We start from the raw sequence: 57,671 nt of genomic DNA, 5'->3' as shown, positions 1-57,671 counted from the left end.
AACTTATGTTTAATGCTTAATATTTCGCGTGTGTGAATCTCGATGTCAGAAGCCTGACCTTGGTAACCACCCAGCGGCTGATGAATCATCACTCGAGAATTAGGCAAGCAGTAACGCTTCCCTTCCGCCCCAGCTGTTAGCAACAAAGCTCCCATGCTCGCCGCTTGACCGATACACATAGTGCTAACATCTGGCTTAATAAACTGCATGGTATCGTAAATAGACATACCAGCGGTGACAGAGCCACCTGGCGAATTAATATAAAGATGGATGTCTTTATCTGGATTTTCAGACTCTAAAAACAATAACTGAGCGACAACCAAGTTGGCCATGTGATCTTCAACTTGACCAACTAAAAATATCACTCGCTCCTTAAGTAAGCGCGAGTAAATATCAAATGACCTTTCTCCACGAGCAGTCTGTTCAATAACCATTGGAACAAGGCCATTACTTGTAATAGCAACAGGACCGGTAGTTGGGTTCATCAAATTCATATCGCATTCCTTAAAACAAAAAAGTCGACATAACAAATGCTATGTCGACCTTATTAAAAAAGATAAGACTCGTCTTATGCTTCTTCCCCAGCCTCTTCAGCTCGGGCATTTGGCTTGATAGCGTCTTCGTATCCCAATGTTACTTCAGTAACTTGAGCAGATTCCAACAGTTTATCAACAACTTGCTCCTCAAGTACAGCAGATTGCACTTGCGCTAATTGTTCTTTGTTCTTTAGGTAAAAATCAATAACTTGTTGTGGCTCTTGGTAAGCCTGAGCCATGTCTTCTAAGAAAGAACGAACGCGATCGTTATCCACTTTCAATTCGTCTTTCTTGATCACTTCAGAAATCAAAAGACCAAGTTTAGCGCGTTTTTTCGCTTCTTCTTGGAACAACTCAGCTGGCAACTGAGAAGCATCAAAACCTTGACCGCCAAACTGCTGAGCAGCTTGCTTACGAAGTGCGTCCACTTCTTGATCAATAAGAGCAGAAGGTACTTCCACTTCATTGATTGAAGAAAGACCTTCAAACAAGGCATTTTTTAGCTTAGCTTTGATCGCTTGATTAAGCTCACGCTCCATATTTTTACGCACTTCAGCGCGCAAAGCCGCTACGGTTGCTTCTTCTAGACCAAATTTTTCTACAAAAGCATCGTTTAGCTCTGGAAGAATTTGTTCAGCAACAGCAGAAACGGTAATTTTGAAAGTCGCTTCTTTGCCTTTCAAGTTTTCTGCTTGGTAATCTTCTGGGAAAGTGACTGCGATAGTACGTTCTTCGCCAGCTTTAGCACCTAGAATACCGGATTCAAAACCAGGAATCATAGTATTAGAGCCTAATACTAATTTGTGACCTTGAGCAGCACCGCCTTCAAACGCTTCGTCACCCAAGTAGCCAACAAAATCGATTGTTACTTGATCGCCATCAGCAGATTCACGCTCAACGGCAGACCACTCAGCATTTTGCTTGCGCAATGTTTCTAGCATCACATCTACGTCAGCTTCAGTCACTTCAGAAATTACGCGCTCTACTTTAATTGCAGAGTTATCCGCCAATGTTACTTCTGGGTAAACTTCTACTTTAACAACGAACTCAAGATCAGCGCCTTCAGCAAAGTTCTTAGGTTCAATTGAAGGCATGCCTGCTGGTTGAATGGATTCTTTTTGAATCGCTTCAACATAAGCATCACGCATAATTTGTTCTACTGCGTCTAGACGAATGCCTTGACCGTAACGTTTCTTAACAACGCTAACAGGCACTTTGCCTTTACGAAAACCGTCAATGCGAATTGTTTTCGCTGTTTTAGCCACTTCAGAATTTACTTTTTCGTCCACACGAGCAGCGGGAACACTGATTGTCAGAACGCGCTCAATTGGAGACGTTGTCTCTACAGAAACTTGCATAAAACTTCCTCTCGGGAACTTGCTTTAATTTGTTGGCAATCTCGTCATTGACAAGACATACATTCAATTACCAGCCAACAAAACCTAAATAAAATTAATTAAAGTAATGGACTGAAATGGTGCTCCGTACTGGATTCGAACCAGTGACCTACCGCTTAGAAGGCGGTTGCTCTATCCAACTGAGCTAACGGAACGATGCTCATTACATTTCATGTGGTGGGCTATTATAGGGATGGAATAGCAATCGTCAACCAATAGACATAAAAAAGCCCAGTAAACTGGGCTAAAAATGACTATTTGTAACCAAGGAACCGAGAATAGTTAAAATTCACTACTCCGCAGCACAAATATCACAAAAGGAACGAGGTAAATATTACAAGCAGACCCGGTAAAAAACAAGCCGAACGCGCCAAAAGGAGTCACCTTGCACCGTGTTTGTGCAATGTGCATCGAAAGCACGAGATTAGGTAGATTAAAAGACCCCACTCCCTTCGCTCAATAAACAAATTCCCCATCAAAAACCCAACACACCAAGGCAAACCAACCAAAAGTCACCCATACCACGATAAATTTTTTTATCCGCCTGCATTCAATTACTCAGGAATCGTGAAAAATTCTCTGGCTATGATATCGTAATAGCTCAATCAACAGAGTCCGATAAACATGCCTGAACGTCTTATGTATTTTTTTCTTGTCTTCAAACGTTATGGATATTTGACCATCACTAGATTCAAAAACAGCAACCTTTCACAAAAAGCCGCGCAACTCACCCTATCTAGTTTGCTGGCCGCCGTACCTATCATCACCATCATTGTGGGCATACTCAGCTTCACACCCGCTCTCGAGTCGATGCAAACTCAATTGTTTAGATTGATAGAACAACATTTAGCACCAGGCTCCAGCGACATCATGATGCCTTACCTTATTAAATTTTCAGCACAAACTAAAAACCTTCCCATCGCAGGACTCATTGCCCTCTTTGTCACGGCACTATTGCTGCTCAATAGCTTTGAAAGCAGCGTTCAGTCGATCTGGGAAATTAAAAAGGCTCGAAAAATCAGAGAAAGATTACTGACCTACTGGGCGATCCTCACTCTAGGACCCATTATCTTTGCTTCCTCCTTGAGCTTGTATGGCACTCTCATATCCATGCAAATATACGGCATAGAAACCAATAGCTGGCTTGATAATTTATTAGAACTTGGCAGTATAGCTCTGTATTTTTTAATGCTATTTACACTAAATTTTCTGACCCCAAACGCGGAAGTATCCATAAAATGGGCCGCGATATCGGCACTTGCAGGCAGTATTGGCTTGTACATACTCAATACGACATTCAGCTCATTTGCGCAGTTTTTTGCAGGCTACCAAGTCGTTTATGGCGCGTTTGCTGCCATACCTATCTTTCTGGTGTGGTTACAAAGTTCATGGCTCATTGTGCTTGCCTCAATCTGCCTATGCGCCACATTGCATAATGTAAAAAGCACTTCTCAACAGAAAAACTTAGCATCTGGTCAGGATTAATGTAGAATCCCGCAAATTTTTCACAATAGGGCTTACCATGACGAATACAATCAACGACCTAAACAAAATTTTAGATGAAGCGGATTGCTTAGTCGACGAAGTAAAACTCAATGAAGCCCTTGATAAAATGGCATCTCAAATTTCCGCAGATTTGGCCGATAAAATGCCACTTGTGTTGTGTGTGATGAATGGTGGATTAATACCAACGGCGGCACTTATTGAACGCCTAAATTTCCCATTAGAATTGGACTACATCCATGCGACACGTTACGGAATGGAAACGGAAGGCGCTTCACTAAATTGGCTAAGCTACCCACAAACCAGCCTAAAAAACAGACACATATTGGTGATTGACGATATTTTCGACCAAGGGCATACACTTCAGGCTATTGTTAGTTGGCTAGAACAGCAAGAGACCAATAGCGTGTACACGGCCACTGTCATCAATAAACTCCACGACCGCAAAACAGATATGACACCCGATTATATTGGAACGGACGTAGCCGATCGATTTTTATTCGGCTATGGAATGGACTACAAAGGCTTTTTCAGGAATCTGAAAGGCATCTACGCCATCAAAGGCAGCTAACTTGAGCTAGATACAAAAAATTAATAGAGCAATAATTAGCCAAAAAAATGCCCACGTCAAAGTGGGCATTTTTATTTCTCTATTCTATGTGACTAGAAAACGCGGTTAAAACCATTTAACGCAGCAACCCGATAGGCCTCAGCCATGGTTGGGTAGTTAAATGTCGTATTCAAGAAATACTTCAATGTGTTCTGTTTACCCGGCTGCTTCATAATGGCCTGTCCGATATGAACAATCTCTGAGGCTTGGTCACCAAAACAATGAATCCCCAACAATTCCAGCGATTCACGGTGGAACAATATTTTTAGCATGCCCACCGCTTCTCCGGTGATTTGCGCACGAGCCGTATTTTTAAAGAAGGCTCGACCCACTTCGTAAGGCACTTTTTCAGCAGTTAACTCTGCTTCCGTTTTACCTACCGAACTGATCTCAGGAATGGTATAAATGCCAGTAGGCACTTCACTGATGAATTCACCACCCGCAAGACCAAACATGTTAGCCGCTGCAGCACGCCCTTGATCATAAGCCGCACTAGCCAAACTCGGCCAGCCAATGACATCGCCGGCAGCGTATACGCTTTCTACCTGAGTTTGATACGTATCATTTACCGCCAACTGACCACGCGCATTGGCTTCTAAACCAATCGCCTCCAATCCCAAGTTATCCGTATTACCAGAACGACCATTGCAGAATAACAACGCATCAGCGCGTATTTTTTTACCGGAGGCCATGTGCATCACAACCCCGCGCTCCGTTGTCTCAACAGAATCGTAAGTCTCATTATGACGAATGAGCACTCCACCATCGCGCAGATGGTAACTCAATGCATCCGTAATCTCATCGTCCAAAAAGCTCAATAACTTTTTCGCTGGATTGATCAGCTCAACACGAACACCCAAACCACAAAAAATGGAAGCATACTCACAACCGATAACCCCAGCACCATAAATAATAAGAGAACGGGGTGTATGACTTAAACTCAAAATGGTATCGGAACAATAAATACGAGGATGAGAAAAGTCGATATTAGCGGGACGATAAGGACGAGAGCCAGTCGCAATCACAACTTTCTTCGCCACTAACAGCTCAGGTCCTTTCTCATAGGTATTCACTTCGATAGTGTTCACATCTTTGAATTTGCCACGACCAAAATAAATATCAATTCGGTTACGCGCATAGTATTCAGTACGACCCATAACCTGCTTATCAATCACTCGATTAGCGCGGTCCAATACTTTCGGGAATGAGAACCAACGAGGTTCACCAATGTCACGAAACATAGGGTTGGTGTTAAAAGCAATAATTTCCTTAACAGCATGACGTAATGCTTTTGATGGAATCGTCCCTAAATGCGTACAACTTCCGCCGACTTGTGAACTGGCTTCTATAACCGCCACTTTTTTGCCTGCTTTTGCGGCACTCATCGCCGCGCCTTCTCCCGCAGGGCCCGTACCCAAAACCACAACATCATAATGTCTTGTTGTCATAACACCCTCTTCACTGTTCAGTTATTTCGTTGCGTCATAAAATGTGTCATCAGAGACTTTTTCGGCGACATTCTTTTTTGTCTCTTTCTCACACTTGCCTTTATCGCCACCACAAATATCACAAGCCACTTCCATTCCCAACGCACTCATACCACCGCATGAGCCAGAGATGGGCTTTCTTCCCATTAATACGCCAACAGACATGGCTGTCACCAACAAAAGCATAAGGACAAATGCCAAAACGATCGTCAACATTACCTTTCTCCTATAAACAAAAATACAAAGAATTACGCTCTTACTTTAAGTAAGACTTGAAGGCGTCGGATGGACGCTCTTCAAAACCAAAATCCGTTTTTACTAACAAATAAGCGGCAATACCATTTTCTTGAGCAAACTCATAACCCTTTTCTGGGCCAAGCACGGTAATTGCCGTTGCCAGTCCATCGGCCATCGTTGTGGTTTTATCTACCACAGTAACAGATACCAAACGATGTGTAATTGGTCTTCCAGTAACTGGACTTATGGTATGGGAATAACGCACACCATTTTCTTCAAAATAATTTCGGTAATCACCCGATGTCGCCAACGCAATATTGGTTACATCTATAATTCTCTCAGCGATATTATGACCACCAGCAGGACTTTCAATAGCAATCCGCCAAGGCGAACCATCTGGCTTCACACCTTTTGATGCAATCTCACCGCCGACTTCAACTAGGTAACTTTCGATTCCTTTGTCTTGCAAAACTTTGGCCACCGCATCTACACCGTAGCCTTTTGCAATCGAGGATAAATCCACATAAATGTCTTTTTCTTTGCTTAAACGCAGACCATCAAGCGTTAAATACCGATAACCTACTCTCGACTTAGCCTCTTCAATCTCGGCTTGAGTTGGCACCTTGTCTTCTCGCTTCCCAGGACCAAAGCCCCAGAGATTCACCAGAGGACCAATCGTTACATCATATTCACCAGCAGACATATTGCTAATTAGCAAAGCCTTATCAATCACGTAAGCCATCTCTTCGCTTACCGTAACAGTTTGTCCTGCGGGTAATTTGTTAAATTCAGACAACTCGGAGTTTGGATCATAGGTCGACATAAGCTTGTTGACTCTTACCAAGACAGCGTCAACATCGTCTTTCAAATCCCAAGGTTTTTGAACATCTTCAGTAGTATAGAATTTTACGGTGTATGTCGTTCCCATTGTAGGGCCAGAGAAACCTACCAGCTCAGGCGTAAACACGGAAAGTCTATAAAAAACGGCAACAATAATAAGCAGGAAAGCAGAGAACAGTATTTTTTTGCGCATAAAAAGTCTTTTTAATTGCCAATAAAACAAAGACCCACCGTGTGGTGGGTCTTTATTAGGTGCTAGCCACCGAAATCATCAAGCAAAATGTTTTCTTTTTCGACACCTAGATCTTCTAACATCTTGATTACAGACGCGTTCATCATTGGAGGTCCACACATGTAGAACTCACAATCTTCCGGCGCCGGATGATCTTTTAGATAACTTTCATAAAGAACATTATGGATAAATCCAGTTTTGCCTTTCCAGTTATCTTCAGGCTGAGGATCAGAAAGCGCCAAATGCCATTCAAAGTTTTCATTTTCTTCCTGAAGCTTGTCATACTCTTCTACATAGAAAGCTTCACGTACGCTGCGAGCACCGTACCAGAACGAAATCTTACGTTTAGAATTCAAACGCTTAAGCTGATCAAAGATATGAGAACGCATTGGCGCCATACCAGCACCACCACCTACAAACACCATTTCTGCGTCTGTATCTTTGGCGAAGAATTCACCAAAAGGACCATATACTTTAATCTTATCACCCGGTTTAAGACTAAAAACGTAAGATGACATTTGACCTGGAGGCAAGTCATCTTTACCCGGAGGCGGAGAAGCAATACGAATATTAAACTTAACAATGCCTCTTTCTTCAGGGTAGTTTGCCATCGAATACGCACGAATGACGGTTTCATCCACCTTAGAAACGAATTTCCAAAGGTTAAACTTATCCCAATCACCACGATACTCTTCTTCGATATCAAAATCTTTGTAGTGCACCGTGTGAGCAGGCGCTTCTAACTGAACATAACCACCAGCACGGAAGTTAACGTTTTCACCTTCAGGCAGCTTCAACGTCAATTCTTTAATGAAGGTAGCAACGTTAGGGTTAGATTCAACCGTACATTCCCACGCTTTAACACCAAACACTTCTTCAGGCACTTCTACATCCATGTCTTGTTTCACAGAAACCTGACAGGACAAACGGTAGCCATCTTTTTCATCTCGACGAGTAAAGTGAGATTGCTCTGTGGAAAGCATAGAACCACCACCACTCATCACCTTACACTTACATTGAGCACAAGTACCACCACCGCCGCATGCGGACGATAGAAAGATACCACTGTTAGCTAATGTTTGAAGCAACTTGCCACCAGCAGGCGCAGTCACTTCTTTTTCACCATTGATGCGGATTGTAACGTCACCAGTACTTACCAAGCGTGCACGAGCAGCAAGGATAATTGCCACTAACGCAAGCACGATAGCCGTGAACATCACCACACCTAGAATAATTTCTAAGTTGACCATGTTAGTTAAACCTTATTCTTGGTTGTCTAAATGTGCGGCCGATTAAAGCTGCACACCCGAAAATGACATAAAACCTAAACTCATCAGACCAACAGTGATAAAAGTGATACCAAGACCACGTAACCCTGCAGGAACATCTGAATATTTAAGTTTCTCCCGAATACCAGCTAGCGCAGCAATCGCAAGCGCCCAACCAACACCAGCACCTACGCCGTATACAAGACTCTCACTGAAGTTATAGTCTCGCTCCACCATGAACAAAGAGGCACCCATGATGGCACAGTTTACTGTAATCAACGGTAAGAATACGCCCAGTGCGTTGTACAAAGCAGGCATATATTTGTCTAGTGTCATTTCTAGTATCTGAACCACAGCAGCAATAACACCGATGTAACTCAACAGACCTAGAAAGCTTAAATCAACACCACCCAAGCCGGCCCATTCTAGAGCACCATCCGCCAAAAGGTTTTGATACAACAAGTTGTTCAAGGGCACAGTAATCGCCAAAACAACCACGACGGCAATACCTAATCCTATCGCTGTCTCTACTTTCTTAGACAAGGCTAGGAAAGTACACATACCAAGGAAGAATGCCAAAGCCATGTTTTCAACAAAAACGGCTTTAATAAACAGACTAATTAAATGTTCCATTTATAGTGCCTCCTGAGAACGAGAATTTGCTGCAATTTTAAACTCTGGCGCTTCAACTTGCTCTTTCTTGTAAGCACGCAAAGCCCAAATAACCAAGCCAATTACGAAGAAAGCACTTGGTGGAAGCAACATCAAACCGTTAGGCTGATACCAACCGCCGTTTTGCACCGTCGCAAAGATCTCAACGCCAAACAGCTTGCCCGCACCAAAAAGTTCACGGAAAAAAGCCACGACGATCAACATCGCACTGTAACCTAAACCGTTACCAATACCATCAACAAAACTCATTACAGGGCCATTTTTCATGGCAAATGCTTCCGCACGTCCCATAACAATACAGTTCGTAATGATAAGACCAACAAACACAGATAATTGCTTACTGATTTCAAAAGCAAACGCCTTCAAAATCTGATCCACCACAATTACCAATGACGCAATGATGATCATCTGTACGATAATACGAATGCTGTTTGGTATGTGGTTACGGATAATCGCAATAAAGAAGCTGGAGAAAGCCGTTACCAAGGTCAAGGCAATCGCCATAACCAAACTAACACTCAAACTGCTCGTCACAGCCAATGCGGAACAAATACCCAATATTTGTAGTGCTATTGGGTTATTTGCAAGAATCGGCCCAAAGAGGACTTTTTTCACATCAGACATTATTGAACTCCTTCAGTACGCAGCTGTGACAAGAATGGTCCAAAACCTTCTTCACCCAACCAGTATTGAACAAGATGAGTTACCCCACGGCTTGTCAATGTTGCGCCAGATAGACCATCTACTTTATACATTGCTTTAGGATCAGAACTGTCTACACCAGCTTTGGCAAGCGCAATAACAGCCTCGCCTTGCTCGTCGTAAACTTTTTTATCCTTCCACAAAGCCTTCCAGTTAGGATTATCTACTTCACCACCCAATCCAGGTGTTTCACCTTGGTCATAAAAACCAAAGCCAAGCACTGTATTAAAGTCGCTTTGCAAAGCCATAAAGCCGTACATGGTTGACCATAAGCCATAACCATGGACTGGAAGAATAATACGTTCAATCGCATCACCCGACTTTACTAAGTATACCGCCGAGAAATTTGAACGACGTTTAATACCAGCCGGATCTTCTTCAGCTTTGAGAGCAATAGACAAGTTAGGATCTTTAGCGGCAGCCTGTTGATTAAAGGTTGCTACGTTGATGCCTGCAGCGTCCATTTCTTCTTGCGTTGCGAAAGAACCTGTTTGCAGGTTAACAATACGCGTTTCAACCGTCTCAAAAATCTCATCTACAGACTTACCAGGCTCAAGCATGCCAGCTGCAGAAAGAATATTACGTTTACGGTCTAAATCTTTATTGGTGTTCTGTATAGGCTTAAGACCTACCGCTGCCGCTGCAACAAAAATAGAACAAACCAAACACAAAGATAAAGCAACTATAATGGTCTTTTGAATACTATCGTTACTGCTAGCCATTGCGTGCAATCCTCCGTTTAATGTTCGCCTGAACAACAAAGTGGTCAATAAATGGCGCAAACAAATTCGCAAACAAAATTGCCAACATCATACCCTCAGGGTAGGCAGGGTTAACAACACGAATCAGCACAACCATCAAACCGATCAATGCTCCATAGAACCATTTACCACGGTTCGTCATGGAAGCTGACACAGGGTCCGTTGCCATATACATCATACCAAAGGCAAAACCACCCAAAACAAGGTGCCAGTACCAAGGCGTTGCAAACATTGGATTAGTATCTGAACCAATAAGATTTAACAATCCAGAGGTTAACACCATACCCAACATAACACCGGCCACAATGCGCCACGCAGCAATTCGCATGATCAGCAACGCGCCGCCACCAATTAAGATAGCCAATGTTGAAGTCTCACCCATTGAGCCTTGGATGAATCCAAAGAAGGCATCTGACCAAGCAACGGTTAAACCAGGAACACCATCCGCAGCCAATTGGCTTAGCGCTGTTGCACCTGAAAAACCATCAACCGCTGTCCAAACTGCATCACCTGACATGGAAGCTGGGTACGCAAAGAACAAAAACGCACGGCCCGCCAAAGCAGGGTTAAGGAAGTTCTTGCCCGTTCCACCAAACACTTCTTTTGCCAAGACAACACCAAAGGTGATACCCAAGGCGACTTGCCAAAGTGGAATAGTAGCTGGCAGTGACAGCGAGAACAGAATAGACGTAACGAAAAAGCCCTCGTTCACTTCGTGCTTACGCACAGAGGCAAACAACACTTCCCAGAAACCACCCACAACGAAAGTCACAAGATATACTGGCAAAAAGTACATTGCGCCATAAATCATGTTGTCCCATATGCTGGAAGCGTCATAGTTGGTTAGACCACCAATGATGCCGTGGCGCCATGAATCTGCTGCCGTAACTCCCATAGCGTCCATGGCAGTATTGGCTTGAAAGCCAATGTTGTACATACCAAAAAACATCGCTGGGAAGGTACACATCCACACCAAGATCATAATACGTTTCATATCGACCGCATCACGAACATGGGAACCATTTTTGGTCACCGAACTTGGACGATAAAAAATGGTGTCTACCGCTTCAAAAAGTGCATACCACTTTTCGTATTTTCCACCTGAATGAAATTCAGGTTCGATTTTATCAAGTACTTTTCTAAGCCCCATGAATCAACCCTCTTTCTCTATTAGAGTTAGGCAATCCCGAAGGATCGGGCCATATTCGAACTTACCTGAGCAACTGTAAGTACACAAAGCCAAATCTTCTTCGTCCAATTCAAGCGCACCAAGCTTCTGAGCCTGCTCTGTATCATTCACAACCAAAGAACGTAGCAATTGTGTTGGAAGAATATCTAGCGGCATTACTCGCTCAAAGTTACCCAGTGGCAACATGGTACGATCACTACCGTTTGTGGTGGTGGTCATATCAAAAGATTTTTTACCGGTAAGCTTAGACAAGAACACATTCATAATAGAATGTTTTTCTACGCCAGCACGAAGGTAGTGCATCATTTGACGCTCACGACCTTCCAGTAAAACCGACACTTGATTGTGATAACGCCCTAAAAAGGCATAAGGCCCTTTGGCCGCACGACCGGATAACACGGAGCCAGAAACGACTCGGTTATCACCGTCAGCCAATTCGCCTGACAATAAATTATCAAGACTTGCGCCAACTTGTGTGCGAATCAAACGCGGCTTTTTGACTTGTGGGCCAGCTAAAGAGATAACTCGCTCAACACTTAACTCACCCGTAACAAACAATTTGCCTACAGCAACCACATCTTGGTAGTTGATAGACCAAACCGTTTTCTTATCGTTAACTGGGTCAAGGAAATGGATATGAGTACCAGCCAAACCAGCAGGATGCACACCAGCAAACTCTTCGACGGTCACATCAGACGTCGTAGGAATTTTCGCACCAGACGCTTTACACAAGAAAACCTTACCTTCTGTTAAACGTGTTAACACAGTAAGACCGTCAGCAAACGCTTCCGCTTGATCAGCAAGCACCACTTCAGGAGAAGCCGCTAATGGATTAGTATCCATCGCCGTAACAAAAATAGAACTCGGAACGGACGCAATCTCAGGTACTTTTGAGAAAGGACGGGTACGGAATGCAGTCCAAAGACCGGATTCAACCAAATTCTCAACCACCTTACTGCGCTCTAAAGACTTCAATTCAGAACCAGAGTAAGACGCGAAGACTTCGGACTCATCACCTTCAACATCAATAACCAGTGACTGAAAGACGCGTCTTTCACCACGATTAATCGCAGCAACGGTTCCAGAAGCAGGTGCGGTGTACTTCACACCTTCTGTCTTCTTATCCGTAAAGATGACTTGACCTTTCTTGACCTTATCCCCTTCCTTGACCAACATGGTGGGTTTCATTCCATGAAAGTCTGGACCAATCACAGCAACTGCTTTAACTGCAGCGGCCGTCTCAATCACTTGATTGGGAGCACCTGAGATCGGTAGATCTAGGCCTTTTGTAATTTTATACATATGTTCTGCCCAACAATAAATTGAACACAAAAAGCGTAATGCGTAATGCTCATCCCCCCCTCCGGGAAAACATGCATGAGCGAACAATCAATCTTAAGATAATTGTAAAACGCAAACTCACTTCACCAAAAAACCGACGTATTATAAAGATCATTCCCCCCATTGACCAGCTCATGAAGCGGACTTTAAGCACCAACTTTTACTTAAAAGCACATCTTGCTCCTTATTGGCTGGTGTGTAGCCATAAAAAAATACTTTTTTTTGTTATTTTATTACATGATTGAAGACAACTTAGCCCCTCTTCATCACTTTCATAAATTAAATCGGAAAAAGACGATCCAAATGTAAAGCTTCGACGTACTTTAGTCGGTTGCCATATCCTATTGAAAACGACACAATATCGCCTAACTCATGAATAGGCTCAAAAACACGGAAGCACATCGATGATCAAACCAGAAGCTCAAATTCATATTAAAAACTTACGCTTAAGAACCTATATTGGATTCAATGAATCAGAAAAACAAAATAAGCAGGACGTGGTAATCAATGCCTGGATACATTACCCAGCCTCCCAAGCCTATGACACAGACAACGTAGAAAATGCCGTCAACTACAGAACTATTTGCAAAGAAATGATCGCACACACTGAAAACAACCGTTTTTTACTGCTTGAAAAATTAACCGCAGACCTACTGGAACTTTGCATGTCTTCCAGTCATGTTACTTTTGCCAAAGTGGAAGTCGCAAAACCGCATGCCTTACGTTTCGCCGACTCTGTTTCATTAACACTGTCCGCCACTAGAGAACAATAAGCCTAACATGTCAGAAACTGTATCAATCACCCTAAAACCCGGCTTCAAAAATGTCATTAGTGGCTTAGATGGTAGTCGTAAAGCCTTGCAGCTACTTGCTATCGCCTCTCAACACAAATTGCCCATTCTTTATATGGTCAACACGGTGGCTGAACTAAATGAGCTTGAAGATGAAATACTGTTTCTGAATCAAAACAAACGTGAAATACTCAGGTTCAGTGATTGGGAAACCTTGCCGTACGATGCCTTCTCCCCTCACCAAGACATCATTTCCCAACGCCTAGAAACGTTGGCAAAACTCACTGAAACAAAACAACCTATCGTATTGACCACGGTGGCGTCCTGTTTAACGCGCTTGTGCCCCAAACAACATTTAGATGCGCAACGCTTTCACTTAAAAGAAGGACAAGAACTCCCACTCGAAGACTTGTCTCGTAAACTCACAAATGCAGGGTATTTAAACGTAGAAAACGTTCATGAACACGGCGAGTATGCTATTCGCGGTGCTCTAATGGATGTATACCCTATGGGGGCTGAAAACCCCATTCGCATTGATTGGTTTGATAACGACATAGACTCTATCCGCTGGTTCGATCCAGAAACGCAACGCAGCATCAATAAGGTATCAGAAATAAAAATGCTGCCAGCGAAGGAGTTTCCAACCACACCTCAAGGCATTCAGCAATTTCGCCAAGCTTTTCGAGAACGTTTTGACACAAACCCACTTTCAAGCCCGATTTACCAAGACATTTCCAGCGGCATTATTCCCGCTGGCATAGAGTACTACCTGCCTTTGTTTTTCGAACAAACAGCAAGCGTTTTTGACTACCTTCCTGACAACACCTTGATCATTCGAGCAGATAACTTTCACGAGCAACTTGCCAGTATACAATTGGATTTTCGCAGCCGGCATGAGTCACTCAATTATAATATTGAACGCCCAATATTAAGGCCTGATGAGATCTGCCTAATAGAAGACGAGCTATTTGGGCAACTCAAACAATACACCAACGTTATTTTTTCTGCCGCTGGAGAGCATTCCGCCTACCGCGCGCTTGATGCAGTCAAAATTGACTCTAGAGCAGAGCAACCACTGAGTAAATTGCAAAACTTCCTCACGAAAACAACCGCGAGAGTGCTCATTGTGGCGGAGTCTGCAGGCCGCCGAGAAGCACTGCTCGACTTGCTTAAAAAGTACAACATTAAGCCTAAGCAAGTGGATGGCTGGGAAGCCTTTACCAAATCAACGAAGTCACTCGCCATCACTGAAGGCAGCATTGGTCGCGGTTTCATTATTAATGATGAATTGGCCCTTATTCCAGAAAGCGAAATACTAGGTGAACGCGTTTCTCAACACCGTCGACGCAACAAGCAAAACAATATCAGCGAAGACGCCATCATTAGAAACCTCACTGAGCTGAGATTAAACGCGCCCGTGGTACATATCGACCATGGTGTAGGCCGCTACCTTGGTCTCACCAACCTAGAAATTGATGGACAGGAAACAGAACTACTCACCCTTGGCTATGCCAATGATGCCAAACTCTATGTTCCAGTATCCTCACTGCAGTTAATTTCACGTTACACGGGTGCCGACGAAGACACCGCACCACTGCACAAGCTTGGCACAGACAAATGGAGCGTCGCGAAACAAAAAGCCGCTGAAAAGGCGCGTGATACCGCGGCCGAACTGCTAGAAATATACGCCAAGCGTGAGGCGAAAGTAGGCCATGCCTTTGCCAAGCCCGACGATCAGTACGAGCTATTCTCCGCGGGTTTTCCATTCGAGGAAACCCCCGACCAACAAATGGCCATTGATGCGGTTATGCGTGACATGTCCGCTAAAAAACCGATGGATCGCTTAGTTTGTGGGGATGTGGGATTTGGTAAAACAGAAGTTGCCATGCGCGCGGCCTTTCTTGCGGTGCAAGATGGCAAGCAAGTAGCCGTACTCGTTCCAACCACCCTACTCGCTCAACAGCACTACGAGAATTTTTGTGACCGCTTTGCGGATTGGCCTGTGGAAATCGAGTTGCTATCTCGCTTCCGCTCAGGTAAACAATCCAACACCTCGATTGATCGCTTAGAATCTGGCAAGGCCGATATCGTGGTCGGCACTCATAAGCTCATCCAAAGCGATATTAAATTTGCGAACTTAGGCTTGGTTATTATCGATGAAGAGCATCGTTTTGGGGTCAAGCAAAAAGAACAATTCAAAGCGTTGCGAGCAGAAGTCGACATATTGACACTGACGGCCACACCGATTCCTAGAACATTAAACATGTCGTTATCTGGTATTCGGGATTTATCGATTATCGCCACACCACCCGCCAAGCGGTTGTCCGTTAAAACGTTTGTCAAACAAAAAGAAGAGCATCAGATTAAAGAAGCCATTTTGCGAGAACTGCATCGTGGGGGACAGGTGTATTATCTGCACAATGAAGTCCAAACCATTCAAAAAACGGCAGAAGAATTGGAAGCGTTAATACCAGAAGCTCGCGTGATTGTAGGCCATGGACAGATGCGTGAAAGAGAATTGGAACAAGTCATGTCTGATTTTTACCACAAACGCGCTAACGTGCTCGTTTGTTCAACCATCATAGAAACGGGTATCGACATACCCAACGCAAATACCATTATCATTGAACGTGCGGATAAGTTTGGCCTGGCACAATTGCACCAATTACGTGGACGCGTTGGTCGATCTCATCATCAAGCTTACGCCTACCTACTCACACCACATGACCGCAAGGTGACCAGCGACGCCGAAAAGCGCTTAGAAGCCATCATGCTGGCCGACAAACTCGGTGCTGGCTTCACGCTGGCCACACACGACTTAGAGATCAGGGGGACAGGCGAGCTCTTAGGTGACGGTCAGAGTGGACACATTGAGCATGTTGGGTTTGCGTTGTTTATGGATATGCTAGACAGAGCGGTCAAATCCCTGAAAAATGGCGAGTCGCCTGATATTGACATCACCTCCCCCGCTCAAACCGATGTTAACTTACGGGTACCTGCACTCATACCTGAAGATTATTTAGGTGATGTACATTCCCGCCTTATTCTGTATAAACGCATTGCCAGTGCAAAAGTAAGTGACGAGCTGAAAGATCTACAAGTGGAAATGATAGACCGCTTTGGACTGCTGCCAGATGCGACAAAAAATCTGTTCCGCCAAACAGAGCTGAAACTGAAAGCAGAAAGCCTTGGCATCAATAAGATTGAAGCCAATGCAAAAGAAGGTAAAATCACCTTTAATAGCAAAACGCCTGTGGATCCAATGAAACTCATTAGACTCATTCAGACCAAGCCCGATGTGTATAAACTAGCAGGCTCTGATACCTTGAAGTTTTTAGCACCAATGGGCAGCGCAGAAGAGCGTTTCCAGCAAACAACAATGACCTTGGAATTACTACATTGAAAGCTTTAATTGTGACGTTTATATCTTTGGTATTATTGAATACTGCCCTATATGCAGAAGAGAATGACTTTTCTCCCAATAGTGCCAAGGCCTACGAAGTGTATGTTGTTACTTTTATGTGGCCTGAAGGCCAATCAAGCGAGCAGGTAAGTTATAAAAACATACTGTCTACAGATCGCCTCGTTCGCTTCCCAGCCGCCAATGATGGCGCCGGAAATAGCCGCAGCAATAGCCAAGCATCACCTTTTGGCAATATCGAAAGAAGACTGGGTCGTCAGGTAAAGATTCTTGCCAATCAAAAATGGACACTCCTCTTTAAGCGACCAGGAGACACCATCAATAAAAGTTTTGTCAGTCAGCAAAATGAAAATGGCTATCCAGTTTTGACAGGTAATATCACCATCACACTAGGGCGTTATTTGGAGTCAGACATACGCTACCAGCATTACTTATTTGGTCGCACTCAACAAACAGCTGCAGCTCTTCAGGATAAAAATAGCCCAGCATCGCCAATGCTACCGTCAACGACAGATGCGACAGAATTAACTCCAACGATGGTACTGAAATTACATCAAACCAATAGAACTGCCAGTAAAAAAGTTAACTACTTAGATCATCCAACGATAGGCACATTGCTCTATTTTGAACCGATCGAAGTGGAGCAAGCAATGGCCTTTCAGGCAACCACACCGGAAGCAGAAAGAAGCCTGACTTACAACACGAAGACGCCATAGAGTATAAGTGTCCCCACACTGACCAACCACTAGCACACTTAGTGTCAATAAAAAGGAGCCAAAAGCAGGCTCCTTTTTATTGGCTCAAAAACAGTCTAATAACCGCGTGACTGAGCTAATTTCCCCACCCAAGCAACGGCTTTCTGTTCGATCACTGAAAAGAATGACAAGCCTAAACGCTCTGCCATACCTTTTGGCTGTTTGTATGCTAAACGAACCACTTCTGCTGTCTCATAATGAGAAACCAAATAAGCGTCACTGGTCATTACAACATCGACTAATTTATTGTCCAGAGCTTCCGAACCATACCAAGTTTCCCCTGTGGCAATACTTTCAATATCCAACTGTGGACGCTGTCCAGACACAAAACGTTTAAAAAGGTCATGTGTATCTTCTAAATCTTGCTTAAATTTTTCACGACCTTCATCGGTATTTTCGCCCAACATAGTCAACGTACGCTTGTATCGACCCGCTGTGTGCAACTCTACATCAATAAGGCTTTTGTCCAACAAACGGTGCAGGTTTGGTATTTGCGCGACCACGCCAATAGAGCCCAAAATAGCAAAAGGCGCGGCAATGATTTTATCAGCTACACAAGCCATCATATAACCACCACTGGCAGCGACTTTATCGACGCAAATCGTCAAGGGAATCTTCGCTTCTCGAATACGTTGTAATTGGGATGCTGCTAAACCATAACCGTGCACCACACCACCACCACTTTCTAAACGCACAACCACTTCATCCTGCGGTTTGGCGATGCTTAGAATCGCGGTTATCTCTTCTCGCATTGTTTCTACCGCGGAGGCTTTGATGTCGCCATCAAAATCCAACACATACACTCGCTTCTTGGCCTCTTCTTTGGCATCAGCATCTTTAGGCGCTTTTTTCTGAGCTTTTTTCTCTAGCTTTTCTTTTTTCTTCTTCTCTTTTTCAAGGCTCTTTAACGTTTTTTTATCGATTAGTTGACGGTCCAACTCCGCCTTCATGGCGTCATAAGTTTCGTTTAATTTAGTAATAGATAAGCTGCCTGGCTGTGCTTTACGCTTGCCACTTGCCATCATGGCTAACAAAAAACCAATCACCACAGCAACACTGATGAGTTTCAGTAAAAATCCGGCATAGTCAGTTAAAAATTCCAACATTTGTTTCCTCTAAATAATCATAAGTTCTTGGCATATTGGGGATATTTTTACAAATAACAATCATATTTACTGATATTTCACTATAGATACTGTCAAGCATATGCCTTATTATCTGCACACTTCGATCACTCTTGGATATTTTCTAGTCTAAAACATAAGAAAATTAACAAGATTTTTTTGTTTCACCACGCAAAACAGAAAAATCTTGTTAATTTTTTGCACATTTTCAGTGTTTTCCTAAAAGGAGTAATCAATGAAAGCCTCTCTGTCTCAAGCGCTAGGAAGAAATTTCCTCGGTGCATCGCCACTGTGGTACAAACAAATAATCTTAGCGTTTTTAATCATCAACCCGATCGTCTTAGTGGTGTTGGGGCCCTTTGTTGCAGGTTGGCTACTGATTATTGAATTCATTTTTACTTTGGCCATGGCCCTAAAGTGCTATCCATTGCAACCAGGTGGACTGCTTGCCATTGAAGCCGTCGTTCTTGGGCTAACTTCACCAGAAGGCGTCTACGCTGAAGTGTCCCATAACATTGAAGTGATTTTACTGCTTATGTTTATGGTCGCTGGCATTTACTTTATGAAAGACATGCTGCTGTTTATCTTTAATAAACTTTTGGTGAAAGTAAAATCTAAGATCGTCATATCGTTGATTTTTAGTTTTTCTGCAGCCCTACTGTCTGCTTTCTTAGATGCCTTAACGGTCACAGCGGTTCTAATCAGTGTTGGTGTTGGTTTCTATTCGGTTTATCACAAAGCCGCTTCCGGACAGAGCTCTAATAAGAATCATGACCATGGCACGGACGACTCCATTTTGCCCGTGAATGCCGAAGACCTAAACGAATTTCGTTCTTTTTTACGAGATTTATTAATGCACGGTGCGGTTGGTACCGCTCTTGGTGGCGTCGCCACGTTAGTCGGTGAACCACAAAATTTACTGATTGCGAAAGTGGCTGGTTGGAACTTCGGGGAGTTCTTCCTCAATGTGGCCCCCGTTTCCATGCCAGTTTTGATCTGTGGCCTACTGACGGTCGTCGTATTAGAAAAAACAGCTTGGTTTGACTATGGTGCTCAGCTACCCGATACCGTTCGTGACATTCTTAACAATTTTGAAAAAGAAGAAAGTCAAAAACACACACATAAAATCAAAGCACAACTTATTGTTCAAGGCATCGTTGCTATTATTCTCGTTCTGTCTCTTGCTTTCCATGTTGCAGAAGTAGGACTGGTTGGTTTGATGGTGATCGTCTTACTCACCTCATTTAATGGCATTATTGAAGAACACCGTATTGGTCATGCCTTTGAGGAGTCACTACCTTTTACGGCATTATTAGTGGTATTTTTTACTGTGGTTTCAGTAATACACTCCCAGCATTTATTCCAGCCCGTTATTGACATAGTGCTACAGATGCCTACAGATCGTCAGCCTATCATGCTCTTTATTGCCAATGGCTTATTGTCTGCTATTAGTGATAACGTTTTTGTAGCCACTGTCTATATCAATGAAATCAAAGCCGCACTGGATGCTGGTACCATTACTCGAGAACATTTTGACACCTTAGCAGTCGCCGTCAATACAGGCACAAACTTACCCAGTGTTGCCACGCCAAACGGTCAAGCCGCTTTCTTGTTTCTATTAACTTCTGCGATTGCACCACTATTACGTTTGTCATACGGCAAGATGGTGTGGATGGCTCTTCCCTATACGATAGTATTGAGCATCGTTGGCGGATTATGTGTAGTTTACCTATTGTAATACGCTTTTTGATGAATCAATAAGCCACATAAAATCATACTACCAACAAAAAAGAACCCCCCAATCTGTTGAACCAAAGATTGGGGGTTCTTTTTTTATTAGGTTTGCTGGGCTTTTACATTGATGTTTTTTTCTGTTTGCTAATGTTTAATTCGCCAGAGAGACTGACCCGATTTTTTGTCGATTAAGTCCAAACGCTCTTCATGCGCTTTTAGTTCGCTCTCGCTGGCACGGATAATTTTTAGCGCTGGGCGATTAGCTGAAAAACGACGAATGGCTTCCACGCCACCCTCTTCTTTGCTGTCTGAGTCCGCATGAGTAGCAAGCCCCAAACTGGTCTGCCCCCCCGTCATCAGTAGATACACATCAGCAAGAATTTCCGAGTCTAATAAGGCTCCGTGTAATTCTCGATGGGAGTTATCAATACCATAACGCTTACATAAAATATCGAGGTTATTTTTCTGCCCAGGGTGTTTCTTGCGAGCATACACTAGGCTGTCGAAGACACCACATACCTCTGCTGTTTTTGGATAGCCGCCAATGCGTGCAAACTCGTGGTCCATAAAGCCAATATCGAATGGCGCGTTATGGATAATCAGTTCAGCACCTTTGATAAAATCGAAAAACTCTTGAGCAATCTCATGAAAGCGAGGTTTATCAGCAAGAAATTCATTACTGATCCCGTGAACCCGAAAGGCCTCTTCTTCTACCTCCCTGTCCGGATTGATATAAACATGAAAATGCCGATTGGTTAACTTACGACCAATCATTTCCACACAACCAATTTCGATAATTCGATGCCCTTGTTTTGGGTCGATACCCGTTGTTTCTGTATCCAGCACAACCTGTCTCATGATAGCGCCCTTAATTCCTCAATGCCTTTATTTGCCAATTGATCCGCAATTTCATTACCTTCAATGCCCGCGTGACCTTTCACCCATTTCCATGTCACTTCATGGTACTGGCATTGTTCGTCTAAGGCCTGCCAGAGGTCTTTATTTTTTACAGGCTGTTTAGAGGCCGTCATCCACCCTTTTCGTTTCCAGCCAGCTAGCCATTCGGTGATGCCCTTTTGCACATAGGAAGAGTCCGTATACAAAGTCACCGCACATTTTTCTTTTAATGCTCGTAACCCTTCTATTGCTCCCATGAGCTCCATACGATTATTTGTCGTATCCTGCTCACCACCACATAAACGTTTTTCATGCTCGCCAAAGGTTAGCCAAGCTCCCCAACCACCAATACCAGGATTTCCCTTACAAGCACCGTCTGTGTACATTACAACCTTTTTCACTCTTTCATCTCTTTTACTGTTGGTTTCGTTAAAGGCGGCACTCGGACTCTAGCCCCAGACCAACGAGGTTTTAGTGGAATAAAGCGTTTTACTTGCTTTGTTGCCACCATGACATAAATGCCGCTAAAGGGCAGCTTAAGCGGCTTAAACATGCGATCCACCCAAGCAAAACGCGATCGCCATTTGCCACTTTGTAATGGCGGTTGATAATACACAAAGCGCTTTGTTTCCAAGGTGAGACCCGCTACTTTTAGCCAATCCTCTAATCGCTGATGGGCAATAAAATGACCACACCATGGCGCTTTCACTTTTTTTGAAAACACACGACAAAATCCCCAGACACTCCAAGGGTTAAAGCCAATAATGATTAACTTCCCACTTGGCAATAAGGTTCTTGCTGCTTCTCGCAAATCATCGTGAGGCGTTGCCGAAATATCCAAAGTATGGTGAAAAACATGGACATCTACGCCATCGGCTTCAAAAGGCAACTCACTGGCCCTCGCGACCACCGTATTTGACGGAGCACCAAACTCTAAAGTAGGCGCTATTAAAATACTTTCTCGCAAACGATGGTCCCGCAGAGAAAAATCTTTAAGCGGTGATTGTGTGACGAGATAGTAACCTACCGCTGAATCGAGTTCCGCTGCGACCTCATTGCGCTCTAACTGCAACACGCTCTCGCCTAGGTTCGTTTTGTACCAATTTTGAAAAAATTGTCTTGATTGATCATCCAACATACAATGAATTCTCTTTTTTAAACGGTATGACGCTGTATTTATTTTTATAGACACGCCATATAAACAACCACCGCCTCTATAAAGCAGACAACTTATGACTATTTTTCCGCTTCCCGCTTTTCAGGATAATTATATCTGGATCATCCAAGATAAAGATAGTTCCACCATTTGGGCTGTAGATCCAGGAGATGCCGACGTTGTATTAAACTATTGCCATGAATATAACCAAACCTTAGCAGGCATTTTAATCACCCACCACCACAAAGATCATACTGGGGGCGTCAGTAAACTAAAGCAACACTTTGCGTGTCATGTTTATGGACCAAACCACCTAACGGATCTCGTGACGACTCCTGTATTCAATGGCGATCAAGTATCAGTATTCGACAACGCTTTTCAAGTCATCGCTACCCCTGGACACACGCTAGACCATTTGTGCTACTTTTGTTCGCAAGGTCCTAATGTATTATTTAGCGGAGATACCTTATTTAAAGGTGGCTGTGGTCGAATTATGGAAGGAACACCAAAACAAATGTTGGCCGCAATGACACGCATCATGAGTTTGCCTGACGATACACTCATTTATGGGACGCACGAATATACTTTAGCCAACTATCGTTTCGCCCTTTCTTTAGAGCCCAACAATAAGGCACTTTTACACGCCAATCGTGCCAATCAAGCAAAACGTGCCAATAATCAGCCCACTTTGCCAACAAAATTAAGCCTTGAGAAAAAAACTAACCCCTTTTTACGCACCCACATTAAGGCCTTAAAAAGGAAGGCAGCACAACAACTTAACGAAAATCCAAGCGACAATTCTGTCGTCGCATTCAGCCAAGTTAGACGCGCCAAGGATAGTTTTTGTTGACCTATCGCGATACTCCCTTAAAATGTCCAAACTTTATTCAATTTTGTGACTCACATGATATATAAAATATTCTGGATTTGCCTTGTCAGCCTAACCCTAAGCGCCTGCCAAACCGCCTCAAAAATAGAACAAGATAACGCTTCAAACGACCTCGCAGAGTCCTTAGAAGACAGTGATATTACCGAAGCAGATACTGAGCAATTAGGTTTTATTGACACTGTGCCCCCTGTCGAATCGACGGCTGAGGACAATGAAGACGTCACCGATGAACTCCCTATTGCAGAAGTAAAACCAAGAGATCATGACGATATATGGGACAGAATTCGCGCAGGATACCAGCTTGATCTTGATATAGATCGTCCTCGCTTATCTTCTCAACTGCGCTGGTTTAGCTCTCATCCTTCTTATTTGGACCGAGTATCCAAGCGTGGTGAACGCTATTTATATTACATTGTTGAAGAACTAGAAAAAGCCGGTATCCCGACAGAGATTGCCCTTTTGCCTATTGTAGAAAGTGGTTTTGATCCATTTGGTTACAGTCATGGCCGTGCTTCAGGGCCTTGGCAGTTTATCCCTTCTACCGGTCAGATGTACGGATTGGACCAAACATGGTGGTATGATGGCCGACGTGACATTATCGGCTCAACTCAGGCCGCCATCGCTTACTTAACTCGACTGCATAAGATGTTTGATGGCAACTGGTTACATGCCCTGGCCTCTTATAACTCGGGCGAAGGTACGGTGATGAGAGCCATCAGAAAGAACCAAAAAGCGGGCAAGCCTACTGATTTTTGGTCCTTGGACCTGCCGCGAGAGACGCGAGCTTATGTACCCAAGCTAATAGCACTTGCCAAGATCATTAAAGATCCAGAAAAGTATAATTACTCAACCTATTCCATCCCGAACAAACCTTACTTTGATGTTGTCAATGTCGGTGGTCAGATAGACCTAGCACAAGCGGCCGAAATGGCAAATGTCAGTATTGATGAAGTCTATCTTTTAAACCCTGGTTTCAACCAATGGGCGACCTCTCCAGACGGCCCCCATCGACTGTTAATGCCTATTTCCAAGGCAAAAAGATTCAGAGCAAAGCTGGCAGAAATCCCCAGCAAAGAGCGAGTAACTTGGGTTCGCTATTCAGTAAAAGCAGGTGACAATTTACTCTTAGTGGCAAAACAGCACAATACAACAGTCAACGTCCTGCAAGACGTTAATAAAATGTCTTCCTCTATGATCCGCGTTGGGCAAGAGCTAATGATCCCAGTGGCCGGAAATAACATTGAAAGCTACACGTTAAGTTCTCATCAACGCTTGCTGGCCAAGCAATCCAAAGCACCAAACCGCAATCGAATTAAAATAAACTACACCGTCAGTTCAGGTGATAGCTTATGGTTAATTGCCAATAAATATAAAACGGATACCAAAACACTTGCCCGTTGGAATAACATGGGTCTGGGCGATCCGTTAATGCCAGGAAAGAAGCTCGTCGTTTGGCTAGAGCCTGAAAAAACAGAAACAAACAGCACTCGCAGCGTGATCAAGAAGGTGATTTACACCATAAGATCAGGGGAGTCGTTGGCGGTGGTTGCCAATAAATTTAAGGTATCCATTAATGATATCCGTGAGTGGAATCCGAAAGTCACCAGTAAAAAATACGTTCAACCTGGTGATAAGGTGACGCTACTCGTTAATGTGGTCGGTGGCTAAGCCAAGCCAAGCCATCAAAACAGAAAAATAAAAAGGGCTGATTTAATCAGCCCTTTTTATTTAGAATTTTTACAAAACAGTATTATTCATAACGACATAGGTAAGCGGTCATTTCCGTCACTTTCAATTGAAAGGTTTGGTTTGCCTCAACAATAAAAGTATCGCCTTTCCCAAACGTTTTCCAATCGTCTTGCGCTGGCAATTTTACCGTCAGCGCACCAGAGACAACGGTCATATACTCTCGTTGACTCGTACCAAATTCATAATCACCAATCGCCATCACACCAACAGTTGATGTGCCTTCCGCATTGTCCAATGCAATAGACTTTACTTGATCATTAAAATAGCTATTTACTTTTAACCCAGTGCTCATATACAAGTTCTCATTTCCGTTTTTAAAATATGTTTTTTCTTTCTACATTTCACAATATATCTATGTGTTTTTAGTGCCACCAACCATCTCTTCGATTATCCACTCTTTAAAAGCCGACATAGCAGAGGTAACTGAACGGCGCTTTTCATACACCAAATAAAAAGAACGATTAGTAATCAAATGCTGATTAAATAACACTTTAAGCGTCCCAGCTTCTATTTCTGGCATGATCAATTCGGGATCGGTTAATGAGATACCCAAGCCTTGAGCCGCAGCCCCAGCGGTTAATGAACCACTAGAAAACATCAAGCCACGACGGAATAGTTTTGGGTCAAGATCATGCTGCTGGAGCCAATCATGCCATTCATCTTTTCGTTTCGTGACATGCAAAAGCGGATAAAATCGCATGTCTTCAGGCTTAACAATAGGCTGATCAGGTTTTATCAAGCGAGGATTACAAACCGGGGCCAATCTTGCCGGGCGCAAATAATGCGCCTCTACGTCTTCCCAATCTCCACTACCAAAGTACACAGCCATATCTATGTCATTGGCAGAGAAATCAATCAACCCCGTGGAAGAACTAATTTCTATCTGAATATCAGGATAACGCTCTTGAAAACGCTCCATTCTGGGCATCAGCCAACGAGTCAGAAAAGCAGGGGCAACTGCTAATCGCAACGACCCAGACTTTTGTTTGCTCTTGAGCTCAGAGGTCGCGTTCTCCAACTGCTCAAAAATACTCTTTATTGGTTTTAAATACGACTCACCCGCTTCCGTTAAAATAACCTTACGTTTAGTACGCCGAAACAACTCAAGACCTAGAAAACTTTCCAAGCCTTTGATTTGATGACTAATCGCAGAAGGTGTTACAGACAATTCCTTGGCTGCTTTATTAAAACTGCCATGACGAGCGGCAGATTCAAAACACTTTAATGAATTTAATGGCGGCAAACGATTAATAAGCTCATCTCCAATAGATAAGAAAGGCAAAGAAAGATTTCTACACTTTCTCTAATCAATAGCGTGAAAATGGCTCACCTGTCAATTATTATAGTTCTGCGTTCACAATAATGTTACGCAATACTAATCAGATTACTCATCTTCATCACTGGTCACTTCCGATGTCGCAAAACGCTTAGGCGGTAATTTAAAAGCAGCAAAACCGTCCTGTTGATTATCATGGAAACGAGCTTTACCAGCTGGCTTTTTATTTGTCTTTTTAGGCGCTTTAGTTGGCGTTTTGACATTCCCCTTCTTCGTTTCTTGACGAACAGGTTTAGGTGGAAGTAAGCCCTTAAACGTCGGCTCGAGTCCTTCTATAGACTCGGCTATAAAGGTTTTTTGTAAGAAAGCTTCGATTGCTTTGAAATTCACCCAATCTTTTGGACCAACCAGCGAATAAGCATCGCCTTTAAAACCAGCACGTCCTGTACGCCCCGTTCTATGCACAAACTCTTCCGCTTGCTTTGGCAAATCAAAATTAAACACATGAGACACACTGGCAATATCCAAACCACGAGAAGCGACATCGGTACTGACCAATACATCAAACTGACCTTTGGCAAAACTTTCCATGGTTTTATTACGAGCGCTTTGAGAAAGGTTGCCATTTAAAGCCTGTGTACTTAGTCCCCACCCAGCAATCATTTCAGATAAACGCACGGTATCGCTTTTCGTAGCGGTAAAAATAATCGCTTGTTTAAGCGCTTGGCTCAATAATAAATGCTTTAGAAGCGCTTCTTTATGATCCAAGTGATCACACAACAACACATGCTGAGAAATATCCGTGTGCTCATCAAACCCCTGACCAACAGCAACACGCGAAGGCTCTCTTAATAATTCACCAGCAATGACACTGACTTCGGTATTATCCAGCGTCGCAGAGAAAAACAACGTCTGGCGCTGACGGTGACTGGCGGCCGCGTTAATGGCTCGCATGGCGTCAGCAAAGCCCAAATCCAACATGCGATCCGCTTCATCCAGAATAAGCAATTCAAGTCCTTCTAAAAAAACATGACGCTGCTTTAGGTGATCCACCAAACGACCTGGCGTCGCAACAATAAAATGTGGGTCTTTCTGCAATGACTTATGCTGATCGTTAAAGTTCTCACCACCTTGAATAAGAATAGAGGTAAAGCGACTACCTGCTAACAAGAGTCTTAGCTGACCAAATACTTGCTTGGCTAACTCACGAGTCGGAACCAGAACCACCACGCGAGGATCACGCTTAGATAAGGCTTTTTTCTTATAAACACGATGCAAAGCAGGCAAAAGATAGGCGAGCGTTTTTCCTGAACCTGTTTTTGATGACGCCAATAAGTCTCGCCCAGCCATAGCTTCTGGAATCGCACGAGCTTGAATTTCCGTTGCCTCATCAAACCCTAAATGGCCAATGGACTTTAAAATGCGATTATCAAAACCAAATTCTTCGAATAACAAACAAACACCCCTTTAAAAGTAAAAATATGACGCGATCAAGACGTCGCGTTGAATTCGCGCATTATAACCTAGACCACCCGAAATTCGTTATGTCTCTTGCATTAAAAGATAGCTTTTCCCCGCACTTATTATGCCCATACCGCTTCCCTCTGGCGCTGCAACCTGGGTAAGATACTCAGCAATAGCGTAAAACACATTTCGACCTACCAGTGCCTTCATGCCATAGCGCATGGAAACATAGGGCCGTTCTTCTTCCTTATAGAAATCCATCCACATATCGCAGTCAATCCCAAGCACTAAGACGTCCTCAGTTTGTGTCGTAAATTCTATCGCCCGACCATATTCCGTCTCAACCCATTGCCAACGGTTAATGAAAAAAGGCGCATCTTCCACTTGGATTCGAACTTTTTCAACAGGCGTCACTAAAAAGTGTTCACCGTTTTCAAACCACAGAATGCGGCTAAACATCGTTACCATCGAGGAACGTTTAATCTTACCGCCTTCATGACACCATTCGCCATTCGCTTTAATCACCATATCAATATCACCGCAAAAAGGGGGCGCCCAAGTATGAACGGGCGGCAAACCAGAAGCGGCTGCCTCAGAAAGGCCTTTTAACTCTATATTTGACATCAGTTTTCTCACTTACACTGAAGCTTAGCCTACTCAGTTTCAAATAAGATTAAAGACCTTCACTTCATCAATAATATTATTCAACTTGCAGGCAACGCCTTGAATTCATTTCACTGTTAGAATAGCCCTAACGAACAAACATCACGAGACGCAGAAACACATTATCTGCCTCGTCTATTTAGAGTGTGACATTATGAAATCGGAATTAGCAAGCAAGTTTCAAGACCCGAGTCGAGGCGTTTACTTTATTGGCACTACGCCACCAAAATCCTCTCTAGTAGAGGAGCAACTAGAGCAAGTCAGCCAAAAGCTGCTTGAGCGCCTTGAGAATATCGACGTCGATGGTTTGATCGTTTATGACATTCAAGATGAAACCAGCCGCATTGACAAACCACGCCCTTTTCCTTTTATGGAAACACACGATCCTCGCGCTTGGTCAAAACGCCTTCACCAACAATCAGGTAAACCCGTCATTACCTACAAGTCTGTCTCTTCACGCAGTTCAGAGGAGTTCTCTGGCTGGCTGACAGAAGCATGGGAAGAATACGGCATTCGCGATCTCGTATTGGTGGGCTCACCTTCTTCAACGGGCGATATTAAATTGCCCTTACCACACGCCTACGACACATTAAAAGCATCACCCCACGCGTTTAACTTAGGCGGTGTTACCATCGCAGAGCGACATGCAAAAAAAGGTGATGAACATTTACGTCTATTGAAAAAAACAGCATCTGGATGTGAATTTTTCATTTCGCAGGCTGTTTATAACCATCAAGCCACAGCAGACTTAATAAGCCGCTACGCCAGAACCTGCAAAGAAAAAGGCGAAACACCTAAACGCATCATTTTAACCTTCACCCCATGCGGCAGCGCAAAAACATTGGAATTCATGGAATGGTTAGGCATTTCCGTACCCGATGCCACTAAGCACCGTATTTTGGATGCACAAGCGCCGCTGGAAGAATCCATCAAGATTTGTCGCAATGCTTTAGAGCAAATCATTGAAACGGCACTGCCACTTGGTGTTCCACTCGGCTTGAACATCGAAAGTTTGACCAACCGTAAAGAAGAAATAGACGCTTCAATCAAGCTATATAAGCTGCTTAAAGCAACCTTAGATCTAAAATTGGCTGAACAGTCTCTTACTAGATAATCTTATTAAATAAGCCTATCCAGCACCGCAAGCACACGATCAATGGCAATATGCTGCATGGCTTTAGGGTCATGCACGCGTGTTGACCACGGCAATTCGGAGAGTGGCTTTTGATATTCTTTCGTAGCCAACTCTTCATACACACTCACGACGTTCTCTAAATCTCGATAAGGACCGGTTCGCTGGGGATTAGAATGCGCATACAAACCAAGAACGGGAGTCCCAACCAATGTTGCCATGTGTGCTGGCCCCGTATCAGGGCTAACGACCAATGACGCACCTTTTAATACTGACAGCATCATAGCCAAGGGTGTCTTACCAACCAAATTAATCACTTGATCAGATCGGTTTGCAATAATCGCCTGAGCAAAGATGGCGTCGGCCGAAGAAGGCCCACCTGTCACTACAGGACAAATACCTTTTATCAATAAGCGCTCAATGACCGCTTGATACCCTTCTACCGTCCAGTTTCTCTCCGACTTCGACGCTGAAGGGTTAATCACCACATAACGTTCAGGCAGTTTTAAGTTCGCATCAGGCAAGACCAATTCACATGGCAATACTGGCGACGTCACGCCCAGCACACTTGCAATGGACAAAAAAGAATCTAAAACGTGTTCTCCTTTAGGCTCAGGCGCGTATTCATTAACGAACCAATGCTGTTTCTCACGAGAATGAGAGAGCGCAAAACCAATACGCCTTTTTGCTTTTATTGTACGAGACACTAGACTCGCCCTTAGAGACCACTGCAAATGCAGTAAAACATCAAACGTTTGGTCACGAAATAGCGAGCGCAATGCCAGCAGTCCAGACAAACCACTTTTTTTGTCATAAACCACCACACGCACACCCTCTAACAAACGCACTAAATTGGCCTCCAAAGGCGACGTTACCCAAGTCACCTGTACAGTTGGATTAGACTTTATAATGGCTTGCACCACCGCCATGGCATGACACACATCTCCCAACGCGGATAATCTAACCACGGCCAAATGTTGGACTGGCGTTTCCTGTAATGACTCTTGCTGCATGCGTTCCTCATAGGGCTGCTTAAACGTGGCAAGTATTATAGAATAGTCCCCCTTGAATGTGTCCTAATTTGTAGACGCGATAAAGACCATCCTATGTAAAGCGAGCAAAATGCCAGAAGCCATCAGAATATCGCCCAGTATGACACTCTTAAAAAGTGACCAGACATTGCCATTATCAAGCACTTGGTTTGACCCAAGGTTCTGGCAATCACAACAAGCATTAATCGGTACAGGCAATGGCCGAGGCGCTGTCTGGTTTATTAACAGTCAATTTGGACAGTTTGTCATACGACGTTATCGTCGCGGCGGACTGATCGCAAAATTTAATAAAAGCCATTTTTTCTTTACGGGACAAAAAAACACTCGCCCATGGCTTGAACTGAGCTTATTAGAATATATGTGCTCAATAGGATTACCGGTTCCTCGACCTATCGGTGGCTTATATACCCTCAATAAAGGCTTTTATCGAGGTGAGCTATTAACGCAGACCATCGAAAACGCACAGGATCTTTTTGATATAATCAAAACAGGGAACAGCACCACTGTAAACTGGCAAGAAATAGGGGCCGTCGTGAAACGCTTCCACGACGAAGGCATTTACCACTCTGACTTAAATTGTCACAACATCATGGTCGATCAAAACGGCAAGGTTTGGCTGATTGATTTCGACAAGTGCGAACAAAGAACACACAACACACAATGGAAACAAGCCAATATCGACCGCTTAAAGCGATCGTTGGATAAGGAATCCAATCTCTATACTCAATTCAATGTTTCCGATGCGCAGTGGCGCACCTTTTTGGAAGGCTATCATGGCTAAAAAAATATCAACTCTAGACAAAAGCATTACTCATTACCTTGGCCCAAAACACTGGTTAAGCTGGTTTGCGATGGGAATCGCTTACGCACTGAGTTTTTTGCCTTGGGCACTACAACAGAAACTTGGTAAATATCTTGGTCGTACACTTCATGCCATTGCTAAGAGACGTCGACACATCTGCGATGTTAACTTAAAAATATGCTATCCAGATATGAACGAGACCGATAGAAAAGCTCTGACTAAGGCACATTTTGAAAGTATGGGCAAAGGCACTATCGAGACGTTCTCATCTTGGTTCCAAGGCCCTAGCAAATTCCAGTCTCGTGTTACCTTTGAAGGCCAAGAAGTGATAGACAGCGTCTTAGCGAAAGGACGAGGCTGCATATTAATAAGTGGTCACTTTTCCTCATTGGATATTTGTGGCAGTCAAATGCCCCGCTTTGTCGATGCTCATCCCATTTACAAATTACAAACCAATCCTGTTATGAATTGGGTGATGGAGCGTCAACGGAAAGCCATTTTCTCCAAAACCATTGAACGTACAAACATGCGAGAAGTGCTGAAATCACTCAAACAAAACAAAGCCGTCTGGTACGCAGTTGATCAAGATTACGGCCGCAGAAACTCTGTCTTCGCGCCTTTCTATGGCAGACAATGTGCCACCATTGCTCATATTGGTCGCATCGCAAATATGACCAATGCGCCAGTAGTGCTTTATGATTACGGCAGAACAGAAAATGGCTATCACCTTAGTTTGACTGAAGTGGAAAACTACCCTAGCCAAGATGATGTTGAAAACGCGACAAGAATAAATGAGCTGATGCAAGCCGTTATTGAGCCAAAAAAAGAGCAATATTATTGGTCACACAGACGCTTTAAAACACAACCTGTCGCGGGCGATCCGTCACCATACGATCAGTAAAAAAAAAGCCACTGAGCAAAGTTCAGTGGTTTTTTTATCGGCTATTGCTTTTGAAAGCTTAAAAACTGTCTCTAATCTCAGCCATTAGGCGTAGGGATTTCAATCTCGCTTCCGCATCATGGATTGGCATGGAGACAATAAGCTCATCCACATTCGTTAATTCTAGAAAACTCATCAATTGAAACGCGACGCTTTCTTTAGACCCCACCATGGCATACTGCAACATATGATCAACCATGTGCTTTTCACTTGGTGACCAAATATTGTTCATAGTATCGACAGGCTTTGCAAAAGGCACATTTCGGTTACGACGCAAATTAACAAATTGCTGCTGAGCCGACGTGAACAAGTACTTTGCCTCTTCATCCGTATCCGCCACGACAGCCATCACACCCGCCATGGTATAAGGCTTGGCAAGCTGTTCAGACGCTTTGAAGTTTCGACGGTAGACCGTCAACGCTTGAATCAATTGATCCGGTGCGAAGTGCGACGCAAAAGAATAAGGCAAACCAAACTCGGCTGCCACTTGAGCGCTATACAGACTTGATCCCAACATCCAAAGGGGGACATTCGTATTGTAACCAGGAACCGCCATCACACCTTGAACGCTCTGACCAAGCAAGCGCTGCAATTCTAAAACATCGTCTGGATAACTATCGACAGAGGCTTCCATGTTGCGACGCAAAGCACGTGCCGTCTGCATGTCCGTCCCCGGCGCTCGACCCAACCCCAAATCCACTCGGCCAGGATACAATTCCGCCAAGGTACCAAACTGCTCCGCAATCACTAATGGAGAATGATTGGGCAGCATAACACCACCTGAACCGATACGAATCGTGGAGGTGGCCGCCCCAATATAAGACAACACCACAGATGTCGCGGAACTAGCAACGCCTGCCATACCATGGTGCTCAGCCAACCAAAAACGTGCGAATTGATTTTCCTCTGCAGCAATGGCCATTCGACGACTCATCTTCAAAGAATCAGCAACAGAGTACCCCTCTGCAACAGGGGCTAAATCAAGAATAGAAAAAGGAATCATAATGCTTACCCAATAATCAGGTTATAAAGAACATAACCGCTATTTGGGAGCATTTCGACAGAGAACAAGCCAACAATCATGCACAAAATGCAGAAGCGCTGCCAACCCATTCTAATAAAAGCCAACAACGCTCCAACACTCTTAGCAAAAAAAACAACGCCTCTATCTATTTTCTAAGCGATTATAATCCAGTATACCGCTCTCTCTGGGGCGATCTATCGCGTTTAGATTACCGATTGCATCACTGACGAACCAAAAATTAGGATGCGTTCTACGGATACCAAAGCTATCAAGAAGACTTGAGTAGTCCGCTTGTGTTTTAAGATTCGCCACCTGATCTGCCCAGGCAATCAGTTCACTTTCTTCTACCTGCATTAAAACGTTCGGATAATCGCCCAGCACACCTTTTACCAAGGTAACACCATCCTCTTCCGGCAATCGAGCCGCCTCTTCATCCAGCAAGCTTGATATATTGGCGTGGGCTTTATTGTGTATCATACTAATCACTTCCAACGGTACGCCTTGTTGTGTCACCAACACAGTAGCCACATTAGGCAAGTGCACCAAACCACCGCCACGGACAGACTGAAGTCGATACAAGGCTTTAATTTGTTCCGCTGATAACTTGCTCTGCTCTAAGTCATAACCATGATCCAACACTGCAGCCAGCTTGTGTCTGAGTTTCTCATACAACTCAGACTGATGATCGTCTGTGCTGTATTCGATTTGAGATTGACTATCCACTTTTATGTAATCGCTGAAAATATAATCTTTGATGGTTTGATTGGCATCTCGATACCAATATTGTCGGATGGACTCACGATCTTCTTTGGGCAGCAGAAGCAAGAAATTCATTTCCCCTTCCATTCGTAAGAAATCCATATACAAGCGAGTCACTAATTGATGACCCACATTGCCATACACATCAAATCCAGCCACTAACAAATAATGAATACGCTCCAATAAAGGGTAATCGATAACCCAAGCCGTTTTAGGGTGCTGACCCACCATCCCTTTTACGACAGAGGCATTATCGAAGTGACGAAAAACCGTTAACGCGGCATTTTGATTATTTCCATCGCCATCCCAGATAACACTCAAATCTAAAGGAATCGTCTTGCCAACTTCTGTTTCAATCAATGCTGCCTTAGCAGACAAATAAGATTTCTGTTGCTCAGAAAACGTCACCCAAGACGTAGGTAACAAGGTGTTACTTGACCCAATTGCGGGCAAATCTAAGTTCTGTACTTGATCTTCTAAATAATCAGCAGACCCTTTGTTGTAAGCAATCTCAGGGTCCAGAAAATACACCCAAAACTGCTCATTAATAACATTCACAGCAACCTGCCCACGGCAAACAGGCCCCTTAATAAAAGACATGATGGTTTTTTGTGAATGATCTAACAGGAAACGGTAACGCCCGTAAGCAGGAATGTCACGGAAAGCTTTAAACGGGTTCGTCGCGACTTCAGGTGCATAACCTGGATCTCTAGTAACCGTATAATCCTCTCCATAAAAATAAGACTGCCAACGAGCGTATCGCGCCTCATCTAACTGCATAGGAATATGATTTTTTTGAACCTTGACTTCAGGGTCGGCCCAGAGTCGGTAATACACATGCTCCACACCCGGCGCATCATAAGGACGACGCGTGGCAATGCGATCAATCGGCTCTCCTGGTGGCGTTTTAGAACGCACTAACTGGAAACGAAACGCCTCACTTTCATCAGATCCCCCCTCACCCAAATAAAGGCTATACAAATAAAGATGCTCGTAAATATATCGTGAAACCAATCTTCCTTTGAGATCGTCACCATTCAACCGCGACTCCCACAGAGCTACTTGTTGCTGCAGTTTAGCGGGCAAAGGCTTGGCCTCGGGCATTTTACCGCCTTGCGCTAACCACCGAGTTAACACATCGTATTCATTGTTACTTAACGCAGGCAGACCATAAGGCATCCCCCAATTAGGGTAATCTCTTTCAAATTGCTGATATTCTTCAATACCAACACACTGCTGATCACGAGCAAGTGAGAAATCATAGCTGTCAGGTAAAATCGGTTGGGTAAAATCTCCCTGTTTCTTGCGTAGGGCAACCGCACGATACAATAAGCTACCTTGCAAATTTGCTGACGGAGATTGCTCACGTTCGTTTAAAACAGGATGAAATCCTTTTGCCCGCCATTCATCTGTACTTTTTGCATCAATAAACAAACGCGTTGGAGAGGACGCCAATAAGCGAGTACCATCATAAACAAGCTCTTTCGAACCTCCACGCTCAATCCCACCTACGGCCGTCAACTTCAACTGACAAGGCGCATCGTAACAAGCGTGACAAGACACACAACGGCTGTCTAAGATAGGCCTTACTTGCTCATTATAAAAAACCGCCTCTTCTTCACTCACATCAGCAGCACGATTAGCCGCATTCTGCGCGCCAAAAGCATTATCGAATTGATGAGTGGCGTAAGCCGCGCAACCAGAAACGAGTATTATCACTAAAAGAAGGGTTACCCATCGAGACATAAAAAAGCTTCCTATTTTTCTATTTCGTTTCATTCGCACAACACGTCACCCAAAACCGTCACCATCACTTAATAGAACAACATAAATACAACAATATAAATAAAAAAACGCCCGTTAAGGCGTTTTTACTATGAAATAGAAAAAGAGTAGGTCACTAATCTTCGTCTACAATACCGTCGTCAGGGTATTCGTCCGAACGTTCGTAGGCATCATCGCCCATGGCGTCATTCGCTAGTAACAACGCATCTTCATAAGCGCCACCGAATTCAATACGCGTTATATCGTACAGATCGTATTCAAAGGTATCGTCAAACCAACGGGCATCAGAGCCAATTTCTTCTAGCTCGTACGTCACTGCATCAGCACGAACAACACGGCCGATTTCGCAACTGTCAGGCTCCACCTCTTCACGGTGCAAGGTAACGAGCCCAAACTCTTCACTGATGTCAATCAGCAACACCGCCAAGTCATCAAGCTCTACTTCAGGATCCGTTACTACTTCGCCGCGAAGCTCTAAGACTTTCTTTTGAAAATCATTAAAGGGAGCAGGGTGAGCAAAGTCGCTAATATCTTCCAAAAAGAGGATTTGGTAGCCATTAAGACGAACACTGTCATCCACCAATTGGAGCAAAACCATTTCTTCGTTGGCATCCACAACAAAACCGTCAGTCCAGCTATCTGGTCCATCCAATTCCTCACGAAAAATGCGAACAACATTATTTCGAGTGCGGGCTTTTTCCAATTCGATGAGCATATCGGCTCCCTAAAAACGTAAAAAATAAACAAGCACTAGTGTAAACCCAGCCAGCGCAAGGAACAACTACCCTAACACGTTAAGGCTATTGTAGTACTTCGTGCCAATTTTCAATTAAATCAATTAAGTCGTCTAAACCACATTCCGCTTGAATACCATCGGTCGAAGTTTGATAGAAGCTTTCTTGACTATCAAACATCGCCTTTATCTCTTCTTCGGCTGAATCTAGGTCTATCTGCCTCGAAACTGAGACGCCCTCTTCACTTAACACAACATCAAAAGGACCGTGTTTAAACTCCGTCACTTCTTTCGCTGTTTCCGCTAAACGAGCCGCCATCAGCACCCGCTGAATACTCTCCAAATCCCGCACATATTCGGAAACCCATTCGCCAATGGCGGCAAACTCGTATCCCGTATAAATACGATAAACATTTTCGTCCTGATCAAAGGCAATTTCATAATCCATGACCGTGAACCTCACTGTTTGTCATCTGTGTTCTCATCTTGCTTAATAGTTTGAGCCTGATCGGTTAATTCAGTTTGATCCATTACTTGCGCATCCCGATAAGCTCGATTACTCGCCTGTTGTCGTTGCGGCACAGCTGCCGCCAACCTTGCTTGTCGTTCGGCTTCTTTTTTCGCTTTTGCTTCTTCAACCAAACGTTCTTCGTGCGCAATCATTTCCGGTGTTTCCATGACATAAGGCCCTATCGCACCGGTTCTAACATCATTCAAAAAGACTTCTGCCGCTTTGTGCATGTCGACTTTACCACCAGCCCGTAACGCCCCGCGCTTGGAACCAATAACTTTGAGCACCTCGTAGGGGTCCGCTGAAATCTCTTTTAACTTATAACGCGTCACAAGAGAGTCTAAATAGTCGGCAATAAAAAACGTCAAACCCACCAAGGCAACGTCTTCATAATTAATAGCGGTAGCACGAACGGCACCCGTAACAGCCAAGCGATAACTGGCATCAGGGTTTTCAATTTTCGGCCATAAAATACCCGGCGTATCCAATATCTGAAAACCATTCGTCACTTTCAGCTTTTGTTGCGACTTTGTCACCGCGGGTTCGTCACCTACTTTTGCAACACGACGTCCTAATAAAGCATTCATCAAACTCGACTTACCAACATTGGGAATACCGGCAATCATGGCTCGAATCGGCTTTTCAGCACTGCCTCTGTGGGGAACCATTTGGCTCACCCATTGGCTGACTTTCGCCACGTCGGCTTTATCCAAAGTGGAAAACGGATGCGCTAACACCGTTTCACTGCCACGCCAGTGCTCTAACCATAAGTCTAGACGAGATTTGTCCGCTAAATCTTTTTTATTCAGCAACCGCAGTACGGGGACATCACCACGCAAGGTATTAAGCATAGGATTTTGACTGGAATCAGGAATGCGGGCATCCAACACTTCAATCACGATGTCTACTTGCGTCATGACCTCTTCGATTTCTCGACGCGCTTTATTCATGTGCCCTGGATACCACTGAACGCTCAACCTAACACTCCCATTTTAACCAAGTCTTTTTCGGTGGCGGATTCTACCATAAGTTCTTCTCAAGATAGAGAAAATACTCTTTAATTTAAGTAACACACTTTAATCTGATCCAAATCAAGGCGACACATAACAAACGCCCTATACTCCTTCACTCCATATAAACGAAAGCAAAGAATCTGCACTGAGCTTACAACGTTTATATGGTTGTTCTCTCGATCGGATCGCAGTGATTTGCGTCACGAATCGATCCATTTAACCGAGGCTGTGTGTGGCCTCGGTTTTTTTCATTGTTTTTTCATACCACGTTTTTTACTTCTTGCTGCACATAGTCAAGCAAGTCAGGATACAAGCGCAAAAATGGCGCCTCTGCTTGTGCAATGACAGCAGGCAATTCATCCACAAAGCCCTGTAAATGAGCGCCATGCTGCCAACGCCGCATGATAGAGTGAATCGCCTTCTCAACCCCTTCTTGGGTACCTAGATTAGACAACCAATTTTCACGCTCTAAAGAGTGAATCATATTTTTTAAACGGTCAGGGCTTCGCTCCTTGTCCTGCACCAACCCCAGAACGGCCTGTTCACAAAATGCTGGCAAAGCTTGGGAGCTAAAATCTTGCCAATATTGAATTAACCAATAATCCATCACGATGTCTTGCACTATCCCAGCAAATCGACGACGCCCCTTTCGTTCCATCGAACGAAACAACACACTGGCTTCATGCTGATCCACCATCACATCGACTTTTTGATGCAATCGCCAGCCCGCCAGTAAGTCTGCATCTAAATTTGTCGGCTCGACAGGAAAATCTCCTAACAAATTGCCAACCCAAGAAGTGTGAGTGATTGAGGCAATGTGCAGATGCGCAAAATAATTCATATTTACCTATCACGTTGATCAGATCATCCAAATAGAACACATTTCGCACTTAATATGACAAAACAAAATAGTCTTACTGTCTTTTTACTCATTTTTTTGCAAAAATGCAGAGTGGTCTATATGGTCAGGATTTCCGCTCGACTACCTAAACTGTGTCAATATGGTTTGATAAAAACACACTATCGTCTTCTGTAAGCCATACCCAATAAAGAGACAGAGAGAATGAAAATAAAGGTTATTATAGCTTGTTGCTTAGCGCTCATATTATGGAACAAGGCGGCAGCTACAACACTCAGAATGGCGTTTGACGCAGATCCTGTTTCATTGGATCCACATGAACAGCTGTCTGAAAGTACCTTACAGTTTTCTCATCTTGTTTTCGATCCACTGTTGCGGTGGAAGCAAAACGGTCAGTTCGAGCCTCGTTTAGCCACAAAATGGCAGCGCCTCGATGCTCAAACCATGCGTTTTTACCTACGTAAGGATGTTACTTTTAGCAATGGTAATACCTTCTCGGCAAAAGACGTGGTTTACACCATTCAACGCTTAAAGAGATCCCCGGATTTTCGAGCAATGTTCGACACCATAGACTCGGTCTCCATGGTTGACGAATATACCGTTGATGTCCATACCACTTATACGAATCCCTTGTTACTTAACATAATGACCTATGTTTTCCCCCTTGATAAAGCATTTTACCAAGGCCATGACGAAATCATTAAATATGGCGAAACGTTTGCCTCCAGCAATGTGTCCGGCACAGGTCCTTTCATACTGATTAATCGCGAGCTGGGCAGCCGTATGGAACTTAAACGCAACCCCAATTACTGGGATAAAGATACCGTTGGCAATGTCGACCATATTATCCTAACGCCCATTCATGCGGACTCGACTAGACTGGCTGCATTGCTTTCTGGTGATGTGGATTTTATTTTCCCCGTATCACCTATAGACATGGAACGCACCAAGAAAATGCCAGGAATACAATTGGTAACCCTGCCGAGTACACGTATTTTATTGCTGCACATGAACCAAAAACGCCGTGTAGAATTCCAAGATGTTAGAGTCAGGAAAGCCATCAACCTAGCCATCAACAAACCACTCATTGTGGAAAAAATCCTAAAAGGTTATGCCACACCCGCTGGTCAGTTAAGTCCTGATCGATTTTTGGGGCACATTAATGACCTAGAGCCTGAATACAATGTCTCTAAGGCGCTGGATTTGATGAAGCAGGCAGGCTACGAAAAAGGTTTTCGTATCAGCATGATGGCACCAAACAACCGCTACATGAATGATGAAAAAGTCGCTCAAGCTATTACAGCGATGCTGGCTCGCATCAATATCACGGTGGATTTAAAAACACTGCCTAAAGCACAATACTTTAAAGAGTTTGATAACCGCAGTGCCGATATGATGATGCTGGGTTGGCAATCAGACACCATGGATTCAAACAACTTATTTGAATTTATTATCGCCTGTGCGGATGCCAAAACAGGCCTAGGCGCTTATAATGCCAGCGAATATTGCCAGCCCAGTATCGACGATGATATTCGCCAAGCAAATCGAGAAATGAACCCTGAAAGACGCTTGCGTCTTTTACAACAAATAGAAAAAACGCTCGACAAGGATGCAGCCGTTGTTCCGCTGTATTGGCAATCGCTCATTTGGGCGGCAAAAGACAATGTCAAAATACAAGACATAGTGAATGACCAAAACTACCCACATTTAGGCGATTTATTCATTGAAACACCGTAAACATCCAAAATATGTTGCGGGATTATGTGTTCAAAAAGTAATGAAAAAAATGACAATAGCAAAGACAAAAAGGAATAACATTCTCCCATGAGACCTCTGCACGATGTCACGAGCGAAGCCAAGATGAGGCAAGAACAGACGAAAAAGCGGACACCTACATGGGTGCTGGTGTTAGAGCGACGCAGAAAGCCAAAGCCGAGTCCATGGGTTATAAATGAGCATTTTGAGTCTGTTTTTAACAAAGTATTGGAGAGCGCAGTAATCGTGAAAGGTCTCATTCCATGTTGATTTTTTTGCTCCGTCGCTTGGTGCAGGCTTGTTTTGTTATGATCATTATCAGCATCATCAGCTTTGCCATACAAGACAAACTAGGCGACCCAGTGCAGCAAATGGTTGGTATGACAGTATCGCCAGAAGAGCGCAATCAACTTCGCAATGAACTGGGCTTAAACGATGGTTTCTTTAGCCAATATTGGCGCTTTGCCAAGGGTGCTATTCACGGTGACTTAGGCACATCCTATTACTACAAAGAGCCAGCCTTAGATGTCATTCTTAACAAACTACCAGCTACACTAGAGCTGGCCTTTTGCGCCATCTTAATCATTATTTTTGTTGCCACTCCCTGCGGTGTTTTAGCGGCAATTAAACCCAGACACCTACTCTCCCGTTTGTTAATGATTGTTAGCTCTATTGGGCTCTCTGTGCCTATTTTCATCGTTGCCATTCTGATGGTCTATGTTTTTTCCATTGAACTGAATATGGCGCCCAGCTTTGGAAGAGGCCAAACCACAGAAATTTTTGGTTTATGGCACAGCGGTCTTTTTACAAAGGATGGTTTAAAACACTTACTTCTTCCTAGCCTGTCCCTTGCCATTGCCTTAATGCCTATTTTCGTTCGCTTAATCCGAGCCGAAATGATGGAGGTTTTGCAATCAGAATACATACGCTTTGCTTGGTCAAAAGGCCTATCAGCACCACGCATATATTTTAAGCATGCCCTTAAAAACACCATGCTACCCGTTATCACCGTCGGCGGCATCCAAGCCGGCACCTTGGTTGCTTACACCATTTTGACCGAAACCATTTTCCAATGGCCTGGCATGGGATTTCTATTCATGGACGCCGTTAACCGAGTCGATACCCCACTTGTTTCCGCTTATTTGATTGTTGTCGGAGGCATATTTGTCATTACCAACACTTTGGTGGATTTAATCTATGGTTTAGTCAACCCTACCGTACGCTTAGCGAGTCATGGATTATGAAGTACACCAAAAAAGACTTTATTCATCCCATTCCTGGCAGTCGCTGGCATCATGTTTGGTCAGGGTTTGTCGGCGACAAACTGGCCATTTTGGCGTTAATTATTTTTCTATTTTACTGCCTTGTTGCGTTATTGGCTCCGTTGGTTGCCCCTTTCGATATTGCCGATCCCGCTTTTATGGATCTCATGAACGCCGAGATTGCACCGAGCTGGATAAGCGGAGACGAACGCTTTTTATTGGGTACCGATGCGCAAGGACGTGATCTCTTATCTGTCATTTTATACGGCACACGACTGTCCTTAACAATCGGCATTTGTGCGGTATTGATCCAAGCGACTCTCGGCATCTGTATTGGCTTAATTGCAGGGTATTTGGGCGGACGCATTGATAATTTTTTAATGCGTTGCGCGGACATTCAGCTGTCCTTCTCTAACATGATGGTGGCAATTGTATTTTTGGCCATTTTTCAGTCTCTGTTTGGTATTGCGCTATACCAACAACTTGCCATGATCATCTTGATATTGGTGATCGGGTTAACTGAATGGCCACTTTTTGCACGCACCATTCGCGCCTCCGTGTTAGCCGAAAAACAAAAGGAATACGTTGATGCCGCTCGCGTAATGGGTATTAGCTCTAAGCGCATCATGTTTCGCCATATCCTACCAAATACCTTGTCACCCATTTTAGTTATTTTCACTGTGCAAATTGCCAATGCCATCGTCGCCGAAGCCGCTTTGTCTTTTTTAGGGTTGGGAATGCCTGCCACAGAACCTTCTCTTGGCTCATTAATATCCGCAGGCTTCGCGTATATGTTTGCTGGTTCTTGGTGGATTTGCGTGATCCCCAGCATCACGTTAATTATCTTGATTTTGGTCATGAATCTACTCGGTGATTGGTTACGCGACCATCTAAACCCTAGGACGTACAAAGACTAAAATGAATTTACTAAGTGTCAGCAATCTCTACGTCAATTTTCACACAAAAGAGCGCGAACTCGCCGCTCTTATTGATGTTAGCTTCACACTAAACCGTGGAGAACGTATCGCCATTGTGGGGGAATCTGGCGCTGGAAAATCGGTGTTGGGATTCTCTATCGTGAATCTCATTGGCAAACCCGGATACATCGAGTCTGGTTCCATTAAACTAGAAAACAAAGAACTGACCAAAATGAGCTTGCGTCAGCTACAGGAAGTCCGTGGCAAACGCATTGCGATGATATTTCAAGACCCTATGATGACGCTGAACCCTGTACTAACGATTGGCGATCAGTTGGTCGAGACCATTCGCAGCCATACCAAAATTTCTTACAAAGACGCTCGCAATATTGCGATCGAAAAGCTACACCATGTGCAAATTGCCTCACCTGAGAAACGTTTTAACCAATACCCACATGAGTTGTCTGGTGGCATGAGACAGCGAGTCATTATCGCCTCTGTTTTATTGTTAAACCCTGACATTATTATTGCGGACGAACCAACCACCGCACTAGACGTGACTATTCAAGCGGAAATCCTTCAGCTGCTACTAACGATTTGCCGAGACAACGGCGTGGCCTTGGTGCTTATTAGCCACGATCTAGGTGTAGTATCAAAAGTGGCAGAGCGAACCTTAGTCATGTACGCAGGTCACGTCGTTGAAGAAGGCCCAACTCTAGAAATCATCAATGACCCGCAACACCCTTATACACAAGGCTTACTGAATGCCCTACCCCAAATGACCCTACCGGGACAAAGATTGAACCAAATTCAGGGCAGCATGCCATCCTTAGCAGAGCGGCCATCGGGTTGTGCTTTTCACCCTCGTTGTCCCTATGCAACGCAAAAATGCCGCCAAGAACAACCGAATTTCATTTACAGCGGTGTGTCCAGTGTGGCCTGCTTTCTGGTGGAAGATATGCTCAATGAGTTTGCCGAGCAAGATCAGGAGACACATTGATGGCCACCCCTCTTATTCAAATTAGCGGTTTGGAAAAAGCTTTCACCACAAACGAAAGCTGGCTGAGTCAATGGCGCTTTCATCGGGGCAAACTCCGCCGACACAAAGACAGCATACATGCGCTTAATGGCGTCAACCTCACCATAAACCAAGGTGAGACCGTATGTGTAGTGGGTGAAACCGGCTGTGGTAAATCCACATTAGCGCGCGTCATCATGGGCTTAACTACACCCAGTGCTGGTGAAATCCATTATCTTGATCAACGCATAGATCATTTAAACAATCGCCAACGCATGTTTTTTCGCCGTCGTATGCAAATGGTATTTCAGAACCCTTATGCATCGCTAAATCCCAGAATGACGGTTTATCAAACGCTCAGTGAACCAATCTCGTTCCATAATCCGCAGCTTTCTCAGTCTCAGGTAGATGAACAAATTGACGAGTTACTGGAATCCGTTGGCATTTCTGCCTCAAGCTCAGACCGCTACCCGCACGAATTCTCTGGCGGACAACGGCAACGTATCAGTCTTGCACGCGCACTCTCAGTTGAGCCAGATTTTATCGTCGCCGACGAACCTTTATCCGCATTAGATGTATCGGTACAAGCTCAAGTTCTTAATTTAATGATGGATAAACAAGAAGAACGCAATCTCAGCTATTTGTTTATTACCCACGACCTAGCGGTGGTAGAACATTTCGCTACGCGAGTTGCCGTGATGTATTTGGGGCGAATTTGTGAATTAGCCCCAACGAAAACGTTATTTAGCGCCCCGAAACACCCATATACCAGAGCACTGTTGTCTGCGATTCCACGCTTAGACAGCAATACTGCGCAGCCGATTCGCTTGATTGGCGAAGTACCAACCCCTGTAGAAAAGCCTATTGGTTGCGTATTTCAAGCTCGCTGCCCCTATGCAAATCAACGCTGTTACGAACACTCTCCCGCCATGACATTACAGCGTGATGGCAGCAGCGTTGCCTGCCATGCGATTGAGGAGGGAAGACTATGATTCTCTCAATGTCACTTACACACACCACCCTGCGTGTTGGGGAGGTTGTATGGAAATAAGATGGCTAGAAGACTTTATTGCGCTGGCAAAAACACGGCATTTTTCTCGTGCTGCGGATGAGCAAAACGTCACACAACCCACTTTTAGTCGACGCATAAAATTGCTCGAAGAAGAAATGCGCGTTACGCTGATAGACAGAAACACACTGCCCTTATCGCTCACGCCTGCTGGGGAGGTCTTTCTTCAAAGTGCAGAGCTGATCACGAGGCAATTACGAGATGCCAAAGAACGCTGCCAAGAAATTCGCAAACAAGAAGAGTCGCAAATACGATTTGTAACAACACAAACATTGTTTCTCAGTTTTTACAAAGACGTCATTGAACCGTTTTGTCAAAGTATCAACCTTGATTTAGACATCAACATGAAGTCAAGCTCATGGTTAGGTATTGATTTTGTCAACGCGTTAATGGACCAACAATGCGATATCATGCTGTGCTACTGGCATCCAGCGATCAATTTCATTCGCGCCCTTGATGACGAACAATACGAGCATTTGGTCATTGCAGAAGAGACTCTTATTCCATGCAGCGCAACAGACAATACAGGGCAAGCCAAATTCATGTTACCAGGGTTAAAAAGAAAACCGCTTCCTTATATTGGCTATTATGAAAACTCTTTCTTACAGCCTGTGATTCATCATCACCTACAACGCCAGCGGGACATCCCACAGCTACAAACGCTTTCTGAGAACTATCACTCAGTCAGCATCAAAGCCATGGTAAAAGAAGGCTATGGCATAGGCTGGATCCCTAGACGCCTTATGCTAGACACCTTGAACTATGGCAAAGTAGCGCTGGCAGGGGAAGCCAATTGGAATATTCCATTAGAAATACGCTTATACCGATCAAGATTCAATCAAAACCCTAATCTCACGCAATTTTGGGAGACATTAAAAGAAAAAGTACGCAAAGATGGTGCTCTGTCGTGACGTTACAGGGCATCTAGCGGATCTTAACAAGGTTTATCTTGTCATCAGACTACAGCGCTTGTTGATTCAAGGCGACAATCATAGGATCACTCGCTAAAGAATCCGCACCAAGCGCTTTACTAAACAGATAACCTTGACCAATGTCGCAGCCGTATTCGCGCAATAATGCAAGCTGCTCCAAACTTGTAATACCCTCTGCAATGACCTTTAAATGCAAACTATGGCTTAAACTGATAATGGCGTTTGTCAGTGCCGCATGACTTTTGTCATGCACAATATCGCGAATAAACACCTGATCTATTTTGACATAATGAAACGGAAGATCTTTTAAATAACTCAAACTCGAGTAACCTGTACCAAAATCGTCTATAGCAAGGCGTATTCCAATCTGACTCATCTCATTGAGAAGCTCGGCACAAATTGTCGCGTCTTCAATTAAAATAGACTCAGTCACCTCCACCTCCAACAAACTGGGATCAATTTGGTATTTTTCCAGTAATGCCACGAGCTTGGTTAAAAAGTCCGATCGTTTTAGCTGCGCCGCAGAGCAATTGATAGCAATAGGCGGCACTATGATGCCCTGCTCTTGCCATTCCAGAATATGGCGAAAAGTTTGCTCAAACACCCACTCACCCAAAGGCAAAATGATACCGGTTTGCTCCGCAATTGGGATAAATTCTGCTGGAGAAACACAACCCAACTCATCATCATTCCATCTTAATAAGGCCTCCATTCCCACGCAGCGCTCAGTCAAAAGATCCACTTTTGGCTGAAAGTGCACTTCTAAGCTCTCGTTGCGTAAAGCCTGCCGTAAACGCGTCTCGATTCTGACATTGCGAGCAAACTGACGACCCATTTCACCATCGTAAAAATAGTAAGTGGCCCGGCCTGCTGATTTGGCTCGATACACCGCCATGTCAGCGTTCTTCATTAAGGTTGCCGCATCCAAACCAAACTCAGGATACACGGCAACACCAATAGAACAGCCGATATTCAGCGTTAACTCATCAACAAGGTAACTCTGACTCACATGATCAATCACATTTTTTGATAAAGTCACCAGATAAGGCTTGTCCTGATCATGATCGAGAGCCAACAAGACAAGAAACGCATCGCCCCCCAAATACCCAACCACCGCTTGTTTTGGACAAACAGACATCAGACGTTGTGCCACATTAACCAGTAATTTATCACCGATTTTGTGGCCGAATGCATCATTAATGGTTTTAAAATGATCGAGATCCAAGACTAACGCCGCTAATTTTTTATCTTGCGCATGACTTGTCACAATTAACTGATTCAACTCTTGCTGAATTTGATAACGACTGAATAACCCAGTAAGTTCGTCTATTTCGATGCGTTTATTGATCGACTCAAGGATCGCATAATAATTCAATAGGAATTTTTTGGTATAAAAAGACAAGCCCAAAGCCAAGAGACTAAATACCCACAATGGACTCAATTCCCACGGCATAAGGCTGGCGACAATACCGCACACAAAAACAGTACAGAAGACAATATAGTGTGTGTTTTTATTTTTCACATTATTCCTTGAAGAAGTCATCATCTGCTCGTCAACTGACCGTAAACAAAATACGCCCTAATACAACTATATCTATACTAACGTCCACTTTACCTAAAAATAGCGAAATCGACACGGAATAAATGACGAAGCAAAGTATTTATAGTCGTTTTCTGGTATCCTCTGTCCATTATTTATTCTATCGAACGAGCCTCTTGTGATCCAATTTCAACACGCACTAAACAATTTGTTACCGACCAAACTTACCGCACTGCTTTCAGACATGGGTTTCACCACCTTCACCCCGATTCAAGAACAAAGCTTGCCCGCTATCATTGATGGCAAAGACATTCTGGCTCAAGCACAAACTGGCAGCGGTAAAACCATCGCCTTTGCGATTGGCCTTCTACTCAAGATCAATCCGCGCTTTTTTGGTGTTCAAGCTTTGGTAATGTGCCCAACACGAGAATTGGCTGATCAAGTCTCAAAAGAGATACGTAAAATAGCGCGTTTTCAAGACAATATTAAAGTCTTAAGTTTGTGCGGTGGTATGCCGTTTGGCCCTCAAATAGGCTCTTTAGAGCATGGCGCTCACATTGTTGTGGGCACACCTGGTCGACTAATGGAACACCTGCGCAAAGGTTCGCTCAAACTCAATGCACTGAACACGCTTGTATTAGATGAAGCAGATCGCATGCTAGACATGGGGTTCATTGATAGCATACGAGAAGTGGTAGAATTAACCCCAAGCAACCGTCAGACATTACTCTTTTCCGCGACGTATGGTGACGGAATTGAAGCCATCAGCACAGAGTTCCAAAACAACCCTATTAGTATTAAAGTTGAAGCCCAAGAAGACCTAAAGCCCAATATTGAACAGTTCTTTGTACGCAGTGAAAACCAAGACAAATGTGAAACACTGCTGGCCACATTGCAGCACTTTGAACCACGTCAAGCCATTGTATTTTGTAATACAAAGGCTGAATCACAAGTCGTTGCTGATTGGCTGGCAGAACACAAAGTCGCTGCACAGGCTATACACGGTGATCTTGAACAGAGACAGCGTGATCAAGTATTGGTGCGTTTTAGCAACCAAAGCAGCTGTGTATTGGTCGCTACTGATGTGGCCGCTCGCGGTATCGATGTAAAAGAAATTGACTTGGTAGTGAACTATGACACCACTCGTGATACAGACGTTCATACACATCGTATCGGTCGTACGGGCCGTGCTGGCGCAGCAGGTGTTGCCGTAAACCTTGTGACCGCCAAAGACGATTACAAAGTTCGTGACATTGAAACACGCTTTAACACCACAGCGAATTTCATTGAATTGGGCGACATTGACCCTCACTACCGCTTGATTCCACAAAAAACTACCATCTCCTTTGATGCCGGTCGAAAAAACAAACTTCGCCCAGGCGACATACTCGGTGCCTTAACCGCGGGTCTGGGATTAGATAAATCGCAAGTTGGTAAAATCGATATTTTTGATTTTCATGCTTATGTCTCTGTTGACAACGAAGTGGCCAAAACCGTCGTAAAAGAGTTCGAAAACAAAAAAATCAAAGGCAAAAACATTCGCGCAAGAATCCTCAGATAAGAAAAGCGACACCAATGTCTAAATCATTTTCTCTCACATGGTTCACTTCCCCGACAGCACAAGCTGTCGGCTTTCTCTTGGGGGCAATTATCATAGGCGTATCGACTCTTACGCCAGCCGAATATCTTCCTCCAGCCCCAGGTTCTGACAAACTGCATCATTTACTTGGTTTTGGTGGCTGGACTCTGCTCTGTGCTTTTGGTCCGATGAAACGCTTTATTGTTATGGCTTCCTTTATTGTCTTTTTGGGGGGAGTAATAGAACTCATCCAACCCTATATCAACCGCTACGGCGAATGGTTTGATTTCTATGCAAATAGTTCAGGCGTCATTTTCATTGTCCTTAGCAAACTATTATTAGGACGTTTTTTAAAACACTCTCTCTAAATAATCCTTTTCAATCAAAAATAGTTTGCTGAAAGACAGAAAAAGACCTGTTAAAGTATAACCAACCGGTCAAATATTTTTTTGAAAAAGACATCCACTCAATATTAAAGAGAGATTAGATGAGCTATTTAAAAGCTTGGCGTGCCGCCATTGTTCACTGCATCGCAGACCCAAAAGATGTCGGTATAAAGGCGGCTTATGAATACTTTGAAGATGGCTTATTAGTCATTCAAGACGACAAAATCCACGCTATTGGTGAGGCAGCCGATCTATTGCAAACGCTGCCCAACAATACTCCCATTGAACACTATCCCGACGCCGTTATCACTCCAGGGTTCATCGATACTCATATCCATTACCCACAAACCGATATGATAGGCTCCTACGGCGAACAGTTGTTAACTTGGCTTAATACATACACGTTTCCGGAAGAAAGCAAATTTGCCGACAAAGTCCATGCTCGTGAAGTCGCCGATCGTTTCCTCAAAGAATTGTTACGCAATGGCACGACCACTGCGTTGGTGTTTGGTACGGTACACAAAGTCTCTGTCGATGCTTTTTTTGAAGCCTGCGAAGTGCATAACTTACGCATGATTTGCGGCAAAGTCATGATGGATCGAAATGCACCGGATTATTTAACCGATACGCCAGAAACCAGCTATCTAGAGAGTAAGCAACTGATTGAGACTTGGCATAACAAAGGTCGACTCCATTATGCCATCACCCCCCGTTTTGCACCGACCAGCTCAGATGAGCAGTTACAATTAGCGGGCAAGCTACTTAGCGAATACGACGATGTGTATATGCACACGCACCTGTCTGAAAACAAAGATGAGTGCGCTTGGGTACAAGATTTATTCCCAGAGAGTACGAACTATTTAGACGTTTACGATCAACACAAACTGCTAAGCGAACGTTCTGTATTTGCTCACGGCATTCACCTTTGCGACAACGAATACCATAGACTACACGAAACAGGCTCGGCAATTTCTTTCTGCCCAACCTCGAACCTGTTTATTGGTAGTGGTTTATTCAAGCTTAATAAAGCAGAAGAGCATAAGGTCAACGTGGGCCTTGGCACAGACATCGGTGGTGGAACCAGCTTTTCCATGCTACAAACCATGAACGAAGCCTACAAGGTCATTCAGCTGCAAAATGAAAACTTAAACCCAATCAAGTCTCTGTATTTATCGACCTTAGGTGGGGCGAGAGCGCTCCGTTTAGAAGACAAAATTGGTAACTTAACGATTGGTAGCGAAGCAGATTTTGTCATTCTTGATAAAAAAGCCACACCACTGCTCACATCACGCTTGGCCTTATCAAAAGGCATCGAAGAGACGCTTTTTGTCTTTATGACTATTGGTGATGACCGCGCAATTCAAGCGACTTATTCCGCCGGACAATGCGTACACCAACGCTAAAATCGACTCATCTTCATCCAAAAGCAAAAAATGACCACTTTACTCATCTATAAAAGCGGTCATTTTTTTATATAATCTCTGCACTATTTTCTAAGGTCAAATGCCATGAACTCTCTTGCTACTGTCGCCCTTGGCGCGTTTGCTATTATTTTCTTTTGCTTAGCTTTGATGATTGGGCTCATCGTCCTAAAAAAATACAAAGCAGAGCAAATAAGACTGAATCAACTCGCAAGAAAAAAAGCAGAGCAAAATAAAGACAGCCACTGAAGACCCGCTGCTATGGATACAGGCGAACGATGCCGCTTTTACCTTCCATATCGCCCACAATCCACACCTTCTCAAAAGCATGAGGAACAGGGACAGTGATAAGATGCTCCAAGGCTTTTATGTCTTCTTTACTCCAAGCGGGATGAGCATTTCGAATCACCAGCCAGACACGCTTGGTGTCGTAACGCTTAGCGGCTTTATTTTCTAGAATTCGGTTCAGAGATTGCAATAACCGTTCATCGGCAGGTTGCTCTTTTAATGCCCGTAACACACCACGCGTCGTATCCGTCAGGTCCCGCCCCAATATTTCCATGGCCTCTTCTTCTGAACCATAAAGGTGAGCAATTTCCAAATCCAACCGTTCACCTTCCAACATACAGGACACATCAGGGCGAATGGGATCATTGTGCCATATGTGACGAATAGCCTTACCCGTATTGCGCTCATAACAACGCATAAAAAGCTTAGCCGCTTGATGCTCAAGAGCAATTTTTTCTTTCTCACTGCTGTGCATAATCAATGCCTCTTGGCAAAGCCAGATAGGCCATCACGGCACTGTCACGTACACGAGATCCCACATGATATTGCTGCGCTCTATAGTGTTGACAATATTCTATAGCATCGCCTTGACCATGCAAAAATTCATTATGAGGAACACCGGATAAAACCGTTTGCCATTGCTGTAACAAGGTTTTCGGAGGGGGTGGCAATGTGGGTAAAATACGTTCCGCGGCTAAAAATTCATTAGCCATCGTCATCGCCAACATATCATCATTCGCTTCACCAACCCAACTAACACCATCGTCACGCACATACACCATAGGCATAAAAGGCGCGAGTGCCGGGCAAACATCATTACGATAAACGTCAACGCCCCAATACATTTGAGCGACTTTTACAAACTGTTCGAAACTCGATATGTGTGAAAAACCCGACTCGGCCAAAGGCAAAACCTCAACTCTCGGTTTATTTGGATTCACGGTATCATTCGAAACATCCAAATACCACTCACCAAGCGTCATGGCATTTTGAAAATACACGCCACGTAAATCTCCCCATATTTTCTTTAACACCGCCCCCTTATCAAGCGCATCTCGTATTAAGGCTATCCCCTCTCCTTTTGGTTGCTGAAGTTGAGTTTGTAATTCGGCAAAAACCGCGTCGCGGATTTCTTTACAACGGCCTAAAGGGTATATTTTACGCCCAAAGTAGGGATAACGAGGAACAAGATCTAAATCTACCGTTAAACGTAGGTTAGCCAGATCTTTGACCACTGCATCAATCTGCGCAGTCGTCCAAGCAATCGTTACGTGATTTTTCTCTTTCATGTTATTCATTTCATTTTATGATCGACATCTGGCCTGACTTAAAAGCCCGACTCACGAATAAATACACCGTAGAGGTAACGCAAACCATCCACGAGAAAACTGGTAGGCTCAATCGCCAAACTGACCATACCAAATTGTTGCCGGTTAAGCGGCATGCTGCCTTGTAATGTCAGATGCACTTCATATGTGGCCATTTCAGGGATCAATTCATCCTCTAATTTTTGCGTGGCTATGGCACCACCATAAACAGAAGCAAGCCCTGGGTACTGTAGACGTTTCACCGCAATCGGTATCACCTTATCAATAAGCAGGCTAGCCGCCAACGGATTACCATCATTTCCCATAAATGAAGCCATCTCATTGTGGTTCAAAAGTGGAATAAAACGACCATCTATATAGGCTTTAACCATCAGACTTTCATCGTCATACAGTGTCGCTAAAGCTGAACGCTCATTAACATAATCGCCAACCGTTAATGGCAACCACTCCCCTATATAACCATCATAAGGCGCTTTAATCGCAAGCCTTTCTCTTTGGTCAAGCAAGGATTGTAGGCGAGATTGCTCCCTCGCTATCTGTACTTGTAGACTAGAAAAGGCATCCAATATGCCCGCACCGGATCCCGCTCGCTGCCAACTTATTTGCAACGCGTTCAGCCTAGACTGAGTCAACACAATTTGCTGTTCAACATCGGGAGACTCTAGCAATATCAGTAACTGCCCTTGCTTTACCTTTTCATTTGGCGCCACCTGCCAAGCAACGACTTTACTCGCCTCACTCGGGTAAAGGGTTTGATGACGCTCAAACGTGACGACCGCAGGCACACTAATGTGCGTTTTCCAGGGTACAATCAGCAGGAGCAACCCCAGCACACATACCAATAACGTCATTGTAGTTGCACGATTAAACGACATATTTTTTCTCAAACTGATCCAAACCTTTACTTCTTTCACAATTGGCAGCAGCACGAACCAAATAATTTCTACCAAAAAAAGAACAATGCCTAATACTTTAAAAGCGAAGTAATACACCAAAGCAGCAATGCCTAAAAATAAGAAAAACCGGTAAACCCAAGTGCACCAAGCATAAGTCACCATCAAAGCACATTTTTTACGATTTAAAGGTTCAGGTGGTAAAAAGCCAAAACCAAATAATCGCTCTCGCAAGAACCACTTCCCGACTAAAAAAGAGCGCGGCTGAAGGTTTTCCATACCCAGAAAATCTGACAAGGCATAATAGCCATCAAAGCGCATAAAAGGGCTAATATTAATCAATAGTGAAGAGACCCAGCTGGTCGTAGCCACAAAAAACAACACACCACGCAGCCCACCATCAGGTACGATGGCCCATAAAAATGTCGCCACGCAAGCAATGTAGATTTCAACTTTCACTCCTGCGGTTACGATACTTAGCCGCTGAAAGCGCGAGCGTAAACGCCAAGCATCCGTTGTATCAGTATACAAAATAGGTGTCATCAATAAAAACGCCACCCCCATCGAGCTGACTCGACAGCCATAGCGTTTCGCCACCAACGCGTGCCCTAATTCATGGGCGGTTTTCACCAAAACCAAGGCCAAAATGTAATACACAATCGCCGATACATTGAATAAATCTTGAAAAGTATGGGTAAAGGTCTCCCATTGTCTCAACACCATAACTAATCCAAGTGCGCCTAACACCAAGGCCACCCTGTCTAAACGCCATTTAAAAAGATACTTGGCCATTGGATAGTAGCGATTTAAAAATAAATCGGGGCGAAACAGTGGGATTTTGATGAACAAATAATTGTGCAGAAGCCATGATAAAAAATGCTTTTTATGTTGGCTGACTTCGGCTCGCAGTCTTGCCAAGTCTTTTTCACTTCGGGCTTCCAAGAAATGATTCGACTCCAAGAAACGCAGAAAATAGTCAAATTCCGCCGCTTCGACCTCGATACCCTTTTGGGCGAGTCGAGACAGTAAATCATCAGCATGACTGGCATAACGCCACTCTCGAAAAATATAAAAAGCCGTTCGAGACAAATAATAAAATTTATTACTCAGCGGATCAAAGATCTGCCAGCGAGGCTCCCCCTCTTCATCAGGCGGAGCTGTCAATAAAGACAAATTTTGACGCAATATCGGGAGTGCTTTCACTTCCATCTGAACCGACACCTACCACCCCAAAAATTGACGGACGAAGGTAATAGGACGACGCAACAGATAATACGCTAACGACACCTCGTCACCATACAGCTTCGCCGTACCACGCAGACCAATTCTGGGCGGCTGAGCCTCACTCTGAATATCCGCCACAATACGATAAGCAATGATTTGATCTTGGGTTAAATTCGGCTCAAAAGACGAATAGTTCACCAGAAATGGAATAGGGTTTAAAGGATCAGTATCAAGAAATAGCGTCACTTCGTTACCGTGATTTAGTGAAATAGCATCGGTAACCGGCAACCTAATCTCTAATTGTATATTGTTCGGGTCCGCTATCGACAAAATACGCTCACCAACAACAACCGGACGCCCTTTCCATTTTTCAGGATCATCGAGCACCACAGTACCCGCTTTATCTGCCACAATTTGTGTCTGGTCTAGCTTTGTTTGCAAATAATTCCGTTCAATCGTTTTAAGCGCGACTTGAGACTCCAGTTCAGCCAATTCCGCTTTTTTTCGACGATCAACGTAACCAGCTTGCTCTGTGGTTCTCAGCTCCGCCAGCGCCCTTTCCAATTCTCGCTGCGCAACGTCAAAACTCCCTTGATACTCGGTTCGGTCCATCATAACCAAGGGCTGCCCTGTGCTGACCACATCACCCGGTTTTACCATCACCTCACGTACCGCACCAGCAATCGCAGACGTCACTAAAAGAGCATCTTTTGCAATAATCTCGGCAGGCGCTAGAACCGTTAAACGAACCGGCACAAAACCCAGTAAAATCAACACAGCCGCCGCAGCCAAACTGACCTTCTTAGACAGAAAACGACGTCGCCATGCTCCCCACCCAGAATGATGAACAAACATCTGCATAGCATGAGCGTAACTCGAAGCCAAATGTTTCAACAGGCCTATTTCTTTTTCTGTCCATGGCTGAGATTTCGCCAACCAAAGTACTCCCACCCTTTGATTGGGTTTAGAAGGAATCTGCAAAGGCAGCCACAACATATACGGAGACGTAAAATCGTTCAAATCATTCAATAGTGACGATGGCAAATTTTTTGTCTCTATCGTATGAACTTTGTTCACCTGATCCGACGCATTCACAATCGCTGACACCTGCTCCAACCAGGCACTAAAGGGCGTGGTTCGATCAACCAAAGCGATGTCACTTATTGCGTGTATCCTTAGAGATTCCAGTTCCGTCCCCGACAAATACACAGCTTGCTGATAAGGAACTAAATCTCTCGTGGTGTTGACTAAAATAAAACCCAGGTCCGTCGCCGTTTCACAACAACGAACCTGCTGCTCTATTTGTAACAATTGAGCAATTGCATTTTCAGACATAAGTTAAGAAGCCAACAGCTTCATCAAGCCGCTCCCATAATCGTCGTACTGCTCCGCAGCAACAGATAATTGATCATCCAACGACATATAAACAGAAGTGATGTCTGTTACCGTATCCGCTGGTGCGGTTTGAGATAAACTCTCCAAATCCACCTCTATTTCCAATATCCGCACATTGCCACCGGCATCCACTGCGTTAATTTTTAACGTAATGGTTCCTTGTCCTGGTGGCGGTGTCATGGTCACTTCACCCGTCGTTGGGTTAATTTCAACCCAATCTGGAAGCTGTGTCCCGTCTGCCAACGTACCACTGTAACGAGCAAGAGCGGAGGTATCGGCAATGGTAATAGAAACTCGCTCTCCTTGCGGCACAATGGTTGCCACTGTTAAGCCTGTCGTATTCGTCGATACTCCACTGGCTTCAGAGACTTGAACTTGACCATCGGCGCCCACATTCACAGCCACTCGGGATTCAGAGACCACGACCGTATTTGAGCCAGCCGCCTGTCCCGCATTAGGTGCGTTGTTTACTGGCGCCTCAACTACCGGCTGAGCCTGACTAACACCAGCCGATGCTGCTACCTCAGTAAAGCCCCTTGAGCCTCCAGACGTTTCAACCACCCCTGTTGGCAAAGCATTAGTCGACGTCACGATATCCGGCGCCGTAAAACCTGTATTTTGAGTGGGTACAATTGGCGTAGCATCAACCGGTGAACTAGCAGGTGCTTGCACTGGCGCAGGATTCAAGGTCAATGTAACAGGTACTCTAACTTGAGCACCATCGATATCGGTCGCGACAACCTGCAGTGTATTAACGCCTTCAAAACCACCTCGAGGTGTTCCAGATATAGTTCGCGTTGCAGCGTTAAATACCAAGCCTGTTGGCAGGTTTTCAACACTCCAGACCAACTGATCATTGGCATCACGATCGCTAAATAAATTTGCCGGCAAGGTCACTGGTGTGAAGATCTGGCCTGACGTACCAGACATATTCGCCACTGTGCCAGAAACAATCGGTGCGTCGTTGGCGCCATCGATCTCAAACACCGCGGTGGTCATTCCTGTAGCATTACCGTCCGTTATTTGAATCGTAAAACTATCTGTAACAGATTGACCACTGGTCAAACTTTGTGTATTAGCCGCATTATTGTTCAGAACATAGCTAATGACATCTGTCGAGGTTGTTATTGTCGCTGTTCCATAAGTCCCAACTCTAGAATAAGTGGCGCCATTATCCGTTGTTGTCCAACCGTTATTTGTTAAAAACACCGCATCGTAACCAACAACACCGACTGTATCGACATCACTCTTAGTCAGCGTAATCGACGCATTATTCGTCCCCGTAGTGGCATTGTTTATACCGCCTGCTTCAACTAAAGTCGCTGTTGCTGTACCTGCACTTAGAGTCGGTGTGTTATCG

At 44.1% G+C, this 57,671-nt stretch carries 53 protein-coding genes and 1 tRNA gene (1 of these 54 running past the window's edge); 21 read left to right on the top strand and 33 right to left on the bottom strand.

Going from position 1 to position 57,671, the window contains the following annotated elements:
• The 3 genes from clpP to DKT73_RS00535 all read right to left on the bottom strand — a co-directional run.
• Positions 1–494, bottom strand: partial view of an ATP-dependent Clp endopeptidase proteolytic subunit ClpP gene (gene clpP / locus DKT73_RS00545; RefSeq protein ID WP_111636673.1) — the 5' portion only. Its footprint begins 139 nt before the window's first position; 494 of the gene's 633 nt are visible here — the first part of the coding sequence; the start codon lies at positions 492–494; the stop codon falls past the left edge of the window.
• 74 nt (positions 495–568) lie between these two features.
• On the bottom strand, positions 569–1,894 hold the full coding sequence (tig, locus tag DKT73_RS00540) for a trigger factor (RefSeq protein WP_111636672.1): 1,326 nt from the start codon (positions 1,892–1,894) through the stop codon (positions 569–571).
• Positions 1,895–2,011: 117 nt separating this feature from the next.
• Positions 2,012–2,088: transfer RNA gene (locus DKT73_RS00535), tRNA-Arg, on the bottom strand.
• A 469-nt stretch (positions 2,089–2,557) separates the two neighbouring features.
• On the opposite strand from DKT73_RS00535, the gene DKT73_RS00530 reads away from it, so the two are divergent.
• Positions 2,558–3,418, top strand: a complete 861-nt coding sequence (locus DKT73_RS00530; protein ID WP_111636671.1) for a YihY family inner membrane protein — start codon at positions 2,558–2,560, stop codon at positions 3,416–3,418.
• Between the two features lie 37 nt (positions 3,419–3,455).
• Positions 3,456–4,007: a hypoxanthine-guanine phosphoribosyltransferase gene (locus DKT73_RS00525; protein ID WP_111636670.1), complete on the top strand. Its 552-nt coding sequence runs from the start codon at positions 3,456–3,458 to the stop codon at positions 4,005–4,007.
• A 92-nt stretch (positions 4,008–4,099) separates the two neighbouring features.
• On the opposite strand, the gene sthA is transcribed toward DKT73_RS00525, so the two are convergent.
• The 9 genes from sthA to DKT73_RS00480 all read right to left on the bottom strand — a co-directional run bounded on the left by sthA (position 4,100) and on the right by DKT73_RS00480 (position 12,736).
• Complete coding sequence (gene sthA / locus DKT73_RS00520) at positions 4,100–5,494, bottom strand: Si-specific NAD(P)(+) transhydrogenase (RefSeq protein WP_111636669.1); 1,395 nt, start codon at positions 5,492–5,494, stop codon at positions 4,100–4,102.
• A gap of 21 nt (positions 5,495–5,515) precedes the next feature.
• The gene (nqrM, locus tag DKT73_RS00515; RefSeq protein ID WP_111607681.1) at positions 5,516–5,749 is read right to left on the bottom strand and encodes a (Na+)-NQR maturation NqrM; all 234 of its coding nucleotides are present in this window, start codon (positions 5,747–5,749) and stop codon (positions 5,516–5,518) included.
• Between the two features lie 40 nt (positions 5,750–5,789).
• Entirely contained in the window at positions 5,790–6,803 is a 1,014-nt protein-coding gene (locus DKT73_RS00510; RefSeq protein ID WP_111636668.1) for an FAD:protein FMN transferase, read from the bottom strand.
• A gap of 62 nt (positions 6,804–6,865) precedes the next feature.
• A complete protein-coding gene (gene nqrF / locus DKT73_RS00505) occupies positions 6,866–8,092 on the bottom strand; it encodes an NADH:ubiquinone reductase (Na(+)-transporting) subunit F (protein ID WP_111636667.1) in 1,227 nt (408 codons plus the stop codon).
• 42 nt (positions 8,093–8,134) lie between these two features.
• Positions 8,135–8,743 (bottom strand): NADH:ubiquinone reductase (Na(+)-transporting) subunit E, encoded by a 609-nt coding sequence (nqrE, locus tag DKT73_RS00500; RefSeq protein WP_111607678.1) that lies wholly within the window; start codon positions 8,741–8,743, stop codon positions 8,135–8,137.
• On the bottom strand, positions 8,744–9,406 hold the full coding sequence (locus DKT73_RS00495; protein WP_111607677.1) for an NADH:ubiquinone reductase (Na(+)-transporting) subunit D: 663 nt from the start codon (positions 9,404–9,406) through the stop codon (positions 8,744–8,746).
• Positions 9,406–10,206: a Na(+)-translocating NADH-quinone reductase subunit C gene (locus DKT73_RS00490; protein ID WP_111636666.1), complete on the bottom strand. Its 801-nt coding sequence runs from the start codon at positions 10,204–10,206 to the stop codon at positions 9,406–9,408. The genes DKT73_RS00495 and DKT73_RS00490 overlap by 1 nt, the downstream gene beginning before the upstream one ends.
• The gene (locus tag DKT73_RS00485) at positions 10,199–11,395 is read right to left on the bottom strand and encodes an NADH:ubiquinone reductase (Na(+)-transporting) subunit B (RefSeq protein ID WP_111636665.1); all 1,197 of its coding nucleotides are present in this window, start codon (positions 11,393–11,395) and stop codon (positions 10,199–10,201) included. The genes DKT73_RS00490 and DKT73_RS00485 overlap by 8 nt, the downstream gene beginning before the upstream one ends.
• 3 nt (positions 11,396–11,398) lie before the next feature.
• Positions 11,399–12,736: a Na(+)-translocating NADH-quinone reductase subunit A gene (locus DKT73_RS00480; protein ID WP_111636664.1), complete on the bottom strand. Its 1,338-nt coding sequence runs from the start codon at positions 12,734–12,736 to the stop codon at positions 11,399–11,401.
• Positions 12,737–13,179: 443 nt separating this feature from the next.
• Here DKT73_RS00480 and folX point away from each other — a divergent pair, with 443 nt between their 5' ends.
• From folX to DKT73_RS00465, 3 genes are read left to right on the top strand one after another with little or no spacing between them, the layout of a single operon-like run.
• Complete coding sequence (gene folX, locus DKT73_RS00475; RefSeq protein ID WP_198666505.1) at positions 13,180–13,548, top strand: dihydroneopterin triphosphate 2'-epimerase; 369 nt, start codon at positions 13,180–13,182, stop codon at positions 13,546–13,548.
• Positions 13,549–13,555: 7 nt separating this feature from the next.
• On the top strand, positions 13,556–16,969 hold the full coding sequence (gene mfd, locus DKT73_RS00470; RefSeq protein WP_111636663.1) for a transcription-repair coupling factor: 3,414 nt from the start codon (positions 13,556–13,558) through the stop codon (positions 16,967–16,969).
• Positions 16,966–17,703 (top strand): CsiV family protein, encoded by a 738-nt coding sequence (locus DKT73_RS00465; RefSeq protein ID WP_111636662.1) that lies wholly within the window; start codon positions 16,966–16,968, stop codon positions 17,701–17,703. Before mfd ends, DKT73_RS00465 begins: the two co-directional genes overlap by 4 nt.
• Positions 17,704–17,798: 95 nt before the next feature.
• On the opposite strand, the gene sohB is transcribed toward DKT73_RS00465, so the two are convergent.
• Positions 17,799–18,848 carry a protease SohB gene (sohB, locus tag DKT73_RS00460; RefSeq protein ID WP_111636661.1) on the bottom strand — a complete coding sequence of 350 codons (1,050 nt, stop codon included), beginning with the start codon at positions 18,846–18,848 and terminating at the stop codon, positions 17,799–17,801.
• 253 nt (positions 18,849–19,101) lie between these two features.
• On the opposite strand from sohB, the gene nhaB reads away from it, so the two are divergent.
• On the top strand, positions 19,102–20,604 hold the full coding sequence (gene nhaB / locus DKT73_RS00455; protein WP_111636660.1) for a sodium/proton antiporter NhaB: 1,503 nt from the start codon (positions 19,102–19,104) through the stop codon (positions 20,602–20,604).
• Positions 20,605–20,744: 140 nt separating this feature from the next.
• Here nhaB and dnaQ read toward each other — a convergent pair whose 3' ends face one another.
• Genes dnaQ through DKT73_RS00440 form a run of 3 tightly spaced genes read right to left on the bottom strand, consistent with a single transcriptional unit; the run spans position 20,745 to position 22,635 of the window.
• On the bottom strand, positions 20,745–21,458 hold the full coding sequence (gene dnaQ, locus DKT73_RS00450; protein WP_111636659.1) for a DNA polymerase III subunit epsilon: 714 nt from the start codon (positions 21,456–21,458) through the stop codon (positions 20,745–20,747).
• Positions 21,455–21,898 (bottom strand): ribonuclease HI, encoded by a 444-nt coding sequence (rnhA, locus tag DKT73_RS00445; protein WP_232827747.1) that lies wholly within the window; start codon positions 21,896–21,898, stop codon positions 21,455–21,457. Before rnhA ends, dnaQ begins: the two co-directional genes overlap by 4 nt.
• Entirely contained in the window at positions 21,895–22,635 is a 741-nt protein-coding gene (locus DKT73_RS00440; RefSeq protein WP_111636658.1) for a class I SAM-dependent methyltransferase, read from the bottom strand. The genes rnhA and DKT73_RS00440 overlap by 4 nt, the downstream gene beginning before the upstream one ends.
• Before the next feature lie 94 nt (positions 22,636–22,729).
• Here DKT73_RS00440 and gloB point away from each other — a divergent pair, with 94 nt between their 5' ends.
• Positions 22,730–23,503 carry a hydroxyacylglutathione hydrolase gene (gene gloB / locus DKT73_RS00435; protein ID WP_111636657.1) on the top strand — a complete coding sequence of 258 codons (774 nt, stop codon included), beginning with the start codon at positions 22,730–22,732 and terminating at the stop codon, positions 23,501–23,503.
• A 54-nt stretch (positions 23,504–23,557) separates the two neighbouring features.
• Positions 23,558–25,210 (top strand): LysM peptidoglycan-binding domain-containing protein, encoded by a 1,653-nt coding sequence (locus DKT73_RS00430; protein WP_111636656.1) that lies wholly within the window; start codon positions 23,558–23,560, stop codon positions 25,208–25,210.
• An 82-nt stretch (positions 25,211–25,292) separates the two neighbouring features.
• Here the strand turns inward: DKT73_RS00430 and ppnP are convergent, their stop codons facing one another.
• From ppnP to DKT73_RS00410, 4 genes are all read right to left on the bottom strand, one after another.
• Entirely contained in the window at positions 25,293–25,583 is a 291-nt protein-coding gene (gene ppnP / locus DKT73_RS00425; RefSeq protein WP_111636655.1) for a pyrimidine/purine nucleoside phosphorylase, read from the bottom strand.
• A gap of 60 nt (positions 25,584–25,643) precedes the next feature.
• The gene (gene gcvA / locus DKT73_RS00420; RefSeq protein ID WP_232827746.1) at positions 25,644–26,573 is read right to left on the bottom strand and encodes a transcriptional regulator GcvA; all 930 of its coding nucleotides are present in this window, start codon (positions 26,571–26,573) and stop codon (positions 25,644–25,646) included.
• A gap of 102 nt (positions 26,574–26,675) precedes the next feature.
• Positions 26,676–28,022 (bottom strand): DEAD/DEAH box helicase, encoded by a 1,347-nt coding sequence (locus tag DKT73_RS00415; RefSeq protein ID WP_111636654.1) that lies wholly within the window; start codon positions 28,020–28,022, stop codon positions 26,676–26,678.
• Positions 28,023–28,109: 87 nt separating this feature from the next.
• Positions 28,110–28,655, bottom strand: coding sequence for a DUF1285 domain-containing protein (locus DKT73_RS00410; RefSeq protein ID WP_111636653.1), 546 nt, complete (start codon positions 28,653–28,655; stop codon positions 28,110–28,112).
• A 193-nt stretch (positions 28,656–28,848) separates the two neighbouring features.
• On the opposite strand from DKT73_RS00410, the gene DKT73_RS00405 reads away from it, so the two are divergent.
• The gene (locus DKT73_RS00405) at positions 28,849–29,808 is read left to right on the top strand and encodes a hypothetical protein (RefSeq protein WP_111636652.1); all 960 of its coding nucleotides are present in this window, start codon (positions 28,849–28,851) and stop codon (positions 29,806–29,808) included.
• A gap of 5 nt (positions 29,809–29,813) precedes the next feature.
• Here DKT73_RS00405 and DKT73_RS00400 read toward each other — a convergent pair whose 3' ends face one another.
• Positions 29,814–30,839 carry a glycosyltransferase family 9 protein gene (locus tag DKT73_RS00400; RefSeq protein WP_111636651.1) on the bottom strand — a complete coding sequence of 342 codons (1,026 nt, stop codon included), beginning with the start codon at positions 30,837–30,839 and terminating at the stop codon, positions 29,814–29,816.
• Between the two features lie 109 nt (positions 30,840–30,948).
• Here DKT73_RS00400 and DKT73_RS00395 point away from each other — a divergent pair, with 109 nt between their 5' ends.
• Positions 30,949–31,659, top strand: coding sequence for a 3-deoxy-D-manno-octulosonic acid kinase (locus DKT73_RS00395; protein WP_111636650.1), 711 nt, complete (start codon positions 30,949–30,951; stop codon positions 31,657–31,659).
• A complete protein-coding gene (locus DKT73_RS00390) occupies positions 31,652–32,581 on the top strand; it encodes a lysophospholipid acyltransferase family protein (RefSeq protein ID WP_111636649.1) in 930 nt (309 codons plus the stop codon). Before DKT73_RS00395 ends, DKT73_RS00390 begins: the two co-directional genes overlap by 8 nt.
• A 58-nt stretch (positions 32,582–32,639) precedes the next feature.
• On the opposite strand, the gene DKT73_RS00385 is transcribed toward DKT73_RS00390, so the two are convergent.
• The 6 genes from DKT73_RS00385 to DKT73_RS00360 all read right to left on the bottom strand — a co-directional run bounded on the left by DKT73_RS00385 (position 32,640) and on the right by DKT73_RS00360 (position 39,286).
• The gene (locus DKT73_RS00385) at positions 32,640–33,623 is read right to left on the bottom strand and encodes an LLM class flavin-dependent oxidoreductase (RefSeq protein WP_111636648.1); all 984 of its coding nucleotides are present in this window, start codon (positions 33,621–33,623) and stop codon (positions 32,640–32,642) included.
• A gap of 162 nt (positions 33,624–33,785) precedes the next feature.
• Positions 33,786–36,149: a fatty acid cis/trans isomerase gene (locus DKT73_RS00380; protein ID WP_111636647.1), complete on the bottom strand. Its 2,364-nt coding sequence runs from the start codon at positions 36,147–36,149 to the stop codon at positions 33,786–33,788.
• A gap of 154 nt (positions 36,150–36,303) precedes the next feature.
• Positions 36,304–36,903, bottom strand: coding sequence for a hypothetical protein (locus tag DKT73_RS00375; RefSeq protein ID WP_111636646.1), 600 nt, complete (start codon positions 36,901–36,903; stop codon positions 36,304–36,306).
• Between the two features lie 85 nt (positions 36,904–36,988).
• Complete coding sequence (locus tag DKT73_RS00370; RefSeq protein ID WP_111636645.1) at positions 36,989–37,369, bottom strand: YacL family protein; 381 nt, start codon at positions 37,367–37,369, stop codon at positions 36,989–36,991.
• Between the two features lie 11 nt (positions 37,370–37,380).
• Positions 37,381–38,409 (bottom strand): ribosome biogenesis GTPase YlqF, encoded by a 1,029-nt coding sequence (ylqF, locus tag DKT73_RS00365; RefSeq protein ID WP_111636644.1) that lies wholly within the window; start codon positions 38,407–38,409, stop codon positions 37,381–37,383.
• A gap of 295 nt (positions 38,410–38,704) precedes the next feature.
• The gene (locus tag DKT73_RS00360; RefSeq protein WP_111636643.1) at positions 38,705–39,286 is read right to left on the bottom strand and encodes an acyl carrier protein phosphodiesterase; all 582 of its coding nucleotides are present in this window, start codon (positions 39,284–39,286) and stop codon (positions 38,705–38,707) included.
• 222 nt (positions 39,287–39,508) lie between these two features.
• On the opposite strand from DKT73_RS00360, the gene DKT73_RS00355 reads away from it, so the two are divergent.
• The 6 genes from DKT73_RS00355 (at position 39,509) to DKT73_RS00325 (ending at position 46,236) form a co-directional block, all read left to right on the top strand.
• Positions 39,509–41,041: an ABC transporter substrate-binding protein gene (locus tag DKT73_RS00355; RefSeq protein WP_111636642.1), complete on the top strand. Its 1,533-nt coding sequence runs from the start codon at positions 39,509–39,511 to the stop codon at positions 41,039–41,041.
• 281 nt (positions 41,042–41,322) lie between these two features.
• On the top strand, positions 41,323–42,303 hold the full coding sequence (locus DKT73_RS00345) for an ABC transporter permease (RefSeq protein WP_111636640.1): 981 nt from the start codon (positions 41,323–41,325) through the stop codon (positions 42,301–42,303).
• Positions 42,300–43,238 (top strand): ABC transporter permease, encoded by a 939-nt coding sequence (locus DKT73_RS00340; RefSeq protein WP_111636639.1) that lies wholly within the window; start codon positions 42,300–42,302, stop codon positions 43,236–43,238. The genes DKT73_RS00345 and DKT73_RS00340 overlap by 4 nt, the downstream gene beginning before the upstream one ends.
• 1 nt (position 43,239) lies before the next feature.
• A complete protein-coding gene (locus tag DKT73_RS00335) occupies positions 43,240–44,238 on the top strand; it encodes an ABC transporter ATP-binding protein (RefSeq protein ID WP_111636638.1) in 999 nt (332 codons plus the stop codon).
• Positions 44,238–45,248, top strand: coding sequence for an ABC transporter ATP-binding protein (locus DKT73_RS00330; RefSeq protein WP_111636637.1), 1,011 nt, complete (start codon positions 44,238–44,240; stop codon positions 45,246–45,248). Before DKT73_RS00335 ends, DKT73_RS00330 begins: the two co-directional genes overlap by 1 nt.
• 49 nt (positions 45,249–45,297) lie before the next feature.
• Positions 45,298–46,236, top strand: coding sequence for a LysR family transcriptional regulator (locus tag DKT73_RS00325; RefSeq protein ID WP_111636636.1), 939 nt, complete (start codon positions 45,298–45,300; stop codon positions 46,234–46,236).
• A 49-nt stretch (positions 46,237–46,285) separates the two neighbouring features.
• Here the strand turns inward: DKT73_RS00325 and DKT73_RS00320 are convergent, their stop codons facing one another.
• The gene (locus DKT73_RS00320) at positions 46,286–47,779 is read right to left on the bottom strand and encodes a putative bifunctional diguanylate cyclase/phosphodiesterase (RefSeq protein WP_198666504.1); all 1,494 of its coding nucleotides are present in this window, start codon (positions 47,777–47,779) and stop codon (positions 46,286–46,288) included.
• 196 nt (positions 47,780–47,975) lie between these two features.
• On the opposite strand from DKT73_RS00320, the gene dbpA reads away from it, so the two are divergent.
• From dbpA to DKT73_RS19990, 4 genes are all read left to right on the top strand, one after another.
• The gene (gene dbpA, locus DKT73_RS00315) at positions 47,976–49,358 is read left to right on the top strand and encodes an ATP-dependent RNA helicase DbpA (RefSeq protein ID WP_111636634.1); all 1,383 of its coding nucleotides are present in this window, start codon (positions 47,976–47,978) and stop codon (positions 49,356–49,358) included.
• 14 nt (positions 49,359–49,372) lie between these two features.
• Positions 49,373–49,744, top strand: a complete 372-nt coding sequence (locus DKT73_RS00310) for a VanZ family protein (protein WP_111636633.1) — start codon at positions 49,373–49,375, stop codon at positions 49,742–49,744.
• A gap of 119 nt (positions 49,745–49,863) precedes the next feature.
• Positions 49,864–51,165 carry a guanine deaminase gene (guaD, locus tag DKT73_RS00305; protein ID WP_111636632.1) on the top strand — a complete coding sequence of 434 codons (1,302 nt, stop codon included), beginning with the start codon at positions 49,864–49,866 and terminating at the stop codon, positions 51,163–51,165.
• Between the two features lie 105 nt (positions 51,166–51,270).
• Positions 51,271–51,432 (top strand): hypothetical protein, encoded by a 162-nt coding sequence (locus DKT73_RS19990; RefSeq protein ID WP_157959135.1) that lies wholly within the window; start codon positions 51,271–51,273, stop codon positions 51,430–51,432.
• 10 nt (positions 51,433–51,442) lie between these two features.
• Here DKT73_RS19990 and DKT73_RS00300 read toward each other — a convergent pair whose 3' ends face one another.
• The 5 genes from DKT73_RS00300 to DKT73_RS00280 form a co-directional block, all read right to left on the bottom strand.
• Positions 51,443–51,946 (bottom strand): hypothetical protein, encoded by a 504-nt coding sequence (locus tag DKT73_RS00300; RefSeq protein WP_111636631.1) that lies wholly within the window; start codon positions 51,944–51,946, stop codon positions 51,443–51,445.
• Entirely contained in the window at positions 51,933–52,760 is an 828-nt protein-coding gene (locus DKT73_RS00295; RefSeq protein WP_198666503.1) for a hypothetical protein, read from the bottom strand. Before DKT73_RS00295 ends, DKT73_RS00300 begins: the two co-directional genes overlap by 14 nt.
• Positions 52,761–52,798: 38 nt before the next feature.
• On the bottom strand, positions 52,799–54,913 hold the full coding sequence (locus DKT73_RS00290) for a site-2 protease family protein (protein WP_157959134.1): 2,115 nt from the start codon (positions 54,911–54,913) through the stop codon (positions 52,799–52,801).
• Complete coding sequence (locus tag DKT73_RS00285; RefSeq protein WP_111636628.1) at positions 54,914–56,251, bottom strand: efflux RND transporter periplasmic adaptor subunit; 1,338 nt, start codon at positions 56,249–56,251, stop codon at positions 54,914–54,916.
• A gap of 3 nt (positions 56,252–56,254) precedes the next feature.
• Positions 56,255–57,671 (bottom strand): putative Ig domain-containing protein (locus DKT73_RS00280; RefSeq protein ID WP_157959133.1); only part of this gene is annotated, 1,417 nt, incomplete at its 5' end.

It is taken from the genome of Marinomonas shanghaiensis, from assembly GCF_003259175.1.
GTDB classification, from domain to species: Bacteria; Pseudomonadota; Gammaproteobacteria; order Pseudomonadales; family Marinomonadaceae; genus Marinomonas; species Marinomonas shanghaiensis.
Note: the sequence above shows the minus strand (reverse complement) of the source record. Positions and strands in the feature narration are given on the sequence as shown.

Coding starts and splice junctions, on each gene's coding strand:
- tig (WP_111636672.1), bottom strand. CDS start 1,894: ATGCAAGTTTCTGTAGAGACAACGTCTCCAATTGAGCGCGTTCTGACA.
- DKT73_RS00530 (WP_111636671.1), top strand. CDS start 2,558: ATGCCTGAACGTCTTATGTATTTTTTTCTTGTCTTCAAACGTTATGGA.
- DKT73_RS00525 (WP_111636670.1), top strand. CDS start 3,456: ATGACGAATACAATCAACGACCTAAACAAAATTTTAGATGAAGCGGAT.
- sthA (WP_111636669.1), bottom strand. CDS start 5,494: ATGACAACAAGACATTATGATGTTGTGGTTTTGGGTACGGGCCCTGCG.
- nqrM (WP_111607681.1), bottom strand. CDS start 5,749: ATGTTGACGATCGTTTTGGCATTTGTCCTTATGCTTTTGTTGGTGACA.
- DKT73_RS00510 (WP_111636668.1), bottom strand. CDS start 6,803: ATGCGCAAAAAAATACTGTTCTCTGCTTTCCTGCTTATTATTGTTGCC.
- nqrF (WP_111636667.1), bottom strand. CDS start 8,092: ATGGTCAACTTAGAAATTATTCTAGGTGTGGTGATGTTCACGGCTATC.
- nqrE (WP_111607678.1), bottom strand. CDS start 8,743: ATGGAACATTTAATTAGTCTGTTTATTAAAGCCGTTTTTGTTGAAAAC.
- DKT73_RS00495 (WP_111607677.1), bottom strand. CDS start 9,406: ATGTCTGATGTGAAAAAAGTCCTCTTTGGGCCGATTCTTGCAAATAAC.
- DKT73_RS00490 (WP_111636666.1), bottom strand. CDS start 10,206: ATGGCTAGCAGTAACGATAGTATTCAAAAGACCATTATAGTTGCTTTA.
- DKT73_RS00485 (WP_111636665.1), bottom strand. CDS start 11,395: ATGGGGCTTAGAAAAGTACTTGATAAAATCGAACCTGAATTTCATTCA.
- DKT73_RS00480 (WP_111636664.1), bottom strand. CDS start 12,736: ATGTATAAAATTACAAAAGGCCTAGATCTACCGATCTCAGGTGCTCCC.
- folX (WP_198666505.1), top strand. CDS start 13,180: ATGATCAAACCAGAAGCTCAAATTCATATTAAAAACTTACGCTTAAGA.
- mfd (WP_111636663.1), top strand. CDS start 13,556: ATGTCAGAAACTGTATCAATCACCCTAAAACCCGGCTTCAAAAATGTC.
- sohB (WP_111636661.1), bottom strand. CDS start 18,848: ATGTTGGAATTTTTAACTGACTATGCCGGATTTTTACTGAAACTCATC.
- nhaB (WP_111636660.1), top strand. CDS start 19,102: ATGAAAGCCTCTCTGTCTCAAGCGCTAGGAAGAAATTTCCTCGGTGCA.
- dnaQ (WP_111636659.1), bottom strand. CDS start 21,458: ATGAGACAGGTTGTGCTGGATACAGAAACAACGGGTATCGACCCAAAA.
- DKT73_RS00440 (WP_111636658.1), bottom strand. CDS start 22,635: ATGTTGGATGATCAATCAAGACAATTTTTTCAAAATTGGTACAAAACG.
- gloB (WP_111636657.1), top strand. CDS start 22,730: ATGACTATTTTTCCGCTTCCCGCTTTTCAGGATAATTATATCTGGATC.
- DKT73_RS00430 (WP_111636656.1), top strand. CDS start 23,558: ATGATATATAAAATATTCTGGATTTGCCTTGTCAGCCTAACCCTAAGC.
- ppnP (WP_111636655.1), bottom strand. CDS start 25,583: ATGAGCACTGGGTTAAAAGTAAATAGCTATTTTAATGATCAAGTAAAG.
- DKT73_RS00410 (WP_111636653.1), bottom strand. CDS start 28,655: ATGTCAAATATAGAGTTAAAAGGCCTTTCTGAGGCAGCCGCTTCTGGT.
- DKT73_RS00405 (WP_111636652.1), top strand. CDS start 28,849: ATGAAATCGGAATTAGCAAGCAAGTTTCAAGACCCGAGTCGAGGCGTT.
- DKT73_RS00400 (WP_111636651.1), bottom strand. CDS start 30,839: ATGCAGCAAGAGTCATTACAGGAAACGCCAGTCCAACATTTGGCCGTG.
- DKT73_RS00395 (WP_111636650.1), top strand. CDS start 30,949: ATGCCAGAAGCCATCAGAATATCGCCCAGTATGACACTCTTAAAAAGT.
- DKT73_RS00390 (WP_111636649.1), top strand. CDS start 31,652: ATGGCTAAAAAAATATCAACTCTAGACAAAAGCATTACTCATTACCTT.
- DKT73_RS00385 (WP_111636648.1), bottom strand. CDS start 33,623: ATGATTCCTTTTTCTATTCTTGATTTAGCCCCTGTTGCAGAGGGGTAC.
- DKT73_RS00380 (WP_111636647.1), bottom strand. CDS start 36,149: ATGTCTCGATGGGTAACCCTTCTTTTAGTGATAATACTCGTTTCTGGT.
- DKT73_RS00375 (WP_111636646.1), bottom strand. CDS start 36,903: ATGCTCATCGAATTGGAAAAAGCCCGCACTCGAAATAATGTTGTTCGC.
- DKT73_RS00370 (WP_111636645.1), bottom strand. CDS start 37,369: ATGGATTATGAAATTGCCTTTGATCAGGACGAAAATGTTTATCGTATT.
- DKT73_RS00360 (WP_111636643.1), bottom strand. CDS start 39,286: ATGAATTATTTTGCGCATCTGCACATTGCCTCAATCACTCACACTTCT.
- DKT73_RS00355 (WP_111636642.1), top strand. CDS start 39,509: ATGAAAATAAAGGTTATTATAGCTTGTTGCTTAGCGCTCATATTATGG.
- DKT73_RS00345 (WP_111636640.1), top strand. CDS start 41,323: ATGTTGATTTTTTTGCTCCGTCGCTTGGTGCAGGCTTGTTTTGTTATG.
- DKT73_RS00340 (WP_111636639.1), top strand. CDS start 42,300: ATGAAGTACACCAAAAAAGACTTTATTCATCCCATTCCTGGCAGTCGC.
- DKT73_RS00335 (WP_111636638.1), top strand. CDS start 43,240: ATGAATTTACTAAGTGTCAGCAATCTCTACGTCAATTTTCACACAAAA.
- DKT73_RS00330 (WP_111636637.1), top strand. CDS start 44,238: ATGGCCACCCCTCTTATTCAAATTAGCGGTTTGGAAAAAGCTTTCACC.
- DKT73_RS00325 (WP_111636636.1), top strand. CDS start 45,298: ATGGAAATAAGATGGCTAGAAGACTTTATTGCGCTGGCAAAAACACGG.
- DKT73_RS00310 (WP_111636633.1), top strand. CDS start 49,373: ATGTCTAAATCATTTTCTCTCACATGGTTCACTTCCCCGACAGCACAA.
- guaD (WP_111636632.1), top strand. CDS start 49,864: ATGAGCTATTTAAAAGCTTGGCGTGCCGCCATTGTTCACTGCATCGCA.
- DKT73_RS19990 (WP_157959135.1), top strand. CDS start 51,271: ATGAACTCTCTTGCTACTGTCGCCCTTGGCGCGTTTGCTATTATTTTC.
- DKT73_RS00300 (WP_111636631.1), bottom strand. CDS start 51,946: ATGCACAGCAGTGAGAAAGAAAAAATTGCTCTTGAGCATCAAGCGGCT.
- DKT73_RS00295 (WP_198666503.1), bottom strand. CDS start 52,760: ATGAAAGAGAAAAATCACGTAACGATTGCTTGGACGACTGCGCAGATT.
- DKT73_RS00285 (WP_111636628.1), bottom strand. CDS start 56,251: ATGTCTGAAAATGCAATTGCTCAATTGTTACAAATAGAGCAGCAGGTT.